A 56443-nucleotide genomic window follows, 5' to 3' on the forward strand; every position below is an offset into this window, starting at 1 on the left:
ACAGACTCCATCTCGCGCGTCTGGATCTGCGGAATGCGGCTGCTGATTTCCGACACATTGATGCCGTCGTTGCGCGCCTGGGCCAGGTAGATGGGCACGGCCGGGTCGTCCACATAGCTGACCACCCGCGAAAGCGTGGGCCGCAGAATCAAGGTGACCTCGTCGCCCTCGCCCACCTGGGGCATGACGCTCATGACCAGCCCCACCGACACCGTGTTGGGCGTGGATGTGAGCGTGAACGTGGGCGCCGAACCGGCCGAGCCCGGCGTGTAATTGGCCGACAGCGTGAAATAGACCAGGTCCTCGGTCACCTTGAGCAAGGCCGCCTGGTTGTTGAGCGCGCTGATCTTGGGGCTGGAGAGCACCTTGGTGTTGCCGAAGGATTCGAGCAGGCGCAACGCCGTGAACAACTGCATGGTGCTGTTGGCGCCGATGCGGGTGTACTTGGGCGTGAAGTTGGTCATGCTGGGGATAACGCCGCTGACCGGCACGCCCGAGGGCAGAACCGAGCCCGCAGGGCCGACCTGCAGCAGGGGCAGGCCATTGCGCACCACGGTCCAGTTGATGCCCTGCTGGTACTCGTCAGACAGGTTGACCTCGACGATGGTGGCCTCGATCATCACCTGGCGGCCCGCGCTCTTCATGACGCGATCGATGAACTCGCGCACGCGCATGTGCTGGCGGTAGGTGGCGCGCACGGAGATGACGCCCGTTTCCGGGTTGGCGATCACGGAGGCCGACTCCCGGAACCGCGCGGGCGCCGGGGCGGGCGTCACCGGCGCCGCAGCCCCGGCAGGCGCCGAAGCTGCGGGCGCAGGCGCAGGCGCAGGTGCCGCTGCCGGTGCTGCAGCCTCTCCCCCCTCAGGAATGATCTTGTCGGTTTCGCGCAGCAGATCGCGGATGTTCTGGGTCAGCGTTTCCCAGAAGCGGTTGTGGGAGTTGTTGGTCAGTGTGCTGTTGGAGCTGTTGCCCGCACCGCCCCCGCTGCCACCGCGCGCAATGCTGGTGCTGGCACCGATCTCGCTGCGCGCCTCGCGCGCCACATTGAGGTAGTCCACCCGGTAGTGGCGCAGCACAGGCGCATCGGGCATGACGAACAGGTTGCGCCCCTCCATCTCGTAGCGCATGTTCACTTGCAGGGCGGCGCGGTCCAGGATTTCGGGCAGGGTCTGGTCGATGGCGTTCATGCTCACCGTGCCGGCCAGGTCAGGGTGCACGTCCAGATTCAGGCGCGCATCGCGCGCGATGGCGAACAGCAGGCTGCGGATGTCCACGTTGTGCACGCTGACGGAAAACACGTCGGCCTTGGCCCGCGCGGTGCTGGGCGGGGGCGGCAGCAGGGGCGCATCCACCAGCGCGGGGGGCTGTCCCTGCGCCGCAGCCTGGGGCCGCAGGTGGCCTGCCCCGGGCGCAGGTGCGTTGCTGGCGCAGGCCGTCAGGCCCAGAGCCAGCAGCAGTACCAAGGGTCGCAGACGTCCTGTGGAATTCAGGGGAGAAATCGGGTTTGCACACTTCATGACGGCACCCGTTCGGGGTAGGTTTCCTCGCGCACGCGCACCAGGGAGCGCGGCAAGGGTTTGTGGGTCTTCAGGGCGTCGGGCCATTTTTGCAGGTTTTGCATCGCCTGCGCCCGGCTGGCGTAGCGCCCCGCGTACACGGCCCACAGGCCCACCATCTTGGTTTTGTCCTTGTGGCCGGGGTAGGCACGGTCCTGCACCCACACCTCGGCACCGGCCTGTCGCGCCAGCTCCAGCAAGCGCAGTGCCCCGGCGGCGCTGTCGGACAAGCCCGTCTGCAAAACCCAGAAATCCTGCGCCGGGTCGTCGAACACCGCGCGGGTTTGCAACACGGCCTCGCGCAGCGCGGGCGACACATCGGCGTAGCGCTGCTCCAAGGTGTCCTGCAAAGGCTTGGGAATCGCTGCAGGGTCGGGCCGCTCGATCACGGCGGGCACGGTGGGCGACCCAAGGGCAGCGACCACCGAGGCCGCCCCAGCGGGAGCCACCGGTGCGGCGTCGGCAGGAAGCACCGGCGTGACCACGGGCGCCGCCACGGAGGCTGGGCTCTGCGGCACCACGGGCGCAGGCGCCGACTGCACCGCTTGCGGAACCGCCGCGCTCCCCCCGCCTGCAGCGGGGGCACGCTGGCCCAGGCCATAGCCCACGGCCACCCCGGCCCCCAGGCCTGCACCCGCCAGGGCCAGCCAGAGCAAGGCACGGCGCCAGGGCACAGCGGCCGCGGGCGCCTTGCGACCGGCAGCGCCACCACCCTGGACTTCAGCGACGGCCATGCGCACATGCGCACGCTCGACCTGGCGCGCACCCTGGGCAAAGGCCGCCAGCAAGGCCTTGTCGGCCAACAGGTGGATGGCGCGGATGCGCCCGCCCGAGGCGTCGGTCAGTTCGCGCAGCGCGCGCGGCTCGAACAGCGCCCCGCCCTGCCAGCCCGCCCGGCGCAGGCGGTGCTCGATGTAGGCCGCCGCATCGGGGCCGTTCAGGGGTTGCAGCTCAAAGCGGTGCACCACCCGGTCGCGCACCTGGCGCAGCTTGGGCAGGGCCAACAGCGTGTCCAGCTCGGGCTGGCCGAAGAGCACGATCTGCAGCAGCTTGTGCTGGGCCGTTTCCAGGTTGGACAGGAGCTTGATCTCCTCCAACGATTCGGGCGGCATGGCCTGCGCCTCGTCGATGAGCACCACCGCGCGCCGCCCCTGGGCGTGGCGCTGCAACAGAGCCTCCTGGATGGTCAGCACCAGGGGCTGACCCACGACAGGGGGCTGCAGACCCCAATCTGCAATCAGGGATTGCAGGATTTCTCGCGGACCGAACGAGGGGTTGGCCAGATAGACCAGATCGACCTGATCGCGCGGCAGGCGCTCGGCCAGCATGCGGCACAGCATGGTTTTGCCGCTGCCGACCTCCCCCACCACCACGACGATGCCGTCTTCATCGAGCACCGCGTGGTGCAAGGCATCCAGGATGGCACCGCGCGCCTGTCCCTCGAAAAAGAACTTTCCGTTTGGCGTGATGCCAAACGGCGCCTCACCCAAGCGGAAGTGTTCAAGGTAGAGGGATGACAAGGCAAATTCTTTTCAGATCAATGGTTTATGCGCAATTCTTGAAAATGATAGTGCATTCAACCCAGGCACAGGTCGATATGTAACCCTTTGTTTGCCTTTGGTGTGGTGCGGACGCAAAAACAGTGTTATTTACGCTGCCAGACGGCAGCAAAGAAGCCGTCGGTCTGGTGGCGGTGCGGCCACAGGCGCACAAAGCGGCTGCCGGACTCGCCGCCGCTGCACAGGCTGGCGGCTTCGGGCACCTTGAGCTGGGCCAGCAGTTCGCCCGCATCCAGCGGCTCGAAATCGCGGTGGGCCTGGGTGAAAGCGTCGGCAATGGCCTCGTTTTCCTGCGGCAGCATGCTGCAGGTGGCATAGACCAGGCGCCCACCCGACTTGGGCAGGCGGGCGGCGCTCTCCAGGATGGCGGTCTGCTTGGCGACCAGCTCCTCCAGCGCCTGGGGCGACTGGCGCCACTTGAGGTCGGGGTTGCGGCGCAGCGTGCCCAGGCCGGAACAGGGGGCATCGACCAGCACGCGGTCGATCTTGCCCGCCAGGCGCTTGACGCGCTCGTCGCGCTCATGCGCGATGGCCGCAGGGTGCACGTTGGACAGCCCGCTGCGCGCCAGCCGGGGCTTGAGCGCGTCGAGGCGGTGGGCCGACACATCAAACGCGTACAAGCGCCCGGTGCTGCGCATGGTGGCGCCGATGGCCAGGGTCTTGCCCCCGGCACCGGCGCAGAAGTCCACCACCATTTCGCCGCGCTTGGCGTCCAGCAGCAGGGCCAGGAGCTGCGAGCCTTCGTCCTGTACCTCGATGGCGCCACGCTCGAACGCGGGCAGCTTGGTCAGCGCGGGTTTGCCCTGCACGCGCAGGCCCCAGGGAGAATATGGTGTTGCTACGGTTTTGATAGCTGCTTGCGCAAGCTCCTTCTGCACCAGCTCGCGTTTTTCCTTCAAAACGTTGACGCGCAGGTCCAGCGGCGCGCTGGTGGACAAGGCCTGCACCATGGGCCAGAACTCCGCGCCCAGCTGTGCCTTAAGCGGCTCCACCAGCCATTCGGGCAGGTTGTGGCGGTGGCGCTCCATCAGGTCGTCCTGGGAGATCGCATCGCACTGGTCCAGCCACTGCTTTTCGCGCTCGTTCAGCGCGGACTTGAGGAAGTCACGCGGCCCGTGCTGGGCCTGCGGGTTGCTGCGGCGCGCCTCTTCGTCCTGCCAGTGGGCAAAGCCCAGGATGGCCAGGCGCCGCTCCTTGGGGCCGCTGCCCGAGGGCGCCAGGTGGTCGAACAGCAACTTTTTGCGCAGCACGGCATAGGCCGTTTCGGCCAGGGCGGCGCGCTCGCGCGGGCCGAGTTGGCGGTGGTCGCGAAAAAAGCGGGACACCACGGCGTCGGCCGGGTGCTCCAGGGTCAGGGTCAGGCGCACCAGTTCGGCGCAGGCTTGCAAAAGGGCGTTGGGATGCATGGGTGGGATTGTCCCACCCTTGGGGCTGAGCAGGTCAGCGCACGAACACGGGCTCGGCAGCGTGGCGCTTCAGTTCTTCGGGCGAGCTGGCTTCGTCGGCGTCCATCACCAGCATGGGGCCGGGCATGGAAAGGCTGTTTTCCAGCCGGTGGCACAGCGCCAGGCCTTCGTCGGGCTCCAGGCCGGGCATTTCCACGAACAGCAGGTAGGCCCGGCGCCGGGGAAATTCGCGCAACTGCTTGCGCACCAGCCAGGCGCGCGCCACGTTGCGGTAGCGGGCGAGCTGGGTGGTGAGTTCGGTCTGCTCGAAGGGGCTGAGGTCGTGCCGCACCGCACGGGCAAAGAGCGAGGCGCCCGAGAGCTCCTCCCAGGCGCGGTCCTCGGCCTCCTGGGCGCGCTCCAGGCGTTTGCGCCATTGCTTGTAGGCGGCAGCGTCGTGCTCCATGCCGGGGCGCGAAGTTTCCAGTTCGGCCAGCGCCGTGCGCGCCGCCCACCAGCGGCTGTCACCGTCGCCATCCCAAAGCTGCTCCAGGCACTGGAGCTTGCCCTGGCGGTCTTCGTCGGGCAGGCTTTGCACCAGCCCGCGCAGGGCACCCGCATGCCCTGGGCTGCGCTGCAGCGCCAGTGCGTACAGGGGCTGCACCGGCGCGCGCGGATCAAGGTGGCGTGAGAGGCGCGCCAGTTCCACCATTTCGTCGGCATTGCTCTGGGCCTGTTGGGCCGTGAGCTTTTGCACCCGCTCGCGCACCTGCGCCAGCCAGGCGTGGTGCTGCTTCCATTCGGTGGCGTGATCGCGGCACCATTGCTTGTCGAAATGGTCGATCCAACGCTTGGCGTCGTCACCCAGCAGTTCCATGGCGCTGCCGCCCGACCATTCGGGCAGGATGGGCGGAGCCTCCAGCGACTCAAGCCGGTCGCGCAGGCCGGGGTGGGTGTCGTCCACGTTGCTCAGGCGCTTGAGGGCCTGGCGCAGTGCATCATTGGCAAAAGCCGGCTCGGGCATACGCGCCAGGCGCTTGCGCAGCGAGCGGTACGGCCCCACAGGCACCGGGTGGTCGGCGGCCTTGCTCCAGTGGCGCTCCCAGAAATGGCGCTCCATCCAGGTGCCGCGCACCTCGATCTCGATGAGTGCGGCAGCGGCCACCTCACGGCCCACCAGGCGCCCGGCGATGCGGTCGGCCTCGTATTCGTCCTGGCGCGCCAGCGCAAAGCTGCGCGCCGCAAAACGCGGCAGGTACCAGCGCATGAAGGCGTTGGACGCCGCGGCCACGACGTTGCCATCGTCACCCAACCCCTGGTGCATGCGCATCCAGGCCATGCGGGTGCGGTAAATCCAGGCGGCAAAGCGGCCATGGTCGCCACGCAGATGGCCGTACTCGTGGCCCAGCACGGCCAGGAAGCGTTGGCGATCGAGCGCCATCAGCAAGGGCAGGCCGATGGTCAGGTGGTTGACTGCGCCGCCCAGCAGGCCGTAGCGCGGCTGCTGACGGATGCATGCGTTGAACTCGTCGTTGAGGTACACGTGGTGGATGTGCGGCCCCTTGATCTTGCGGCGGATGCGCTCCAAGGCCTCGAACAGGGCGGGCGCCTCCACGGCCGTGATTTCGACACCATCGGGCGCATCGCTGCGCAGCCACAGCGCCTGCAGGCTGGTCCACAGCAGTGTCAGCCCGCTGATGAGCACCATCACAAACCCGAACTTGAAGCGCCCCTCCAGCAAGGGAGGCAAGGCCCAGGCCACCATGCCCAGCGCCAACACCAGGCAACCCAGCACCCAGGCGTAGCCCAGCGCCGCAAAGGCCGCCACGCTGCGGCGGTAAGCGCTGCTGTTTTCGGCGCTGGCGATTTCGCTCATGCGCACCATGTGAACGAAATCGGCCTGGTCCATGCGGCAGCCCTCTCCAGTGGATTCGATATGGTCAGCCCGCGATGGTACCGGGGCCCGGCGGCACTTCAGTCCACCGCAGCAGGGCGGACGGCCAAATAGTGCCAAAAACCAACGCTACCGCGCACACCCACTGCGCAAGTAGCTACATTTTTGATAGCAATTGAGCCACCGCCCGCGGGTACACCACATGCTCCTGCGTGAGCACCCGGGCGGCCAGGCTGGCGGCGGTATCGCCGGGCAGCACGGGCACCACGGCCTGGTCCAGGATGGGGCCCACGTCCAGCTCGGCGGTGACCTGGTGCACCGTGCAGCCCGCAAACTTGCAGCCCGCGTCGATGGCCCGCTGGTGCGTGTGCAGGCCGGTAAAGGCGGGCAACAGCGAGGGGTGGATGTTGATCAGCCGCCCGGCATAGTGCGCCACAAAGCCCGGCGTGAGGATGCGCATGAAGCCCGCCAGCACCACCAGCGCCGGGTCATGGCGGTCGATGCGCTCGGCCAGCGCGGCGTCGAAGGCTTCGCGGGTGGCAAAGCGCTTGTGGTCCAGCACCTCGGTGGCAATGCCCTGCGCCTGGGCAAAGGCCAGCCCCGCCGCATCGGCCTTGTTGGACACCACGGCCGCCACGCGGGCGCCCAGGCGCTTGTCCCACTGCTGCTGTTGCGCCGTGCGCACCATGGCCGCCATGTTGGAGCCGCCGCCAGAGATCAGAATCACGATGTTCTTCATTTGCCATGATTATCCAGGAGCCCCCTCCACCATGCCTTTTGACCCCGCCACCCACCCCCTGACCGCCCTGGAAGCCCGCGTGCTCGCCACGCTGATGGAAAAGGCCCGCACCGTGCCCGACAGCTACCCGCTCACGCTGAATGCCGTGGTCACCGGCTGCAACCAGAAGACCGCCCGCGAACCCGTGATGCAGGTGAGCGATGCCCAGGCGCAAGAGGCGCTGGACAGCCTGCGCCAGCGCTCGCTGGTGTTTGAAACCAGCGGCGGGCGCGCCACGCGCTACGAACACAACTTTCAGCGCGTGGTGGGCGTGCCCGACCAGGCCGCCGCACTGCTGGGCCTGCTGATGCTGCGCGGGCCGCAGACGGCGGGCGAGTTGCGCATCAACACCGAGCGCTGGCACCGCTTTGCCGACATTTCCTCGGTCGAGGCCTTTCTGGACGAGTTGCGCGAACGCAGCGCCGACAAGGGCGGCCCGCTGGTCGTGCTGCTGCCACGCGCCCCCGGCGCGCGCGAGCCCCGCTGGGCACACCTCCTGTGCGGGCCGGTGGACCTCTCCGCCCTCGCCGCCGCAACCCCTCCCGATACCGCGCTGCAAGAACGTGTGCAGGCGCTGGAGGCCGAAGTGGCCGCGCTGAAGGACACCGTTGCCCGGCTCTGCGCGGCACAGAACCTGCCGACATAGGAGCCTGCGTCCGGGATGTCTCCATTTGGACAGTGCAAAAACGAACGCCCGTGCTACAAATGCGACTTCTCAGGAGACACACCCTATGGATCTCGCATTCACCCCCGAAGAGCAGGCGTTCCGTGACGAAGTCCGCGCCTGGGTTCGCAGCAACCTCCCCCCGGAGATTTCGCACAAAGTCCACAACGCCCTGCGCCTGACGCGGGACGATCTGCAGGGCTGGGCCAAGATCCTGGGCAAGAAGGGCTGGCTGGCCTCCGGCTGGCCCCAGCAGTTTGGCGGCCCCGGCTGGACAGCCGTGCAAAAGCACCTGTTCGAAGAAGAGTGCGCGCTGGCCGGTGCGCCACGCGTCGTGCCCTTTGGTCCCGTGATGGTGGCACCCGTCATCATGGCCTATGGCACGCCCGAGCAGCAGCAACGCTTCCTGCCCGGCATCGCCAGCGGCGAGGTGTGGTGGAGCCAGGGCTACTCGGAACCCGGCTCGGGCTCGGACCTGGCCTCGGTCAAGACGCGCGCCGAGCGCGTGGGCAACAAGTACATCGTCAACGGCCAGAAGACCTGGACCACGCTGGGCCAGTACGGCGAGTGGATCTTCTGCCTGGTGCGCACCAGCAACGAGGGCAAGCCCCAGACGGGCATCAGCTTCTTGCTGATCGACATGAAGTCGCCCGGCGTGACCGTGCGCCCGATCAAGCTGCTTGACGGCGAGTGCGAAGTCAACGAGGTGTTCTTCGACAACGTCGAAGTGCCCGCCGAGAACCTGATCGGCGAGGAGAACAAGGGCTGGACCTACGCCAAGCACCTGCTCTCGCACGAGCGCACCAACATTGCCGACGTGAACCGCGCCAAGCGCGAACTCGAACGCCTCAAGCGCATCGCCAAGGCCGAGGGCCTGTGGGACGATCAGCGTTTCCGCGACCAGATCGCCCTGCTCGAAGTGGATGTGGTTGCGCTGGAAATGCTGGTGCTGCGCGTGCTGTCCGCCGAAAAGAGCGGCAAGAACTCGCTCGACATCGCAGGCCTGCTCAAGATCAAGGGCAGCGAGATCCAGCAGCGCTACGCCGAGCTGATGATGCTGGCCGCCGGCCCCTTCGCCCTGCCCTTCATCGAGGAAGCCATGGAAGCGGGCTGGCAAGGCGACTTCCCCGGCGGCAGCGTGGCCCATGCGCCGCTGGCCTCCACCTACTTCAACATGCGCAAGACCACCATCTACGGTGGCTCGAACGAAGTGCAACGCAACATCGTCGCTCAAACGGTTCTGGGCTGAGGAGACAAGAACATGGATTTCGATTTTTCTGACGACCAGCAGCAACTGCGCGACGCCGTGCGCAAGTGGGTGGACAAGGGCTACAACTTCGAGCGCCGCCGCGCCATCGTCGCCGCTGGCGGCTTCGACCGTGCCGCCTACGGCGAACTGGCCGAGCTGGGCCTCACCGCCCTCACAGTGCCCGAACAGCACGACGGCATGGGCCAGGGCGCCATCGACGCCATGGTGGCCATGGAAGAACTGGGCCGTGGCATGGTGCTCGAACCCCTGGCGCACACCTTCATCGCCAGCAGCGTGCTCTCCCACTGCGCGCCCGCCGACGTGCAGGCCACCTGGCTGCCGCGCATCGCCAGCGGCGAAGCCCTGGTGGTGCTGGCACACCAGGAGCGCAAGGCCCGCTACCGCCTCGACGTTTGCGATGCAAAAGCGGCTGCAACGCCCACCGGATATGCGCTGACAGCTACCAAAAGCATAGTCCCCGCCGGCGACCAGGCCGACGCCTTCCTCGTGCCCGCGCAGCTGGATGGCAAGCTCGCGCTATTCTTGGTCGAGCGTGCTGCGAACGGCGTCACCACGCGCGGCTACGGCACCCAGGACGGCAGCCGCGCCGCCGAGGTCCAGCTGGCCAACGCGCCCGCCACGCTGGTCACCAAGGACGGCCTGGCCGCGCTGGAACTGGCCGTGGACACCGGCATCGCCGCCACCTGCGCCGAAGCCGTGGGCGTGATGGACCAGACCGTGGCCCTGACCGTGGACTACATGAACCAGCGCAAGCAGTTTGGGGTGGCCATCGCCAGCTTCCAGGCCCTGCGCCACCGCGTGGCCGACATGAAGATGCAGCTCGAACTGGCCCGCTCCATGAGCTACTACGCCAGCCTCAAGCTCGGCGCCCCCGCCCCCGAACGCCGCGCCGCCCTGGCCCGCGCCAAGGTGCAGCTGGGCCAGTCCATGCGCTTCGTGGGCCAGCAGTCGGTGCAGCTGCACGGCGGCATCGGCGTGACCGACGAATACATCGGCAGCCACTACTTCAAGAAGCTCACGCAGCTGGAAATGACCTTCGGCGACACACTGCACCACCTGGGCGAGGTGTCGGCGCGCATGCAAGAGACCGCAGGGGTGTTTGCCTGATTTTCTGGCACACCAAGAAAAAACCGCCTTTGGGCGGTTTTTTCATCGGGACACTATCCGCAGGCCTTCATGCCAGCAGCCGCGAGGACTTGGGCACATGCGCCATCAGGAACTCCATCTGGTCGGCCAGGATGCGGCGGTTGCGCAGGATGAAGTCCTCCCACAGGCTGGGCACGTAGGGCGCATAAAGCAGGGGCATGTGGGCCTGCTCGGGCGTGCGCGGGCCCTTGCGGTGGTTGCAGGGGCGGCAGGCGGTAACCACGTTCATCCAGTGGTCCTGCCCGTTCCGTGCGAAGGGCACGATGTGCTCGCGCGTGAGGTCTTCCTCGTGGAAATGGCCGCCGCAGTAGGCGCACACATTGCGGTCACGGGCAAACAGCTTGGCGTTGGTGAGGCTGGGGTGAAGGTCGAAGGGGTTGATGGCGGGCACGCCCTTGGTGCCGATGATGCTGTTGACGGCTATGACCGACTGGCGCCCCGTGAGCGCGTTGTGACCGCCGTGAAAAACGGCAATCTCACCACCGGACTCCCAGCGCACTTCCCCTGCGGCATAGTGGATCACCGCCTGTTCCAGCGAGATCCACGACTGGGGCAAGCCCTGGGCAGAGAGCTTCAAGACCTTCACGACACGCCTCCTCGAACAACAAAGCCAACAAGGAATGGATGCAGATGTCAGGCGCCAGACCTGCGCGCGCTCGGGCGGCTGGAACGGCTGCGTCACAATATACGCTCATTTCAAGTCAAATCGATGTCCTGCGCCGGAGGGCTGTGCGCCAGGCGCTACCAAAAAGATACCGCTCCATGAAGATTTTCCGAGGACTGCGCCATCCGGACATCGCTCCCGCCTGTGCGCTCACGATCGGTAATTTCGACGGCGTGCACCGTGGACACCAGGCGATGATTGCGCTGCTCAATGGCGAAGCGGCCCAGCGCGGCGTGCCCAGTTGCGCGCTCACCTTCGAGCCGCACCCGCGCGACTATTTCGCCGAGACCCAGAAAAAGCCCGAACTGGCCCCAGCCCGCATCGGCACACTGCGCGACAAACTCTCGGAGCTGGCGCGCTATGGCGTGCAGCAGGCCGTGGTGCTGCCCTTCGATGCCCGGCTGGCCTCGCAGTCGCCGCAAGCCTTCATCGACGAGGTGCTGGTGCGCGGCCTGGGCGCGCGCTATGTGCTGGTGGGCGACGATTTCCGCTTTGGCAAGCAGCGCGCGGGCGACTACGCCATGCTCGACGCCGCCGGCCAGGCCCAGGGCTTTGACGTGGCGCGCATGATGAGCTACGAGGTGCACGGCCTGCGCGTCTCCAGCTCCGAGGTGCGTGCGGCGCTGGGTACCGGACGCATGGAGGACGCAGCGCAACTGCTCGGCCGCCCCTACGCCATTTCGGGCCACGTGGTGCACGGGCGCAAGCTCGGGCGCCACCTGGGCGCCAGCGGGGACAGCGCGGGCGATGGCTTTCGCACCCTCAACCTGCGCTTTGCGCACTGGAAGCCCGCCGCCAGCGGCATCTTCGCCGTCCTGGTGCACGGTCTGTCGGAGCATCCGCTGCCCGGCGTGGCCAACCTGGGCATCCGCCCCTCGCTGGACCCGAACGACGTCAACGGCGGGCGTGTGTTGCTCGAGACCCATTGCCTGGAGTGGCCAGAGCACCTGGGCGCCGAAGGGGCCTACGGTAAAATCATCCGCGTGGAACTGCTGCACAAACTGCACGACGAACTCCGGTACGACAGCCTCGATGCCCTCACCCAAGGCATTGCGAAGGACTGTGCCGATGCGCGCGCCTGGTTCGCCGCCCACGCCGAAACCCGCCGCCAGACCACGCGCGACCGAATTTGACGCGTTGGCACCGCCCGCCGCCTTTCGACAGGCTCTGGCAGGCACATCGCCAACACCCTGCCCCGCTTGCCGGGCCGCACCTGGCCCAGGCCCAGAGCTTGTCGAGTCCAGAAACCCCCTTTCGCCATGTCCGACGCCAACACCCCCGATTACCGCAGCACCCTGAACCTGCCCGACACGCCCTTCCCCATGCGCGGAGACCTGCCCAAGCGCGAGCCCGGCTGGGTGAAGGAATGGGACGAAAAAGGCATTTACAAGAAGCTGCGCGACGCGCGCTGCGGCGCGCCCAAGTTCATCCTGCACGACGGCCCGCCTTACGCCAACGGCCAGATCCACATCGGCCACGCGGTGAACAAGATCCTCAAGGACATGATCACCAAGGCGCGCCAGCTCGAAGGCTTCGACGCGCTCTACGTGCCCGGCTGGGACTGCCACGGCCTGCCGATCGAAAACGCCATCGAAAAGCTCCACGGCCGCAATCTGCCGCGCGACGAGATGCAGGCCAAGGGCCGCGCCTTCGCCACCGAGCAGATCGCGCAGCAGATGGAGGACTTCAAGCGTCTGGGCGTGCTGGGCGAATGGGACAACCCCTACAAGACCATGAACTACGCCAGCGAGGCGGGCGAGCTGCGCGCCCTGAAGCGCGTCATGGAGCGCGGCTACGTGTACCGCGGCCTCAAGCCCGTGTACTGGTGCTTCGACTGCGGCTCCTCGCTGGCCGAGTTCGAGATCGAATACCAGGACAAGAAGAGCCAGACACTGGACGTGGCCTTCAAGGCGCACGACCCGGCCAGGCTCGCCGCCGCCTTCGGCCTGGCCGCGCTGGAGAAGGACGCCTTCGCCGTCATCTGGACCACCACCGCCTGGACCATCCCCGCCAACCAGGCGCTCAACCTCAACCCCGAGCTGCCCTACGCCCTGGTGGACACCGAGCGCGGCCTGTTCGTCATGGCCGCCACGCTGGTCGATGACTGCATGGCGCGCTGGGGCCTGCAAGGCCAGGTGCTGGCCGTGGCCCAGGGCGAGAAGCTCGCGGGCATCGAGTTCGAGCACCCGCTGCACGACGTGCACGAGGGCTACCGCCGCCTCTCGCCCGTGTACCTGGCCGACTACGCCACGGCCAGCGACGGCACGGGTATCGTGCACTCCTCGCCTGCCTACGGCGTGGAAGACTTCAACTCCTGCGTGGCGCACGGCCTGAAGTACGACGACATCCTGAATCCCGTGCTAGGCAACGGCCGCTACGACGAGTCGCTGGCCCTGTTCGGCGGTATGAACATCTGGAAGGCCTGCCCCGTCATCATCGAGACGCTGCAGGCCGCCGGCCGCCTGATGGGCACCACCACCATCACGCACAGCTACCCGCACTGCTGGCGCCACAAGACGCCCGTGATCTACCGCGCCGCGGCCCAGTGGTTCGTGCGCATGGACGAGGGCGAGGGCGTGTTCACCAAGGACAAGGCCCCCGGCACGCTGCGCCAGACAGCCCTGGCCGCCATCGAGCAGACGAGCTTCTACCCCGAAAACGGCAAGGCCCGCCTGCGCGACATGATCGCCGGCCGGCCCGACTGGTGCATCTCGCGCCAGCGCAGCTGGGGCGTGCCCCTGCCATTCTTCCTGCACAAGGATTCGGGCGAGCTGCACCCGCGCACCATGGAGATCCTGGACCAGGCGGCCACCATCGTCGAGCAGGGCGGCATCGAGGCCTGGAGCCGCGTCACGCCCGAGGAAATCCTGGGCGCCGACGATGCGCAGCACTACACCAAGAGCACCGACATCCTGGAGGTGTGGTTCGACTCCGGCTCCACCTTCTGGCACGTGATGCGCGGCACCCACGCCGGCATGCACCACGACAGCGGCCCCGAGGCCGACCTGTACCTCGAAGGCCATGACCAGCACCGCGGCTGGTTCCACAGCTCGCTGCTGCTGGCCAGCGCCATCTTCGGCCGCGCGCCCTACCGGGGCCTGCTCACGCACGGCTTCACGGTGGACGGCCAGGGCAAGAAGATGAGCAAGTCGGTGGGCAACACCGTCTCGCCGCAGGAGGTGAGCAACAAGATGGGCGCCGAGATCATCCGCCTGTGGTGCGCCTCCACCGACTACTCGGGCGACCTGGCCATCGACGACAAGATCCTGGCGCGCGTGGTGGACGCCTACCGCCGCATCCGCAACACGCTGCGCTTCCTGCTGGCCAACGTGAGCGACTTCGACCCGGCCCAGGACGCCGTGCCCTTCGACCAGATGCTGGAGATCGACCGCTACGCGCTCACGCGCGCCGCGCAGTTCCAGCAGGAAGTGCTGGCGCACTACAAGGTGTACGAATTCCACCCCGTGGTCGCGAAGCTGCAGCTCTACTGCTCGGAAGACCTCGGCGGCTTCTACCTCGACGTGCTCAAGGACCGCCTCTACACCACGGCGCCAAAGAGCCTGGCGCGCCGCAGCGCGCAAACGGCGCTGCACCAGATCACGCACGCCATGCTGCGCTGGATGGCGCCCTTCCTCTCGTTCACGGCCGAGGAGGCCTGGAAGGTGTTCGGCAGTTCCGAATCCATCTTCCTTGAAACCTACCAGACCCTGCCCTCGGGCGACGAGGGCTTGGCCGCCAAGTGGGAGCGCCTGCGTGCCATCCGCGACCTGGTGAACAAGGAAATCGAAGGCGTGCGCGCTGCGGGCCAGGTGGGTGCATCGCTGCAGGCCTGCGTGGAGCTGACAGCCCCGCCCGAAGACCATGCACTGCTTGCCAGCCTGGGCGAGGACCTGAAGTTCGTGTTCATCACATCTACTATCAAATTGATAGCTGGTAGCGCAATGAATATCAGCGTTACAGCCAGTTCTGACCAAAAATGCGAGCGCTGCTGGCATTACCGTGCCGACGTGGGCCAGGACGCCGCCCACCCCACGCTGTGCGGCCGCTGCACCAGCAACCTGTACGGCGCCGGTGAACACCGGACCTGCGCCTGAGCATGGCGCGCGCTGCTTCGGGCGCCCGCGCCAGCCTGTGGCCCTGGCTGGCATGGGCGCTGCTCATCCTGATCGCTGACCAGTTCACCAAGACGCTGATTCTGGGCTACTACCAACTGGGTGACAGCACCTATGTCACCAGCTTCTTCAACATCGTGCGCGCGCACAACACGGGCGCGGCCTTTTCCTTCCTGGCCAACGCCGGGGGCTGGCAGCGCTGGTTCTTCACTGGGATTGGCGTGGCAGCGACGCTGTTCATCGTGTGGCAGTTGCGCCAGCACCCGGACCAAAAGCTGTTCGCCTTCTCGCTCGCCAGCATCCTGGGCGGCGCGGTGGGCAACGTGGTGGACCGGCTACTCCACGGCTACGTGGTTGATTTCCTCGACTTCCACTGGAGCTTTCAGTCGGGCATGTTCCACGGCGGGCATTTCCCAGCCTTCAACATTGCCGATGCGGGGATCAGCGTAGGTGCGGCCTGCCTCGTTTTGGACGAGTTGCTCCGGGTAAGAAAGACCACTTAGTCGGCAGCACATCGCCGTGATGGTGCTGTGCACATTCCACCACGTCTGCAACCGGCGCGGCCCAGGCCAGCAGCCACCGTGCAAGGGCCGCCCCGCCGCACCGGTGGCGTCCCCCTGCCCGCATCGCGCAGCGATGCGAGAGCGGGGGGAAGGCGCCGAAGGCGACTCAGGGGGGTGTCACTTCAGCCTATAGCGTTCAAGGGCCAGCGTGGCTTGACGTCGAAGGCATAGTCGCGGTTGGCCTGCTGCTGGCCCGACTGCAGGCGCATGGCCGCAGCCAGGGCGATCATGGCGCCGTTGTCGGTGCACAGGTGCAGTTCGGGGTAGTGCACACGCACGCGGCGCTTGGCACAGGCCGCGTCAAGCTGCTCGCGCAACTGGCGGTTGGCGCCCACGCCCCCAGCCACCACGATACGTTGCAGGCCGGTTTCCTGCAGCGCCGTGAGCGACTTCTTCACCAGCACATCGACGATGGCCGCCTGCGTGCTCGCGGCCAGGTCGGCCTTGCGCGCCTCCAGATCGTCGCCGAGCTTGCGCGCCTGCGTCAGTACCGCCGTCTTCAGCCCGGCAAACGAAAAATCGAGGTTGCCGCTGTGCAGCAGCGGGCGCGGCAACTTGAAAGCCGCCGGGTCGCCCTGCAGCGCCAGGCGCGAGAGCGCCGGGCCGCCGGGGTAGCCCAGGCCCATGAGCTTGGCAGACTTGTCAAAGGCCTCGCCCGCCGCGTCGTCAATGGTTTCGCCCAGCAGCTCGTAGCGGCCCACGCCATCCACCCGCATGAGCTGCGTGTGACCGCCAGATACGAGCAGGGCGACAAAGGGAAACTCCGGCGGGTCGGCGCTCAGGAAGGGCGAGAGCAAATGCCCCTCCAGGTGGTGCACGCCCAGCACGGGCTTGCCCAGGGCCATGCCCAACGCACAGGCCACGCCCGCCCCCACCAGCAGCGCCCCGGCCAGGCCCGGGCCGCGGGTATAGGCCACCACATCCACCTCGGCCAGGCTGCGCCCGGCTTCGTTCAACACGCCCGTGGTGAGCGGCAGCACGCGCCGGATGTGGTCGCGGCTGGCCAGTTCCGGCACCACGCCGCCATAGGCCTGGTGCATCTCGATCTGACTGTGCAAGGCATGCGCCAGCAATGCGGGCACCCCGCTGCCCTGCGACTGCACCAGCGCCACGCCGGTTTCGTCGCACGAAGATTCGATGCCCAGCACCAACAGGTTTTTTTGCACTTCCATGGTGGGCGCAAGTGTAGGGCTTGCGCCCGACCCTTCAGAAGGCGGCATCGGGTTGGCTCACCCCGCCTCAGTGCTGCGACAAAGCCTTTTGTCCTGCGCCCGCGAGCGTCTCAGGCGCCATGGACTGGGCGGAGGTCACGGACACTGCGGGAGCCGCACGCCGCATCTCACTGCCCTGCTGGAGTCGGAACGTGGCAGCCAGGTGCGCCAGATTGCGCGCCTGTTCCTGCAGCGCGCTGGATGCGGCCGAGGTCTCCTCCACCAGTGCGGCGTTTTGCTGGGTCACCCCATCAAGGTGTGCCACGGCCTGGTTGATCTGGCCCAGCCCCATGGACTGCTCGCGGCTGGCGGAGGCGATCTCGTCCACGATGTCGGCCACGCGTTGAATACCGCTGACGATCTCCTGCATGGTCGCACCCGCCTGGGCGACCTGCCCGCTGCCGACCTCGACCTTGGCCACCGAGTCGGAAATCAGCGCCTTGACCTCCTTGGCCGCCTCGGCGCTGCGCTGCGCCAGGCTGCGCACCTCGCTGGCCACCACGGCAAAGCCCCGGCCCTGCTCGCCCGCGCGGGCCGCCTCCACGGCGGCGTTGAGCGCGAGGATGTTGGTCTGGAAGGCGATGCCGTCGATCACGCCGATGATGTCCACGATCTTGCGCGAGGACGTGTTGATCGCCTCCATGGTGTCCACCACCTGTGCCACCACCGTGCCGCCGCGCTGCGCCACTTCCGTGGCCGATGCCGCCAGCTTGCTGGCCTGCGCCGCGCTGTCGGCATTCTGCTGCACGGTGCCCGAGAGCTGCTCCGTGGCCGATGCCGTCTGCTCCAGTGCACTGGCCTGTTGCTCGGTGCGCGAAGCAAGATCGCGCGTCCCCGCCGCCACCTGCGTGGAAGCGCCCGCGATGGTGTCGGCGCCGCCGTGCACCTGCGCGATCACATGGTGCAGGTTGCTACGCATGGTTTCCATCTGGGTCAGCATGGCACCGATTTCATCCTTGCCTTCGGAGGCTATGCGCTGCGTCAGATCGCTGGCGGCAATGGCCACCGCAGCCGTATTGGCGGTGCGAAAGCCCGTGGCCAGGCGCGCCAACAGCAGCACGCCCATGGCCGAGGCAGGCAGGCCCAGCAAGAGGGTGGCGAGCGCAAAGACCAGCAGGCCGATTTCGTAGCGTTGCTGCGCGGCCTTGTAGGCGGCATCTGCCAGGTGAACCTGGTGATCGCGGAACCCCGCCAAGGACTTGACCAAGGTCTCACCTTCCGTGCGTCCCGCAGCCAGGAAACCGGCCATGATGTCTGGGCTGAAATTCCCCTTTTCGATCGCAGCGACCACGGCACCGAGCTTCTCGGTCCAGGCCTTGCGATGCACACGCGCGGCATCGAGCAGGCGCTTCTCGTCGGGGTCCGCAATGCCTTGATCCATGGCCTTGAACAGGTCGTCGGCCTTGGCGCGATTGGCTGCAATCGCCTCCAGGTGCATGTGGGTGGGGTGTCCGTGGATGCTGGCCAGCACACTGTCCGGGGCATGCTGGAACGCCAGCAGCACCTGCAGGCGGTTCTGCACTGTGATGTCGATGGCCTGGTCGGCCAGCAAAGCCCGGTACATGGCCTCATCGTGCAAGGTCTTAAGGCTGTCGCGCGCCGAAGACAAGCCCCAGAGGCTCACCCCGATGATCGCGGCCAGGGAAAGCCAGAAAAGGCACAGCACGATGACGAAACGTTGGGTGATCCTCAGGTTGTTCAGCATAGAAAAAATACTTCCAATGGGCAGAAGGTATTGGACAACAACACCCCGTACACCAACTTACACATTTCCGAGCACGCCACTGGGCATTTTTTGATGGCCTCTTGGAAAACCGCCTTTGGCACGCATGGGACAATCACGCCCCATGACTCCGGAACAGTACGTTCAGCAAAAGGCCGCAGCTTCAGGCAGCAGCTTCTATTACGCCTTCCTGTTCCTGCCCCGGCCCCGGCGCGAGGCCATCACAGCGTTTTACGCCTTTTGCCGCGAAGTGGACGACGTGGTCGATGAGGTCTCGGACCCTGGCGTGGCCCACCGCAAGCTGGCCTGGTGGCAGGGCGAGGTGGCCCAGGCCTTCAAGGGACAACCCACGCACCCGGTCACGCAAGCGCTGATGCGCCATGCGGGCGCCTACCAGATCGAGCCGCGCCACCTGCTGGGAGTGATCGAGGGCTGCCAGATGGACCTGGAACAAAGCCGCTACCTCGACTACCTCGGCTTGCAACGCTATTGCCACCTGGTGGCCGGTGTGGTGGGTGAGGTGGCGGCGCGCATTTTTGGCCAGACGCAGGAAGCCACCACGCAGTACGCCCACACGCTGGGGCAGGCCTTGCAGCTCACCAACATCATCCGCGACGTGGGCGAAGACGCCATGCGCGGGCGCATCTACCTGCCCGTCAACGAGTTGCAGCAGTTCGACGTCAAGGCCCACGAGGTCCTCAAGCGCGAGTATTCCGAGCGCTTTGTGGCACTCATGCGCTTTCAGGCCGAGCGTGCGCACCGCCTGTACGACCAGGCACTGGCCCTGCTGCCCGCCGCCGATCGGCGCGCGCAGAAGCCTGGGCTGATGATGGCCAGCATCTACCGCACGCTGCTGCGCGAGATCGAGCACGAGAACTTCCAGGTGCTGCACCAGCGCATCAGCCTCACGCCGCTGCGCAAGTTCTGGCTCGCGTGGAAGATGCAGGCCCTGGGCCGCATGTAGTCAGGGCCGACCCCATGCACATCGCCATTTTGGGCGCGGGCTGGGCCGGCCTGGCCGCCGCACTGGAACTGACCCAGGCCGGACACCAGGCCACCGTCTTCGAAGCCGCACGCACCGTGGGCGGCCGGGCGCGGGCGCTACCCGTGCCGCTGCCCGATGGCCGCACGCTGGTGCTGGACAACGGCCAGCACATCCTCATCGGCGCCTACTCCGAAACGCTGCGCTGCATGCGCCAGGTGGGCGTGGATGAGCAAGCCGCATTGCTGCGCCTGCCCCTGGCGCTGCGCTTTCCCGACGGCAGTGGCCTGCAGTTGCCCGATGCGCCCGCCCCTTGGAACGCCTTGCGCGGCATTGCCGCCGCACGCGGCTGGCGCTGGGCCGACCGATGGGCACTGCTGCGCACGGCCCATGCCTGGCAACGCAGCAGCTTTGCCTGCGAAGCCCAGGACACCGTGGCCGACCTGTGCCATGCCCTGCCCCAGGGCCTGAAGGACAGCTTCATCGACCCGCTGTGCGTGGCCGCACTCAACACCCCGGCGGACCAGGCCAGCGGCCAGGTTTTCCTGCGAGTGTTGCAGGACAGCCTGTTTGGCGGACGCGGCAGCAGCGACCTGCTGCTGCCGCGCCAGGATCTGGGCCAGGTGTTTCCGCAGGCGGCGCTGAAATGGCTGCAAGCCCATGGCGCACTGGTGCGTCTGGGGCAGCGCGTGCAATCGCTCGGCGCTGCACCCCAGGGCAGCGGTTGGTTGGTCGATGGCGTACCCTTTGACGCCGTGCTGCTGGCCACCCCCAGCACCGAAGCGGCGCGCCTGGTCTCGCAATGCGCGCACACCGCGCCCTATGCCTGGACCGTTGCACTGTGCGACTGGGCCGCCAGTGCCCAGGCCCTGCGCTTCGAGGCCATCACCACCGTCTATCTGCAGGCCGTGCCCGGCGCAGGGGGGCGCTCCCTGCCCCTGCCCATGCTGGCTTTGCACAGCAGCCCACAGGCACCTGCGCAGTTTGTCTTTGACCGGGGCATGCTGGGCGGCCCCAGCGGCCTGCTCGCCTTTGTGGCCAGCGCCAGCCAGGGCGAGCGTGAGCACATCACCCAGCAGGTGCTGGCGCAGGCACGCACGCAGCTGGGCCTGGTGCAGGCAGAGCCCGTGCAGACCGTGGTGGAAAAACGCGCCACCTTTGCCTGCACACCGGGTTTGCAACGCCCGACGGCCCAGGTCGCCCCGGGCCTGTGGGCCTGCGGCGACTATGTGCAGGGGCCCTACCCGGCAACGCTGGAGGGTGCGGTGCGCAGCGGGATGGAGGCGGTGCGCGGCCTGCTGGCACCGGCCTGAACCCGCCTGCGCGCAGGCGTCAGACGCTCAGTGGTCGTCCGCCGGACCGTGGGACTTGCTCAACAGCCGGTCGGTGAGCGCGATGGCCAGGGCGCTGAGCAGGAACACCACGTGGATGATGGTCTGCCACATCAGCACCTTGACGTCATAGTTGGCGGCGTTGATGAAGGTCTTGAGCAAATGGATCGAGCTGATGCCGATGATGGCCGTGGCCAGCTTGACCTTGAGCACCGAGGCGTTGACGTGGCTGAGCCATTCGGGCTGGTCGGGGTGGTCTTCCAGGTGCAGGCGGCTCACAAAGGTTTCGTAGCCGCCCACGATGACCATGATGAGCAGGTTGGAGATCATCACCACATCGATCAGCGCCAGCACCACCAGCATGATGATGGTCTCGTTCAGCGCCGTGATCTGCACATCGGTCTTGTAGCCAATGCTGGTGATCAGCGCCTGCAGCGCCTTCTCGTTGCCAAAGGCCGCCTCCAGCAGGTGCACCAGCTCCACCCAGAAGTGGAACACGTACACCGCCTGTGCCGCGATCAGGCCCAGGTACAGAGGCAACTGCAGCCAGCGGCTGGCAAAAATCAGGGAAGGCAGGGGGCGCATGGCTGCGCTCTCGCGGCGGTCTGAGGTCATGGCAAGGGGAGTGGGAAAAGGGTCGCAGATTGTAGAAGACACCGCCGCCGCCTGCCCACCCGCCAACCAACCGCCCCGCAGGGCGTAGCCATTTATATATCAAAAATGGCTACAGCGCCCATGGATAAAGCGCAAGTAGCTATATTTTTAATAGCAAATTCAGAAACTCTCCCAATCGTCGTCCTTGGGTGCCGTCGAACGGGCCGGTGCGGGCGCTGCCGCAATGCGCTGCGGCGCTGGCGCTGCAGGCGCCTTGGCGGGCTTGGTGGCACCGGGCAGTGCCGACTTGGCCCGCGCAGGTGCCGCAGCCACCTTGGGACTGGCGGGCGCTGGCGCGGAAGGACGGGCAGGTGCTGCCGGACGGTGCACCGCCAGGGCACCCACGTTGAACACCGACACCACCTCGCTCAGGCGCTGCGCCTGGTCGCGCAGCGAAGTGGCGGCGGCGGTCGATTGCTCGACCAGCGCGGCGTTCTGCTGCGTCATCTGGTCCAAGTGGGTGACGGCCTGGTTGACCTGGGCAATGCCGTCGCGCTGCTCGGTGGACGACGCGGTGATCTCACCGATCAGGTCGCTCACGCGCTGCACGCTGGCCACGATCTCGTCCATGCTTTGACCCGCCTCGGCCACCTGCTGGGAGCCGGTCTCCACGTTCTCGACCGAGGCGTTGATGAGCTGCTTGATCTCCTTGGCGGCCTCGGCGCTGCGCCCGGCCAAGGATCGCACCTCGCTGGCCACCACGGCAAAGCCCCGGCCCTGCTCGCCCGCACGCGCGGCTTCCACGGCGGCGTTGAGCGCCAGGATGTTGGTCTGGAAGGCGATACCGTCGATCACGCTGATGATGTCGGAAATCTTGCGCGAGCTGTGGGTGATCTGCTCCATGCTGGCCACCACCTGGCCCACCACCTGCCCGCCGCGCGTGGCGGCCTGCGCGGCATTGGCGGCCAACTGGTTGGCTTGGCGCGCGGTGTCGGCCGACTGGGTGACCGTGGCGGTCAGCTCTTCCATGCTGGCCGCCGTTTGCTCCAGATTGGAAGCCGTTTGCTCGGTGCGCGCCGACAGGTCCTGGTTGCCGGTCGCGATTTCGGACGAGGCCAGCGACACGGCCTCCACCCCCGTGCGTACTTCACCCACCACGCCGCGCAAGCGGTCTGCCATGCGCGAGAGGGCGCGCAGCATGTGGCCGAATTCGTCCTTGCGTTCGGAGCGCAGCTCCTGGGTCAGATCGCCAGCGGCGATTGCATCGATCATCGCGCTCGCCTGGTCCAGCGGCACGGTGATGGAACGCACCAGTTTCCAGGCCAGGGACAGAACCACCACCATCAGCAGTGCCGAGGCCATCAGCCCTTCGACGGCATAGCGCGTGCGGCGGCCCTGGGCTTCGGCCACAACCACTTCGCGGCGCTTTTGCAACACATCGACAAAGGCCTCCTGCGCCTTGAGGTACTTGGCCACCAGCGGCGTCAGTTCATCATCGGCAAAGCGCTGCGTCTCCACCGCATCGCCCGCGCCCTTGAGTTCCCAGGTCTTGGCCGTGGCCGCCAGCACGGCCTTGCGCTCGGCCAGCACCTGGTCCAGCACCGCCTTCTCCTGGGGGTCGGTGGTCTGGGCAACGATGCGCTCCTGCACCTTGTTGATGGCGCCAATGATCTCCTTGACCTTGGCGTCGAACTGCTGCGCCAGCACCGCGTCGGTGGTGACCGCCGCCCCCATCAGCATGTTCACGGCCGTCTCGGTGCTGCCCCGCCAGCGTACGGCTTCGGTGACGCGGCCTTCGATGGAAATCACCTCCTCAATGGCCTGCGCCATGGAACTGTTGGCACGGTATTGCTGGAAGCCCGAAATCACCAGCATGATGACCATGAGCACCAAAAACATGCCCCACAGCTTGCGGGACACACGGATATTGTCGAGTTGCATGGTTATCTCCGAAAGCACAGGGCGGCTGTCGCGCCCCTGTTCGTAGATTACGCCAGCCAAGCCCCCGCACAGCACCTGCGCAGGCAAGGACAAACCCGTAGAATGGACTGGTGACCCATACCTACTCCAACCCCGACCTGCACTGCCACAGCACCGTGTCCGATGGCACGCTGGAGCCTGAGGTCGTGGCGGCCAGGGCTCGGGCCAATGGGGTGGATTTGTGGGCCCTGACGGACCACGACGAGGTGGGCGGCCTGCAGCGTGCCGCCGCTGCCGCCAAGGCGCAAGGCCTGGCTTTTTTGACAGGTGCAGAGATCTCGGTCACCTTTGCCAACACCACGGTACACATCGTGGGCCTGGGCTTTGACGCCAGCGACGAACGCCTGGTGCAGGGCCTGCGCCAGACCCGCGGCGGGCGCGGCGAGCGCGCCCAGGAAATGGCAGCCCAACTGGCCCAGGTGGGCATTCCCGGTGCCTACGAGGGCGCGCTGCGCTACGTGGGCAACCCGGAGCTGATCTCGCGCACGCACTTTGCGCGCTTTCTGGTCGAGCAGCGCGTGTGCCGCGACACGGGCGAAGTCTTCCGTCGCTTCCTCACCGAAGGCAAGCCCGGCTTCGTGCCGCACCGCTGGGCCCGCCTGGGCGACGCGGTGCGCTGGATCTGCGACGCAGGCGGCGTGGCCATCATCGCCCACCCCGCCCGCTACAGCCTGAGCGCCAACGAAGAGTTTGCGCTGTTCTCCGAATTTCGCCAGCACGGCGGGCAGGGCGTGGAGGTGGTCACCGGCAGCCACACCACGGCCGAATGCGCCACCTATGCCGGCATGGCGCGTGAGTTCGGCCTGGCGGCCTCGCGCGGCAGTGACTTCCACAGCCCCGACGAATCCCACACCGACCTGGGCACGCTGCCACCACTGCCGGGCGATCTCACCCCCGTGTGGGATTTGCTGGCAGACCGCATCCAACACGCCTGACCCATGGCCCAGTATTTCGAAGTCCATCCCGAGAACCCACAGCCGCGCCTGCTCAAGCAGGCCGCTGCCCTGCTGCACAAGGGCGGCGTGCTGGCCGTGCCCACCGATTCGAGCTACGCGCTGGTGTGCCACCTGGACGACAAGAACGCCGCCGACCAGTTGCGCCGCATCCGGCAGGTGGACGACAAGCACCACCTGACGCTGCTGTGCCGCGATCTGTCGGAACTGGCCAGCTATGCCCGCGTGGACAACCGGCAGTTCCGCCTGCTCAAGCTGGCCACACCGGGGGCCTACACCTTCATCCTCGAAGCCACCAAGGAAGTGCCGCGCCGCGTGAGCCACCCCTCGCGCAAGACCATCGGCCTGCGCGTGCCCGAGCACAAGACACTGCAGGAACTGCTGGCCCTGCATGGTGCGCCGCTGCTGGCCACCACGCTGATCCCGCCCGGCGAGAGCGAGCCACTGAACGACGCCCACAGCATCCGCGAGCAGTTCGAGCATGCGCTGGCTGCCGTGGTCGATGCGGGGGCCTGCCCGTCCGAGCCCACCACGGTGATCGACCTCACCCCCATGGGCACAGGCGGCGAGCCCGAGGTGGTGCGCGAAGGGCGCGGCAGCCTGCAGGCCCTGGGCCTGTGATTGCCCCACGGCGTGGGCGGCCCCGCGCGTCTGAGACAATCGCGCGGTGGACCCTTCCAATCTCATCCAAACCGTTCTGATCTACGCCCTGCCGGTGCTGTTTGCCATCACTGTGCACGAGGCGGCCCATGGCTATGCGGCGCGCCACTTTGGCGACAACACCGCCTACATGATGGGGCGCATCACGCTCAACCCCATCAAGCACATCGACCCCGTGGGCACCATCCTGATGCCGCTGCTGCTGTACTTCGCCACCTCGGGCGCCTTCCTGTTCGGTTACGCCAAGCCAGTGCCGGTCAACTTTGGCAACCTGCGCAAGCCCAAGCAGCACATGGTGTGGGTGGCGCTGGCGGGGCCAGCGTCCAACTTTGTGCAGGCGGTGCTGTGGGCCGTGTTCCTGGTGCTGCTCGTGGGCCTGGACATCGACGAGCGCTTCTTCCTTGAAATGGCGCGCGCCGGGGTGCTGGTCAACCTGGTGATGTGGGCGTTCAACCTGTTCCCGCTGCCACCGCTGGACGGCGGGCGCATTCTGGTGGGGCTGCTGCCCTGGAAGCAAGCGCACCTGGTGTCGCGCATCGAACCCTGGGGCTTCTTCATCGTCATGGGTCTGGTGATTGCAGGCGTGGTAGGCAGCCTGTGGCTGCGCCCGCTGATGAACCTGGGCTACGGCATCATCAATCTGCTGCTCATCCCCATCACCGCATTGATGCGCTGAGCCTGTTTTTTCCTCCCTCCTGCTGACTTCATCCCCATGAGCACCACGCGCTTCCTCACCGGCATCACCACCACGGGCACTCCCCACCTGGGCAACTACGTGGGCTCCATTCGCCCCTCGGTCCAGGCGAGCCTGCGGCCCGGCGTGCAGAGCTTCTACTTCCTGGCCGACTACCACGCGCTCATCAAGTGCGAGGACCCTGTGCGCATCCAGCGCTCCACGCTGGAGATCGCGGCCAGCTGGCTCGCTGCGGGCCTGGACCCGGAGAAGGTGGTTTTCTACCGCCAGTCCGATATTCCGGAAATCCCCGAACTGACCTGGCTGTTGACCTGCGTGACCGGCAAAGGCCTGCTCAACCGCGCCCACGCCTACAAGGCAGCGCAGGACAAGAACCAGGCGGCCGGGCGCGAGCCGGACGACGGCGTGACCGCGGGCCTGTTCATGTACCCCGTGCTCATGGGCGCCGACATCCTGATGTTTAAGGCACACAAGGTGCCCGTGGGGCGCGACCAGGTGCAGCACATCGAGATGGCGCGCGACATGGGCGCCAGCTTCAACCACCTCTACGGCGAGCACTTCGTGCTGCCCGAAGCGGTGATCGACGAGCACGTGGCCACCCTGCCCGGCCTGGACGGCCGCAAGATGAGCAAGAGCTACGACAACACCATCCCGCTGTTCTGCAGCCGGGAGCAGTTGCGCAAGCTCATCCAGGGCATCGTGACCGACTCGCGCGCGCCGGGCGAACCCAAGGACACCGAAGGCTCGGCCCTGTTCCAGATCTACCAGGCTTTTGCCACCCCCGAGCAGACCGAGGCCCTGCGCCAGGCCTACGCCGCAGGCATTGCCTGGGGCGATGCCAAACAGCAGTTGTTCGAGCATGTGGACGGCATCGTGGCCCCCCTGCGCGAACGCTACGAGGCGCTGATCCAGGACCCTGCCCGCATCGAAGCCACGCTGCTGGCTGGCGCCCAGCGCGCCCGCGCAATGGCCACCCCCTTCCTGCGCGAACTGCGTGCCGCCGTGGGCCTGCGCAGCCTGGCCCAGGGCAGCAGCAACGCCAAGACCGCGAAGGCCGCCAAGACCGCACTGCCCGCCTTCAAGCAGTACCGCGAAAAGGACGGCAAGTTCTACTTCAAGCTCGTGGCGGCCGACGGTCGCCTGCTGCTGCAAAGCACCGGCTTCGACGCCCCCAAGGACGCCGGGCAGGCCATCGTGTTGCTGCAACGCGAGGGGCTGGGTGCTTTGGCAGAGCGCTGCACACTGACCGAAGGCGCGGCGCAGGCAGAGGTACAGGCCGCGCTCCAGGCCCTAGCCGAGGCCGCAGCGGCCAAGGAATAGCTATTATTTTGATAGCGCATTGCGCTTATTTCATAAGCGCTGCAGGCCAAAAACACCATTAATCCATACGGTAGCGCAGGCTGACCCACAACGCGGGCCGCACGGTGCCGTGCAACGGCGTTTGCAAGGTACCGGTCCAGGCCCAGCGGCGGTCTGCCGATTCGCGGAACAGCACCAGGTTGAGGTTCCAGCCTGCCCCCAGCGGCGACTGGGCCGCCTGGTCGGCAAAGCGCGAGCCCCGGTACACCAGGGACGCCAGGCTCAGGTCGCGCCCGCCATGGCGCCAGGCATGGGCCAGTACCGCCGTGTGGCGGGGCACACCAGGCAGCGGCAGGCCGGCATAGGCCGCACCGGTGTTGCGCGAACGGGCCCAGGTGTAGCTGGCCAGCACGCTGCGGCGCGGCGCCCACACATGGTTGACCGCCACCCCCATCTGCTGCAGGCTGCCCTGCCCGAAAAAGGGGTTGCCGTTGTAGGCATCGATCGCAATCTGGCCCGAGGCCGACACCGGCGCCAGCACATCCGCGCGGTCAGACACTGCCACGCCCATGCCGGGGATGAGCACGCGCCCATCCGGCCCCTGGGGGTTGACGATGTGCTGGCTGCTGGCCATGGCCCAGGCGAAGGTGCGCGGGTCGATCTCCCAGTCCCATTGCAGGGCACGTTTGCGTGCCAGGCTGCCCATGCGCTGGTACTGGTGGTCTGCGGCAATCGCGCCCACGGCGACTGGCGCCAGGGTGTGCGTGGCGGGTGCGTGCACGTTCTCGATGTAGGCTGCATGCAGTGCCCGGCCCGGCCCCATGTGGTACGACACGCCCACGCGGGGCCGCAGCTTGCGGGCGTACCCGGCCTCGGTGATGGCGGGCGGCAGCAGGTCGGCGCCGTCGGTCTGGCGGTAGTAGCGGCTGGTGCTGCGCACCTGCAGCTGCGGCCAGTAGGCACCGGCCTGCCAGGTCCAGGCGCCCTGGCGCCATTCGGTATCGACCCAGGGCATGTCGAATTCCACATGGGTGCTGCCCTCGGAGGCTTCCCAGGGCGTGCCTGGGTCATACAGGCCGTTGCGCGCCTGCGCCCGGGCATGTTCCCAGCCCAGGCTCCAGCGCTGCCCGGGCCACTGCACCACATGGCGCAGCATGGCGCCCTCCAGACGGTCCACCAGGCGCGAATCCTGCGGCCCCCAGTCCACCAGGTCCAGGCTGCGGGCATTGCTGTTGCGCGCATGGTGCAGCTTGAACCAGGTCTGCGCATCGGCAGACCAGCGCCAGGAGCCCCCCAGGTCGGTGCGCGTGGACGTGCCACGGGCCACGCCGTCAAAGCGGGCCGTGCCCAGGTCCAGCCCGCCGGGATAGCCTGAACGGTCGCTGCCTTGGTTGTGCACCGCAAAAAGGCCCAGACGGTCCACCGGCCGCGCCCCCCAGGCCAGATCCACCATGGGCGCCGTCAGCCAGTACGAGCCCGAAGCGCCGCGCGGCCACAGGCGCAGCCCATTGGCACGCACCAGCCAGGCCATGGGCATGGGTGCAGCGCCCAGGCCCCGCAGCACGCCATCGGCAGCCAAAGAGGTCTGCCGCGCATCGCGCCCGGCGCTGGCCACCACCACGGCTTCGGTGCCCAGCGTGCGCAGCACAGGCACCTGGCGCTCGCCCATGCCAAAGGCCAGAGGGTCGGCCAGGTAGCCCTGCATGAGCTCGGAGTTGCGGCTGAAGTCGCTTTCGTAGCGGTTGGCCATGAAGAAATGGCTGCCCGCCCACAGTGGGTAGTACGACTGCTGCGCGTAGGCACGCGCCCAGTGCTCTAGCCCGAAATCGCCCAAAGCCTTGCCCAGGTTGGCCGAGCCCTGGGCGTCGCTGGCCAGCGGGTTGAGCGATTTGAGATAGGGCAGGCGGCCCAGGGCCTCGCGCGCGGCAGCGATGGCGGCTTCGGGCTCGCCGCCGTCGTTGCGCAGGATGGATTCCACCTGCCAGGGCAGGGGGTCTTTGGGGTCGGACAGCCGCGCGCGCTCCAGGGAATCAAAGGCTGCGGCCTGCCCACCCAACCGGTATTCGGCCACCGCAAGCCAGACCTGGGCCTGGGCGTAGCGCGGCTCGATCACCAGCGCCTTGAGCAGCAAGGTGCGCGCGCCTTCGGGGTCGCCCTGCTGCAGGGCCCACAGGCCGGCACCGGCCAGGCTCACGTAATCGTCGCCCGCCAGCGCCAGGGCGGCGTCGAACCCGGCCCGCGCTTGCGGCAGGCGCAGGGCCTCGGTGGCGGCAGTGGCCTGGGTACCCCGGTAGGCGGGGTTGTCGGGTGCCAGCGCCACCGCGTGCGCCAGGGCCACTCGGGCGGCGTGCAGGTCTCCGCGCTCCTGCAACGCCCGGCCCAGCCCCCATTGCGCGGCCGCCTGGGTGGCTGCGGTCTGCGCGCGGCCCACAGCCTCGCGGTACAGCGCCAGGGCCGCATCCCCTTGGCCTTGCAGTCGCTGCCAATCTGCGTCTGCCAGCAGCAGCTCCGGTGCTTCTGGCGCCGTGGGGCGCGTGGTGTCGAGCCAGGCGCGCGCCTCGGCGCCACGGTCCAGCAACAGCAGCAGCTCCGCTCGGCGTGCGGCCGTGCGCGGGTCCTGCGTGCGCTGCCAGGCCTGCGCCAGGCGCACCTGGGCGGCCTCGGTCTGGCCGTCGGCCAGCTCCAGGTCGGCCAGGGCGAGTGCGATGGCAGCGGCCCCTTCGCCCTGCGCACCCAGCGCCAGCAATCGCTCGCGCGCCAGGCCCCATTGCCCCGCCTGCACCAGCGCACGCACATCGGCCAGTGGCCCGCCGAGGCCGGGGCGCTGGAACTCCTCCCAGCGCGTGGGGTCTGCCGGGTAGGCCGCCACCCATTGCACGCGCTGGCGCGGCTGCACCAGCAGGCGCTTGACGGGCGCCTGGCCCGGCACCACCACGCCTTGTTCGGCAGGGCCCAGCTCCACGCGGCCCTGCTCGTTGGACAGTTCCACCCGCCCCGAGAGCACGGTGAGCGTGGTGCGCCCGCCCTGTTCCACCTCCACATCCCAGTCGGTCCCGCGCACCACGGCCGTGGCTGCCGGGGTGCGCAGCTCCAGCCCAGCGGGGGCCTTCTTGGTGCGCGCCCACAGGCGCCCGGCCATCAGCTCCAGCAGCGTGCGCGTGGGCCGGGCCTCGCACAGGCGCACCTGGGCCTGTGCCGCCATGCGGATCTGCGTGCGGTCTGCCAACAGCAGCGCAGCAGACGACAGGGCCAGGGTGCGCACATCGGCCCCGCCGCCCAGGTGTTGCGACAGCACTGCGGCCTGCCAGGGGGCGGCCTCACCCGCCCGTGTCTGCCCTTGCCCCGACAGCGCCACCACCTGCGCCGCAGGCGCGCCGGGCTCCACCTCTGCGCCTGCGCATTGCGCCACCGCCTGGGCGGCGCCCCAGCAGCCCGCACCCAGCACACAAAGGGATTTCCAGGAAGGGATGGCTGACCACATGGCGGCTCTCCTTGCACATCAAACTTTGTCCAGAGCGCTGGGGGGCAGGGGCTGGCCATTTGGGCCTGAGTGCTGGGCCTCCAGCAGCCTGTGCTGCCAACGCTCGGCCTGCGTCTCCCACGGGGCGGCGCTCCCCTGGTTGCAGTGCGCACGCCAGGCGGCGCACCACTGCATGGCCTGGGCCCATTGTCCTGACTGAGCGGCCTGGCGCAAGCCCTGCGCAATCTCGGCCAGCGCCTCGTCGTCGCAAGGCGTGTACACATCGATGCCGGTGCTGCGGCCCGCCAGGCGCACGGTGTCGAGCCACAGCAGGGGCTGCGTCCATCCCGCAGCGCGGGCGGCATCGCGCAGCGCACCCGATAGCAAAATGGGTGTGCCCAGGGCCTTGTTGGCGCCTTCCAGCCGGGATGCGGTGTTGACCGCATCGCCCACCGCGGTGTAGGTGAAGCGCGCCTGCGAGCCCAGGTGGCCCACGGCCGCCTCTCCCGTGTGCAGGCCGATGCGCAGCTGCACCTGTGCAAACGGGGTTCCCCGCCACAGCCCGCGCAGCTCCTGCATGGCGGCCTGCATGTCCAGCGCGCAAGCCAGCGCATTGCGGGCATGCGCGGCGTCAGGCAGGGGCGCGTTCCAGAACGCCATGACTGCATCGCCGATGAACTTGTCCAGCGTGCCGCCGTGGCGGTGCACGCAGTCGGTCATGCGGGAAAAATAGGCGTCCAGCGCGTCGGCCACCTGCTGCACCGGCATGGCCTCGCTGGCCCGTGTGAAGCCCGCCAGGTCCGCAAACAGCAGGCTCAGTTCACGCCGTTCGCTGCGTGTGTGCTGAAAGCCGGAATGCACCAGTTGATCGACCACCGGCGCGGGCAGGTACTGTGCAAATTCGCGGCGCAGCGCCTCGCGGCCCTGGCGCTCCTGCCAGTAGCTGCTGGCAGCGCCGACGTTCAGATGCAGGGCCAGCATGGCCAGGGTGGGCAGCGCCGTCCACCACACGCCCACCACGTAGGCCAGGCCACTGCCCAGAACGGCCGCGCCGGCCAGCGCCAGGCTCCACAACGCTGCGCTGCGGCCCCGCCAGACCCGGGTGTGCAGCGCCAGCGCCACCAGCACCAGCGCCGCCTGGAGCCATGGCCCGGCGGGCGGCGCCTGCGCCACCCAGTCCCCGGCCAGGGCATTGGCCAGTGCCGTGGCGTGCAGACGCACCCCTGCCTGCGTGCCCTCACCCAGCACATGCAGCGGCGTGCGCAAGCGGTCCACTCCATCGACAGGCGTGTCCTGTCCCACCAGCAGAATTTTCCCGCGCAAGGCGCCGGGCGGCAGGGCCTGCTCGGCATCCAGTGCCTGAACGTAATGCACTGTCGGCAAGGCTGCCTCGGGGGCATAGTGGCGCAGCAAGGCGCCGGGCGGGGGCGGGCGCACCGATCGGCCTGCAGCCTGCGCCAGCACACGCCAGAAGGCATCGTCCGCATCCGGCAACCGCCGCACCACACCATCGGCATCCACCGGCATGGCCACGTTGCCGTGGCGAGCACCAGCAAAGATGGACTCCACACGCTGACGGTACTGCTGCAACTGGGTGCTTTGCACGTCCACGTCGATGCTGGCCAGCACCACCGGCAGGCTGCCTTGCAGCGCCTGCGCCAGCGCAGCATCGTCTTGCGGCGTCTGCGGGGCACTGAACAACAGGTCCCAGCCCACGGCGGCCACGCCCAGCCCGGCCAGGGCGTGGAGCATTCGGGCGTGCATCTGGCGCGGCAGGGGCGGCGACAGGCCCAAGCCGCTGAGGCTGGCTTCGTCGATGGCCACCACCGCCACGTCCACCGGTGGGTGGGCGGGCGCCGTGAAGCTGGCGAGCAGGTCGTGTTCCAGGCGCTGCAAGGGCCCCCACAGCGGTGACACCCACAGCAGCGCCAGCAGCACCAGGCTGCCCAGCACGCGCGGCACCCACAGGCGCCAGGCAAGGGAAGCTGCGTCCATGCCAACACACTCCTGCGCAGCTAGGCGCGGTGTACCCCGGCCCGGCGACCGGGAGGCTGTCAAGACTGTAGACGAGTTCGCGCCAGACCAACAGCCCCCGCCACCTGGGGAATGCGAGGCCCCCTGCCGCCGATCGCTCGCCATAGACTACCCCAAGCTGTTCCTTCCCCTGCCATGCATTTACTTCGTCTGTCCTTGCTGTGCTTCGTGTCTGCGCTGACCAGCGCCAACGTACTTTCTGGCGACGGCACGGTGAAAGAGGCCCGCAGCCCCGCCCGCTGGACCAACTCCCTGGGCATGGTGTTCGTGCGCATCCCGGCGGGCAGTTTCTGGATGGGCAGTGCGGAACCGCCCGAGCGTCTGGCGCGCGACTATCCCCAGTTGGAGCCGCAGCGCTTTTCCAAGCTGGGCGACGAAGCCCCAGTGCACCGCGTGCGCATCACCCGCGCCTTCTGGCTGGGGCAGCACGAGGTGACGGTGGGGCAGTTCCGGCGCTTTATTGAGGCCTCGGGCCATGTGCCGCAGTCGGTGGCCGATGGCACCGGAGGCTATGGCTACAACCCTACCTACGACCCCGCCACCACCGCGCGTGGCGATGCTTTCGAGGGCCGCCTGCCGCGCTACTCCTGGCGCGACCCCGGCTTTGCCCAGACCGACGAGCACCCGGTGGTGAACGTGACCTGGCACGACTCGCAGGCACTGGCCGCCTGGCTCAGCCGCACCGAAGGCCACCGCTACCGCCTGCCCACCGAGGCCGAATGGGAGTACGCCTGCCGCGCAGGCACGCGCACCCGCTACCCCCATGGCGACGACCCGCAGACGCTGGTGCAGCACGCCAACCTGTTCGACCAGGACGCGGCCCCCTACTGGCCGCGCTGGAGCCAGCACGCCCTGACAGGCAGCGACGGGCACGCCTTCACCGCGCCGGTGGGCAGCCATGCACCCAACGCCTGGGGGGTGCAGGACATGCTGGGCAATGTGTGGGAATGGGTGTCTGACTGGCATGGCGACGATTACTACGCCCACTCCCCACGCAAGGACCCCCAAGGCCCGGCACAGGGCACGGTGCGCGTGCGCCGGGGCGGCTCCTGGCACACCTGGCCCTTCTATGCGCGCTGCAGCTTTCGCAACTGGAACGACCCGGACACGCGCTACACGCTGGTAGGCATCCGGCTGGTGCGCGAATGACGCCGCCGCCGGCCGACCCACTGTCAAGCCTTTGACACCCAGCGCACGCGCCAGGCGGCGACAATCGCCCCATGCCCTGGGATCTTTCGCAACCTTACACCCTTGACCTCACCCCGCAGACCGGTGACATCGATGGACTGAACCACACCAACAACGCCGTGTACGTGCAGTGGTGCGAACGCATCGGCTGGGCGCATTCCGAAGCGTTGGGCCTGAACCTGGCCGACTACCACCGGCTGGACCGCGCCATGGTCATCCGCCAGGCCCACTACGACTACCTGCTGCCCTCGCTGCTGGGCGAGCCGCTGGTGCTGGGCACCTGGATCACGGCCAGCGACGGCAAGCTCACCATGGAACGGCGCTTTCAGTTGGTGCGTGCCCGCGACAAGGCCACCATCCTGCGCGGCCACTGGCACCTGGTGTGCGTGGAGCTCTCCAGCGGCAGGCCCCGGCGCATGCCCGAAGCGTTTTGCCGCATCTACCTGGCGGCACTCACCGCACCCTGAGCGAGACCCCCTCATCACATCCACCCCATGCCAATGGGCAGTGGATCAGACCATGCACCCGCCCGTCGGAGCCGGAGGCTGTTTTTTCATGGGGTACCCTGCGGGCTTTGACAAGGAGGCCAGCATGCGTATATCCCCCCTCTGGACGGCCCTCGCTGCCACACTGCTTGCGGCGGGCTGTTCCACCCCGGCACCGGCCACCGGCCCCACGGGCGCACCGCGCGGCGACCTGTGCAATGCCCAAGCTGCCCAATCGTTTGTGGGCCAGAACAGCACCGCCAAGGTGGTGGAGGCGGCGCGCGTAAAGTCTGGCGCGCTGATGGCACGCATCCTGCGCCCAGGACAGATGGTGACCAAGGAGTTCGACGCCCAGCGCCTGAACCTGGAAGTGGATGCCAATGGCCGGATCGTGGCGGTGCGCTGCGGGTGATGTGGGACGCCCCCACAACGCGGAGGGGCGGCCCTTGCGCGGGGGCTCTGGCCTACGATGCGCCAGTTTTTGAGGCTGTGACCCCACAACCCGTTTTTTTCAGGGCGCTGTTTGCGGCTACAGGAACAGCTCCTGCAGGTCGCTCAAAAAGTCAAAGCCGCGGGGCGTGGGCTGGACGCGGCCCAGGTCGCGCAGGATCAGGCCCTTGCGTTCGGCCTCTTGCAGCGGGGCTTCGATGGCGGTGAGGGCCAGGCCGGTGCGCTCGACAAAGTCCTGCAGCGCAAAGCCGCTGCGCAGGCGCAGGGCGTTGAGCATGAACTCAAACGGCAGGTCGCCACGGCGCACCTCGTTGTCCTGCGCCAGGGCCTGGCCAGCGAGCGCCTGGTCCATGTAGCGCTGTGGATCGCGAAAGCGCACCTGGCGCACGATGCGGTGGGCAAAGCTGAGCTTGCTGTGCGCGCCCGCGCCAATGCCCAGGTAGTCGCCAAATTCCCAGTAGTTGGTGTTGTGCTGGCACTGGTGGCTGCTGCGTGCGTAGGCGGACACCTCGTAGCGCTCCAGCCCGGCCTGTGCGGTGTGCTCGGTGATGTGGTCGAGCATGGCGTAGGCCTCGTCGTCCGGCGGCACGGTGGGTGGATGCTTGGCGAACCAGGTGTTGGGCTCGATGGTCAGGTGGTACACCGACAGGTGCGGCGGCGCCAGGGCCAGCGCGGTGCGCAGGTCGGCGTCCAGCTCGGGCAGCGTCTGGCCGGGCAGCGCGTACATGAGGTCGAGGTTGAAGGTCTCGAAGGCCTGCTGCGCCTCCTCCACCGCCGCGATGGCCTGGGCACGGTCGTGCACGCGGCCCAGGGCCTGCAGGTGCGGGTCGTTGAAGCTCTGCACACCAATCGACAGACGGGTGACGCCCGCTGCGCGGAAGGCGCGGAAGCGGTCTTTCTCGAAGGTGCCGGGGTTGGCCTCCAGCGTCACTTCGCAGCCCGCCGCCAGCGGCAGGCGCGCGCGGATGTCGGCCAGCAGGCGGTCAATGGACGCGGGCGCAAACAGGCTGGGCGTGCCGCCACCAATGAAGACGCTGTGCACCTGGCGCCCCCACACCAGCGGCAGCGCGGCTTCCAGGTCGGCGCACAGGGCGTCCAGATAGCGCTGCTCGGGCAGGGCCTCGCCGCCCTGGTGGGCGTGCGAATTGAAATCGCAGTAAGGGCACTTGCGCAGGCACCAGGGGATGTGCACGTACAGCGACAGCGGCGGCAGGCTGCTGAGCTGCAACAGCCCTGGGCGCATGTAGTGCTGGATGTCGCGCTGCGGCGCGGGCTGCGCCTCGTCGGCGGCAGAAACAATGGGGATGCTCATGGCGATATCAAAACCATAGCTGCTTGCGCTTGTCTGTATTGGGTTTCATAATGAAAATTGCCTGGAACGCCCGAATGGAGAGCGCTGGCAGCTCACATTTTTGAAGCCTCCGGCAACCAGCGCTCGCGCATCAGCGCCAGCATCTGCTGCGCTGCGCGGCCGCGGTGGCTGTTCGCGTTCTTCACTTCAGGGGGCAGCTCGGCGAAGGTCTGGCCGAATTCGGGGATGAACATCACCGGGTCGAAGCCAAAGCCGTGGCTGCCGCGCCGCTCGGGCGCGATCTCGCCCACCACGCGGCCCACGGCGATCAGGGGCTCGGGGTCTTGCGGGCTGCGCACGGCCACCAGGGTGCTGACCATGGCGGCGCGGCGGTTCTGCTGGCCCTGCATCTGTTCCAGCAGGGCGCGCACGTTGTTGTCGTCGCCCTTCTCGTAGCCGAACTGGGTGGCGTAGTAGGCCGTGTCCACGCCCGGCAGGCCGCCAAAGGCGTCCACGCACAGGCCGGCGTCGTCGGCCAGGGCCGGCAGGCCGGTGTGTGCGCTGGCAAAGCGCGCCTTGGCCAGGGCGTTCTCGACGAAGGTGCGGTGCGGCTCCTCGGCCTCGCCCACGCCGAGGTCGGCCTGGCGCACCAGCTCCACGCCCAGGGGGGCCAGCATGGCCTGCAGTTCGGCGAGCTTGCCGCGGTTGTTCGATGCCAATACGATTTTCATTGTCAAATCGGTCTCCAGCGCCTATCCATCAAGCGCAAGTAGCTATTATTTTTGTAGCGCATGCTGCTGCATCTGCATGAGTTCGCCAATGCCTTTTTCGGCCAGCAGCAGGAGCTGGTCCATCTCGCGGCGCGTGAAGGCCACGCCCTCGGCCGTGCCCTGCACTTCCACGAAGTGTCCGGCACCGGTCATGACCACGTTCATGTCGGTGTCGCAGGCCACGTCTTCCACGTACTCCAGGTCGAGCACAGGCTGGCCCTGGACGATGCCCACCGAGATGGCGGCCACGGGTTCGCGGATGGGCGAGGTGGCGATCTTGCCGCTGGCGAGCAGCGTGTTCACCGCGTCCTGCGCGGCCACCCAGGCGCCGGTGATGGCGGCCGTGCGCGTGCCGCCGTCGGCCTGGATCACGTCGCAGTCGAGCACGATGCTGCGCTCGCCCAGCAGCTTGAGGTCGAACACGGCGCGCAGCGAGCGGCCGATGAGGCGCTGGATCTCCTGCGTGCGGCCGCTTTGCTTGCCGCGCGCGGCCTCGCGGTCGCTGCGGCTGTGCGTGGCGCGCGGCAGCATGCCGTATTCGGCCGTGACCCAGCCCTCGCCACTGCCGCGCTTGTGCGGCGGCACCTTCTCTTCCACCGAGGCGGTGCACAGCACCTTGGTGTTGCCGAACTCGATGAGCACCGAGCCCTCGGCATGCATGGTGTAGTGGCGGGTGATGCGCACGGGGCGCAGCTGGTCGGCGGCGCGGCCGCTGGTGCGAACGAAAGAAGTCATGTGGGAAACGTCAAAAAATGGCGCTACGTGCAGCGCCCAGGTTGCAAGCTATTCACCGCCTATTGCGCCGCGCGAGGCCCAGGCCAGCGACCGCCGCGCAAGGACCGCCAGCCTTCCCATGTACAGGCGCTGGCAGTGTTCCCCTCCCCGCAGCGCACAGCGCTGCGAGAGGACGGGGAAGGCGCGCAGCGACACAGGGGGAGGTTCACGCTTTCTTCGCGGCCGACGTGCGCCGGATGGCTTCGTTGATCTCGGCGATGGAGCGCTCGATGGCTTCGTCGTCCAGGTCATCGACCAGCGCGTCCAGCGGCCCGGCCTGGATGGTGGAGGCGAACACGTCGTCGCCAATGCTCTCGGTGGACACGCCCTGGGTGGACTCGAACGCGTCGGGCGTCTCCCACTCCATGGCCACCACGGTCACGTTGTCACTGCTGTCACCGGCCTTGCGCAAGGCCTGCTCGACCAGTTCCGGCACGGATTGGGACACCGAGTCGGCGCCCAGTTGGCGGGAGATGTCCTCATCGCTGAGCGTGCCCCACAGGCCGTCGGAGCACAGCAGCAGGCGGTCGCCCTGCTCCAGCAACACCGGGCCGGTCATGTCATAAATGGGTTTGGTGGGTGAACCCAGGCAGGTGAACAGCACGTTGCGGTTGATGCGCTCCAGCGCCACCGGCACGTTGCGCAGTTCCATGTACGAGTGGTCGCGCGTGCGCGTGAGCAACTGGCCCGAGCGCACCATGTACAGGCGCGAGTCGCCACAGTGAATCCAGTGGGCATTGCCCGCCTGCACCACGGCCACCACCAGTGTGGTGCGGGGCGAGTCGATCATGCCCTTGTCGCTGGCGTAGCGCAGGATCTGGTGGTGCGCGGCCAGGAGCGAGGCCGACAGAAACTCCTGCACGTCGGGCAATTGCGGCCGCGCCTGGCGCTGGAACATCGAGGCCACGGTCTGCAGCGCAATCTGCGCCGCGACCTCGCCCTCGGGGTGCCCCCCCATGCCGTCGGCCAGAACGAACAGACCGGACTCACGCGTGTAGCAGTAGCCCATGCGGTCTTCGTTCTTCTCGCGGCCGCCGCGGCGGCTGATCTGGAATACAGAGAATTTCATTTGGGCTTGGCCCCTACGGCCGCGGGGGCGGTTGCCTTCTGGACGGTTTTCTTGGTGTCGGTGACCAGGTTGTCAATCTGCAGTCGCATTTTTTCGGCCACCGTGAGCTTGGTGTAGCGGCGCTCACCCTCGCGGGCCAGCTCCTTCTGCAAGGCAAACACCGACTGCGGACGCGAGAGCGGATCGAGGGCCATGCACCACTCCACCACCTCGATCAGGTTGTCGGAATACACGCCGCGCAGCTTGGCAAGGGCCAGCGACAGGCGGTCCTTTTCCTGGCGCTGCGGCGCCTCGTTGGGCGGGTAGCCCTGCATGCAGGCATAAATACAGGCGCCCAGGGCGTAAATGTCGGTCCAGGGCCCCATGGAGGCGTCGCGCCGGTACATCTCGGGCGCGGCAAAGCCGGGGGTGTACATGGGGCGGATGAAGTTGCCCTCTTTGGACAACACCTCGCGCGCTGCGCCAAAGTCGATCATCACCGCCTTGTTGTCGTCGGTGATGAAGATATTGGCCGGCTTGATGTCCAGGTGCAGCATCTTGTGCTGGTGGACGATGCGCATGCCGCGCAGCACTTCGTCGAACAGGGAGCGGATGGTGGACTCACGGAAGACCTTCTGGCCCTTGAGGTCGCGCGCCGTGATGATGTAGTCCTGCAGGGTGGCGCCCTCCAGGTAGTTCATCACCATGTACACGGTTTCGTTCTCGCGGAAGAAGTTGAGCACGCTCACCACCGAGGCGTGCGAGATCTGCGCCAGCGCGCGGCCTTCTTCAAAGAAGCTCTTGAGCCCCAGGCGGTACAGCGAGAGCTTTTCGGGTTGGACCTTGGGCAGCAACTCCCCCGGCGCACGGGTGGCCAGGGAGGATGGAAGGTATTCCTTGATCGCCACCTGCTGGCCTTCGCTGTCTTCGGCCAGATAGACCACGCCGAAACCACCGGCAGACAACCGGCGAATCACGCGGTACCCACCAATGACGGTATCGGGCGGCAACGGGGCCGGTTTGATTTTTGACATATTCTGCGAAGAAGATTCAGGCATCCGGCAGAACCCGGATAATCACGGGAATCGCAAGCCACCATCAGAAGTCCGATGCCAGTTTACAGCATGACCGGATACGCCAGCGCACAGGCCGCTGGCGCCGCCACAGCCCCTGCCACCGAGGGTCGCGCGGCGTCCACACGCCGTCTGGGACTGGAGATCCGGTCGGTCAACAGCCGATTTCTGGACCTGGCTTTCCGCCTGCCCGACGAGCTGCGCGCCCTCGAACCTTCCCTGCGCAGCCTGCTGACCAGCCAGATCAAGCGCGGCAAGGTGGAAGTGCGCGCCACCCTGGAAAGCACCGACACCACCAGCGTGCCCGACCCTTCGCCACGCCTGTTGCAACGCCTGAACGCTGCGCAGGACACCATCCGTTCCTGGTTGCCCCAAGCCACACCCCTGTCGGTGGCCGACGTGCTGCGGCTGTCAGTGCACTCGGGGCCTGCGGAAGAAGACTGGAGCCCCACGGCCCTGGAACTGGCAGAGCAAGCCCTGGCGGCGTTGCTGGAGGCCCGCGCCCAGGAAGGCGCACGCCTGGCAACCATGCTCCAAGGCCACCTGGCACAGCTGCGCAGCCTGGCCCAGCAGGCAGTGCCGCTGGTGCCCAGACTCGTGGAACAACAGCGCCAACGCTTTCTAGAGCGCTGGAAAGAGGCCATGGGCCTGACCGAAGGCTCCAGTGCATCCCCCGAAGCGGCCCAGGAGCGCGCCCTGTCCGAGGCCACGGCCTTTGCCATCCGGATCGACGTGGCCGAGGAAGTCACCCGGCTGCAGTCCCACCTGGACGAAATCGAGCGCCTGCTGAAAAAAGGCGGCGACATCGGCAAACGCCTGGATTTCCTCATACAGGAGTTGCACCGCGAGGCCAACACCCTGGGCTCCAAATCGGCGGCGCTGGAACTCACCCGCATCAGTGTCGATATGAAAGTGCTGATCGAGCAGATGCGCGAGCAGGTTCAGAATTTAGAGTAGGGTTTCGAGGAGGTTCATGCCACCGCAAAACGACCTCTAAGTTGTTGATTTTTCAATGGAAACTTCTTTCATGGCGTAGCACAGCAATCCAGGCTAGCTCAAGCTTTGCGATGGGTTCATTGGTGGGTTCGAGGGCGAATCCACCCGTTCCGGGCGATCCCCGGAACAGGAACCCATCAAACACTGCTGGAGGCTGCGCCATGACTGGGTTTACACAAAATGTTTCAGATAGAACGCTGCGAGCTTGGCTGAATGCCGGGCCCGTGGACAGGATGATCGGTGGTGGACTGATCTTCTTTGCCAAGGAATCCTCCGCCCAACGGGGGCAAGCCTCCTGGATTCTGCGCTACCGCTTTGGCGGACGCCTACGCGAGAAGGTGCTGGGACGCTACCCAGACGTTTCCCTCAAAGACGCCAGAGAGCTTGCCCGGCGCGACCGATCGCAGATCCAGCAGGGCATCGACGTGGGCGCACAAAAGCGCTTGGAGAAGCTCAAGGCACTTGAGATGGAGGATGTCCAGGGCCTGGGGCATCTTTGGTATGAGCGGTACATCCTGAAGAACGTCAAGCATCCCCAGGTCGTGGAACGTGTGTTGCGGCGCCACATCTATCCCGTGATCGGCAAGCTCGCGATCAACGAGGTTCGGCCACACCACATCGATGGAGTGCTTACCAAGATCGTCGAAGCCGGCGCTCCCACTGTCGCCAACGACGCGATGCGCTACCTGTTCCGCATGTTCCACTTCGCTGCGAAACGAAAGTGGACCGAAGCAAATCCGGTTGCAGGATTCGACATCTCGGATGCTGGCGGAACGGAGACGCCACGTGAACGGTGGCTCAGCTACGAGGAACTCACGGCGCTGGCGCAAGACATGCGCGAAACGGCGAACTTTGGACGCATCAACGAGCTCTCTGTCTGGCTCCTGCTGGCGCTGTGCGTGCGCAAGATGGAACTGCTCTCCGCCAAATGCACGGACTTCGATCTTCGTAGCGGCGTCTGGAAACTGCAACGCAGCCAGACCAAGACCAGCGCGTACATCGAGATCCCGCTTCCTCGCCAAGTGATCGTCTGGCTCGAAGAAGTGATCCTATTCGCCTGCGGGAACCCGTACCTGTTCCCCGCGCGCCGCCTTATCCGCGTGAAGAATGGCCAACCTCGGCAAAACCGCTTCGGGCACATTAGTCCCGACACGCTCAACGTGGCGCTGAAGCGCCTTCCACGAAAGGACGTCGAGCACTTCACGGTGCATGACATGCGCCGGACAGCCAGGACACAACTGAGCGCACTCGGCGTGGACCCCTTCGTGGCCGAGCGCGCACTGAACCACAAGCTGCGGGGTACCCAGGGCATCTACGACCGGCACGACTACTTTCCGCAGCGCCGCCAGGCCTTGCATCAGTGGGCGGAAATGCTGGGGGCCATCAGTAGAGGCGATCCTGTCGACTTCACCGCCAGTCGGCGGCAGGGAACCTCGGGACAAAATGCCATCCCCCATCTGCCCGGCAAGCTCCCCCACTCCATCGTGGCCAGGCAGGCGGCCAATGAATGAACGGCACCGATAACGGGCACACAGTGCAGTCCAGGCCTGCCGAGCGAAACAATCGCACTCCGACCGCTGTGCGCAGTTGCGGCAGGCCTGCAGTGATGGGGCATAGGTTGGCGATTCACTTCTTTTGAGAACCGCCGAGCGCCGCCTGTCGATTTGCGCCCTAGCTGGAGCATCCAGCAGAACGACCGCAACGCCACCGGTGATCGGAGGAAACATGGTATGCGCCTCGGGATTGGCGCTGCATTGGAACGAGGCTTCTGCCGGCAGATCTCGGTGGCATTCAGGCGCACGATGCGAATTTCACCTCCGGTTACCGGGCGGCAACGTTTACCTTGTGCGCGATCTTCGACTCGAGTGCGCTGCGATCGGCAGCCACAAACGTCACACGACCCTCGCAGACCAGTTCAAGAGAATCATGGGCGCGCACATTGAATGTCACGCTTCGGGGTCCCAATCGTTCAACCCAACCCGAAAGACGAATCTCTGCGCCAGGAGGTATAGGTCCACGGTGTTCCAAGTGAATGCTGCGGCCCACGACAACCTCTCGTTCGTGGTCAACGTGCCGCTGCATTTCTTTGATGCAGATAGATTCGACGACGGCCACGAGATACCCCGTAGCGATGCACTCAATGAGCGTCTCAGCGTAACCACGCCCATGCGGCAACTGCGTGAACAGCGAGCGGGCGGTTTGATGAGACGGAACGACATAGACCTCGTCGAAGGAGATCTGGCTGATGCTCTCATGGTTCATGGATCGGGACGGCTCGCGCCAACGTGGATGATGACCAGAGCAATATCCCCGGCGATGCCCACACCAGTCCACGAGAAATCCTGTCCGAATTTCGAGCATTTCGCGATCAGGCCTTACCTGCGAACAGAAAGCCGGTCGCACTCCAACCGAAAGGCACATCCACTGCATGCCTTTGGCGAACGCGCATAAGTCGGCTCAATACGCCCCTCCAGGATCGCTTCGCGGCGACGCACAAGGGCGACGATTTCCTCGACTCCCAGCAATTTCACACTTTGCGAACTGCGTGTGTGCCTGCCCGTCGGGCTTGCGAAGCTCACGAAGGCTTGTGGCTCGACGACCTCCCCGGTCTGTGCCTCGATCACCAATTTCTGCACCGACAGTTGGATTCGGTCAGTTTCATGAACACGAGCTGCAAGACGCGTCTTGAGTTCGACCAGTACCAACATGCCATTGGCACGACGGTACACACGATCGACTCTGGCAACGAGGCGCAAGGGATGCCGCATGCGAAAGAGCCTCTCCATATAGACCAGTTCGGCACCGGCCAGCTCTCGCGGTCGGGAGGCCCGTTCGCCAGACCGATGGCGGCCCATCCATAGCAGCGCCAGCCACAGGACAAGCGCAACGAAACCGGCGAGCACATACATGGCAGACCAGGTCATGGCAGCCCCCTGTCGCTCATCGCCTTCGCACACCAGGCAACCACGATGCGCAGTACGCATCGCACCCCGATCACTATCCCAGGCGATCGCGCCATGATGCGGCAGCCCATTGGTGCCACCCGGTAGTACGTCGCAACCAGGGCTCTTCCCCAGCACTGGCGCAGGAGCACCGCATCGCGGTACGCGCGAAGTACCTGCGTCTCCGATGCATCCGGGCCAAACACGAAGGTCGCCACGAAGCACCGGCGATCCGCCGTCGCTGCCACGCCCTCTTCCCAATACCGCTGGTGGGCCACCTGCCCTCGGGCCATGGCCTTTCGCTGCTTCGGGGTAGCCCGCTCCCCATGGAGATGGGCCAGCTGCACTCGCTTCTCGCAGAAGCCCATCTCGGCCAAATCCTTCGCGGCCACCTCGCCCTGACGCCCCATTCCTTGTCTTGGCATATGCACCTCACTCAGCCAGGCTCGGCCCGAACACATCGTTGGTCACGCCCGCGGAAGCCAGCACCTCGCGGCCCGCCGATGCCAGCACAGGGCGAGGACCGTCGACGGCAAAGATTCCGTACTGCACCAGCAATCCGTCGTAGGCCAGCACGCGCAGCCGGTTGACCCGCTTGCCACCTTTCGGAAATCGCACCAGCTCGTCATACAGCCGCGGGTTGTCCGCACGCGCCAGCTCGAACACCAGCCGAACCGGCTTGGAATCCTGTTGTGTGTTTCCGTTCATGCGATCTCCCCTGCCCCGCGGTCGCGGCCGGGGGCTATCGCGCTGGCGGCATAGTTCTGCCCGGCGAGCTGGAATCCGCGGACGTTGGCGAACATCGGCTCCTTGACCTCGTGGATCCGGTGCTTCGGGAACGCCGCCTTCACGGCCTTCTTGAACAAGAAGGCACCACCGCCCACCAGAATGATGTTCTGCAGGCTCTCCGGCGTCTCGATCCACTGGCGCATCGTCGACACCGCCTGCTGCGCAACGCTCTCGGCCAGGGGCAAGTGCCGACCCATGTCGTAGGGTTTCTGGAAGATCACAGGCGACTTGCCGGAGCGCAAGGCCAGGTCGATGGCGTCGTAGTCGCGGTACGGCGAGCCGATATCCTTGGAGATCTCGGCTGCCAGCAGCCGCAGCACGTCCGACATGCCACGGTTGATCGAATGCGACTGTTTCTGCACCAGGCGCATGCCACGCGTGACCAGCCAGTCGAAGGTGCGAGAACCAGGGTCGATCACCAGGCTCTGCTCGGTTCCGATGGTTGCCATCTTCTTGTGCTCGGCCGCGTAGTGGACCAAGGCACCCTGCGGTTGGGCAACGGCCATCGCTTTGGCGACGGTGACGGTCTTCCCGCCGCCTATCTGATGTTCTCCTGCCATGGTCTTTTCCAGGGCCGATTTCTTCAGCGAGAAGAGCGCCACCGGCAACCCGACGATCAGCAGATCGATGTGGGACACCTTCATCATGCTGAGCGCGCCGCGCAGCAGGGCCATGTATTCCGGAGACTCGGTGTACTCGTCGTGCAGCTGTTTGGCACGGAAGGTGTCGGCCGCCAGGCCGACGTCGGGCCCGACCTCGTAGAACAGCGGCCCGACCGGGATGCAGACGGTTTTGCGCCGTTCGCTGGCCGGCCAGTGAGGCGTCTCTCCGCTGGACGGATAGGCGACGGACGGAAAGCTGGCGCAGCGGATTTCATTTCCCACGACGCCAGTGACGAATTTGGTGTTGCCGGACCCGACATCCACCGCTCGGACGATCAATTCCATGTGAGTGCTCCAAGTAAAGAACCATGTCGATCAGCATCGGCACGCCGATGCCTCCACGCCACGCGCAATCCGCCCGGAATGCCCCGCATTTCGGCATCAGGCTCTCTCTGCCGTCATCCGGGTGGAACGACAGCGACGATGCACTGACACCTGTCGCTGGCCTCTTCCTTCGAGACTTGCGCGTGTGTCACCACGGTCTCACTGCTTTGGCACTCGTCAACCCCGAACGCAAGCCACTGCTCCATTCAGCGGTGCTTGTCCCACACCCGCCTTGAGCGCCCCGTGTTGGACCAGAGGCAGGCGGTTCGCCTGTCAAGCCCGCATGCAGCCTCGCTCTGCCGCCCTGCGGGACACTAAATGGCCCCTATCAGGCCGTCGCGTCGGCGCAAGCGCCACCGGCAACCCAGGTTTCATGCCGTCGCATTGCCACGCCTGCATTGACCTGCAAGCCACTTTCGTCATCCACTACAGGTTCCCGAGGGCCAACCTTGGCCCGCTCCATCGCGGAGCAAAAGGCGTCGCAGTCGTTACCTGCCCTTCAAGCCCCGGTCCTGAACCGGGGTGGCCGTCGCCCCCGAGGCGACCGCCCCGAGGTTCTCTTTCGTAGTGCATGTGCCTATGACCTTCGCCAGCCCTGTGGCTGGGCGCTCCCAGAAGCGCGTCAAGGCCATCGATCTCCCGACCTGGCACCCGATGCCGGCTCCCGATCCCGCCATTACTGAGCACGCGTGTTTCACGCCGCAAGCGGTTGTGCTTGCCCCCGAAGGGGCTCCCCGCTTGTCCCCGCTCAAACGCTCGACACCGCCCTGGACTTTCGGTCAGGGGCGGACCCATGCGCGCGAATGGCGCTGCGAATTCCAGGATTGATCCACCAGATAGCGCGAGACCTGATCTCGGCGCCGATGCGACTGTTTGCCCTCGAGGCAGCAGTGCGTCACCAGCCTCCGCCGTTGCAGAAATGCATATGCGGAGCCGGATCACACGTTTTCATTTTTAAGACCGACCGAGCTGGCCCTGCACGCGCATGTGGCTGGCGCAACCCCTGGGTCGGTGGCGCATGTCGTGGTCGCGTGCGCCGCCGTGATGAATCGACCTCCCGCACCAGCGGCTGACGGAATCCGTCGCTGGTGCTGGCCTTACCGGATTCCTGCCAGTGCGCCGTTCGGGCGGCGTGCTGTCCCCTTTGATTTGGAGAACACCATGACGACCCCTTCCACTCAGTCAACCAATCCCATCAGCGCGAGGCGCATACCCGGCACAGATCGGCCACGGCGGCAAGCCTGGACAGACAAGACACCCCAGGAAATCCTTGCCCGGCTGCGGCCCGGCCATGCCGATCCCATGCGCGTGCTGGAGACACTGATCGAGCTGTTCAACACCCGGCACACGGCGCGCGAGAAAACCGTCTCGCACAAGACCCGCGCCGAGCGCGCCCGCTTCCTGCGGCGTTTCTTCCTCGACCTCAAGCTGAAAGCTGGCTTCCACACCGTGCCAGATCCGCGCAACCTGGGACAGAAGCATCTGCACGCAATGGTGCAGGTGTGGCAGCGCGAGCATCTGGCACCCGCGACGATCCAGACCTACCTGTCTTTTCTGCGCGGATTGGCATCCTGGATGAACAAGCCCGGCCTCGTGCTACTTCCGGCGCGCTATGGCTTGTGCCTGGAGGAATACCAGCGCCATGAGTACGCCCAGCACGACAAAAGCTGGAGCGCGCACGGCATCGATGTGGAAGCCATCCTCGCCCAGGTCACGCAGTACGACGCACGGATCGCGGCCTCGATGCGGCTGATGCACACGCTGGCGCTGCGGCGCAAGGAATCGGTGATGTTCCGCCCTTTTGAACACGTCGCGCCCTTCGAGGACACGGGCCTGCCTGCCGAGCGCCGCAAGGCGGATGAGTACGTGTGGATCAAGGGCAAGGGTGGGCGCGTGCGCTGGGTCGCGCTGGAAACGGAACAACAGCGGGCCTCGGTGGCACTGGCGCGCTCGCTGGTCACAAGCCGCGACGCCCACCTGGGCCACCCAGCGCTCGACCTGAAGCGCAATCTGCGCCGACTCGACTACGCCCTGGAGAAGTTCGGAATCACGAAACGCCTAGCGGGCACCACGGGGCATGGACTGCGCCATGGCAATGTGAACGATCTGTACGAGAGCATTGCGGGCGTGCCGTCGCCCGTGCGTGGAGGCGGAACCGTAGCCGCCGATGTGGACCATGCGGCACGACTGGCCGTGTCCGAGCGGGCCGGCCATTCGAGGGCCAGGGCTTCCGGCGCCTATATAGGAGCGGTACTGCCCAAGCAACCCACCGGCAACCGAGGCCCAATCTCCCCTCTTTGAAGAACCCGTGTCAGGCAACGCGCAAATCAGCCTCGGCTTTGCCGTTGGCAAGCGCTTCGACAAACCACTTGGGCTTGCGACCGAAGCCTGACCAAGTGTGGCCCGCATCGTCCTTGTACTTGACGCGACCAACTTCGGGCCTGAGTCTTTTGGCAGTACCGTATGCATTGCGCGAAAGGCCGTCCAATCCCAGGTCGGCGGCAGTGATGCCGTAGTAGGCTATCGCCTCTTTCATGCGGGCAATCACCCCTGCCTTCTCTGCAACGCGGGTTTCCTCCCGCTCCCTTTGCAGCTTGGCAATCTCTGCGTCGATTTCTAGAGCCGTCCGTTTGCGAACCATAGCAGTCTCTGGATATTGAGTGCGCGGAATTGCGCGGTCATGCGGCGCAAGGCATGGTGACCCAACCGCACTACAAGTCTATAGCAGTACGCATCCGGCTCGGTTTGGGAGTCCAATCGGCCAGCCAATCACAGCGCTGGCGATACGTCGAAGTCCTCGTCGGGATAGATCGCCGCGCCGCGCGGGCGTATTCCATCCGCTTCCACTTCGTCCTCGGACAGGCCGAAGCGCGACAACGCTGCGCAGCGCGCCAGTGCTTCGGTGGACTCGCCCACCTTTCCGATATGGACGGCCTCTCCGTCGCGCACAACGCGCACATTCCATTGCTGCATGCTCATTCGGCTTCTGCCTCCGTGAGAGTCCTGGATTCGGACTGGTTAGATTCACTGCCCGCATGGAAGAACCCGAAGCGCGCCCAGGTGCGAGGATCAACTTCGATGGGGCCTGCGCGCTTGGAGTCGAGATTGACCACCACCCCATGCTGCGCGAGCCGCCCCCTGGAAAACAGTTCGTAGAGCAGCTGCGCCGCGAAGCGCACCGCCACGTCGTTGACGAACAGCCCCTGGGATGCCAGCGACATGCGAACCGAGCAGGACGGCTGGTTGTCCTCGGGAGCCGTGTCGTCGAGCAGTTCAGGAAACAGTTCGGTCACGCACGGCAGCCGCGGCTCCGTTGCCCGCGGGTCCAATGCCCTCCCGCCTTCGGGCTGGCCGAGCACCACCTGCGCCATGGCTTCCGTGTTGCCCAGGTCGAGCCAGTAGCGGTAGCGGCTGGTGTCCCGCCAAGCGATGCGGTGCAGCGCACCCCGCGCCGAGCGGCTGTCCACGCAACTGATCAGCAAGTCCGTACCCGCCCAGTAGCGCTGGCCGTTCACATGCTCCTCATAGCGCATCGGGTGGGCGTCCCAGTCCAGGCCGTAGAACTGGTTCAGGCGGTGGATGGTGACCAACGCCTTGTGCCTGCCGATGTCGGCGGCGCTGTAGAGCTGCCGACCGACATTCGCTTCGCTGACACGGTCGGCGTCGAAGGCGGTGACGTGCAGGCCGCAGGGATGGCCCAGGGCGCGCATCGCAATGTCCAGGCGCGCGAGGCACGCCGCCATCTGCGCCCCGTTGCCGCCCACGCCGACCAGATGCACCGCAACGCGGCGTTCCAGCAACTTCGGATGAATCAGGTGTTCCACCAGCGCCTCCAATTCCATGTCCTGCCGTCAGTCTCTCGCGGGGAGGATGGCTTTCAAGCGCGGTGCCAGCGTCGCACCAAGCGCAGCACCCAGCCATCGCGGCCTGCACCGGGCTCCCCTACATCCGGCATGGATGCCAACGCCTGCGGCCCCTGCCACGGATGGTGCGGCAGCGATTTGTAGAGCCCGTTGATCACCAGCCGGAAGCACGCCACCGGCGCGGGCTGGTCCAGCAGCCCGAACACCCCGGCCACCTTGATGCCCTGGTCGTCCCGGTCATCGTCGGCCGACCAGAAGGCCGGGCCACGGCCATGCGTGTGCAAGTCCACCGCTACCGACTCGTCGCTGGCCATCGGCGGCCTGCGGTAGTCGATGCGCACGGGCGAGGCACGTTCGGCCTCGCAGATCGCCAAGCGCAGCCGCCCGGTGCTGCGCGAGTAAATCAGCACCCCGGCGGCCTCATCGGGCAGGTGCTGCCGCCCATAGGCCACGAATTCCTCGATCATCCTGATCGGCAGTTGCCCGAAGCTGAACCGCAGGGACTCCTGCACCTCCCCGTAGGGCAGGCGCATCGCAGGGGGCTCCAGCCCCAAGGCGGTGATGCTGTCGAGCCAGTCCAACCGGGTCTGCACGAACCAGCCGTTGCGGGCGACCACAATGCGCTGGCCGTTGGCCATGTCCGGCAGCGCGCCGAAGCGCGGCGCGGCCACAACGGGGCAGGCGGCGAGCAGGGCCTGGTCCCTGGGGTCTATCGTGTACGTCATGGGGCCTCCGGTTCGCCGAGCAGTTGGCCCAGCGTGGTCTTGGTATCGACCAGCACCCGTTCGGGAAAGCGCTTGAAGCGCTGGTTCAGCATGTCGCGCCAGAATGCATAGGAACCGCCCCGGTAGTTCAGCAGCTTGCCCGCCACGTTGGGGTGCGTGAAGTAGGAGTGGAAGAACGCATCGTTCCAGGCACCGATCTTCTCCACGGTCGTTCCCTCGGGCACCGGCACGTTGCCCTGGCAGATGTGGCCGTGGGCATTGACATTGAAGAACGGGGCCTGGAACAGCGGCGTGCCCAGCGTCGGGCGGCGGCTGCCCTTGACCGCCCACACCCGCCACGCTCGGCTGGAGGCCCCGAAAACCAGCCCCGGCAGCGGCACCGCCTCACCGCGCTCGCCACCGCCGAAGGATTCGGCATGGTCGGCGCCCACGCGGAACGCGATGTGCCTGCGCGCCGGTGGTGCCCACCACACCAGCACGTCGCCATGCACGTAAAGCACGGTCTCAGGCAGAAAGCCGCCGTGCGCGGCCCGCTGGAGCAAGGCCGAGGCCAGTTCCCGCGCCGCCTGGGCGGTCATGGCCCGTCCCGCGCCGATGACTGGCGCACCGTCCACGGTCAGAACCTCATGCACGGTGGCAAGCGCGCCACCCGAGCGTCCGTGGTACAGCAGCACGGCCTGATCCAGCGTCAGCACGTCGTCCGTGGGTGTGTGGATGGAAAATTCCGCTTCGCTCATCTTCGATGACCTCCTGCTGTCAGTGTCCAGCGGACAGCGCGTGGATCAAGCGGTCGATCAGTCCGATCGCCTCGAAGCGCTGGCCCATGCGGTGGAACCACGCCCCGAGCGCACCGGGGTCGCTCATCGGAATCTGCGCCTCGCCCATGCGGTCGCAGAACTCAGCCTGATGCGCCATCTGGAGCAGGTCGTCGTAGATGCGCGTGGTCACATCGCCCTCGTCCCAGGACAGCACCGCGCCGAAGCCGATGTACTCGCCGTCCATGTCGGGCAGGAACTCGTCGGTGATCGTCAGGCGCGACAGCGCCAGCGCATCGGCGGCGATCTGGCGCATCCGCGGGTCGGTGAGCGTCTTGGCCGCATGCCGCAGGTTGCACGGTTTCCACGCCTTCTTGCCCTTGGACCGCCGCTCGCCCTTGCGGGGCAGTGAGAGCCAGTTCCGCGCCCATTCGGGGTAGGAAGCATCCAGCTTGCCGCGCGTGACCATTTCCTCGCGCATGGCGTCGCGTTCGGCCTCGTCGCAGTCCTCGCACATCATGTCCAGGGCGGCTTCCTCGTCCATTTCGCCCTGCCAGTACACGTAGGACGCCACGTCGCAGGCGATGTCGGGGGTGAACAGCGGGTACACATGGCGGCTCTGTTCGCGCAGCACTTGCAGAACCGTGGCCCCCAGGTGCGGCATGGCGGCATTGAGCGCCTCCAGGCCCTCGCCCACGGCCCACTCGGCCTCGCGGTATTCGCACCAGTACAAGTCGAGTTGGGCGTAGGCGGTCTGCCGATCGCCGCGCATTGCCGGGCGGTGGCCATGCTCATCCAGTACGCTGACCGCGAAACGCGGCTCCAGGCACTGTAGCGGCCCGACCTGCCGCTTGACCCAGGCGTCGATGGCGCGCTCGCACGCCTGGAGCGGGTCGGACTCGCTCTCCGGCAAGTCCCCTTCACGCACCGCGCCCGCCTCGATCAGGAAGCGGCACAGCGCCGCGTTGGCCCGAGCCTGGGAATTCGATGCAACGGTCAGCGGCACCCCTGCGCCCAGGCCCGGCAACGCCAGGAACGGCGAACAGGGCAAGACGGTGAGCGCCTTCATGGCAATGGAACCAGCATGTCGCTGGTGGCGCTGGCCCGGTGGACAGAGGCGGCGTGGTGCTGCTCCTCCAGCATCCGATGCGCGAACTGGCTCCAGGCCGACGAACGGGTCTGCACGCTGCGACGCGACAAGGCGCGGGACAGCTTGCCCGTCGCACCCAGGTTACCGCGCTCCACGGCCTGCACACGCTCCAGCAGCGCCGCGAGGCGTGGGCCGGATGGTGCTGGCCGCACGGCGTCATGGGTGCCCGCGCCCTTGGTGCCCACGGCCTTGCGAAAAACAAAGTCCTGCCGCCCGTTGGCGACCTCGCCCGCCTCGACCTCGGCGCTTACGAGTTCGGGAAACTGGGCGCTGTACAGGTCGCGCACTTCGCGTGGCGCGAGGCCGGGCACGTCCGGCAGCAGGATGCCGTTGTAGGTGAAGGTACGCACGATGGGGGTGATTTCGATCGACATGGGGATGGTTCCTTGGGTTCGGATGCGGCCACCATGGCGATGGCCTTGCGGTCAGTCTCTCGCCGGACGCCTCCGGCGCAAGGGTGCTGCGGCGGGTCATCCGAACAGGTCGAAGGACTCGCCACTGCCCGCCGCCGCGCCAGCCGTTGCGGCCTGCGGCGCGGCTTCCCCGCCATCCGCCCCATCGTCATCGTCTTGCAGCGCCGGGCTGGCCGTGGTCGCAGCCGTGGATGCCGGGGCTGGCTTGGCAGCAGGCGGCTTGGGGGCTGCGGCTTTGGCCGTCGCATCGCTGGCCTTCTTGACCGATGCCGCCTTGGCCGCCTCGATCACTTCCTTGGTGGCCTCGGCCTGCTGCGCGAGGCTGCGCCGGACTTCGCGGTAGCCGCATAGCGCTTCAATGAAGCCTGTGTCGAACTCCTGCGGGGTCGCCGTCAGGCTCAGGGGCTGGGCCAGCGCGGGCTCGCCCGTGTCCTGCCTGGGCTTGGGAATCACGTTGACCGTCAGGCGGCCGGATTTCTCGTCGGCGCTCACCGTCATGGTGAGCGTGGCACTGCAAGCCAGCGCGAACAGTTCCTCGAACATCGTCATGTCATGCTCCTTGGTGGAATGGGGGGACATGGCCCCGTGGGGGGCCGTCCAGACCATGCTAGAACCGGCTCCCCCGCTGTCCAGGGGCCAATCCGGCATCAGGCCAGGGCCGGTTCTGGCTGCGGTTCGGCTGCGGTGTCGGTGGCCTCGGAGCCTTCCACTTCATCCGCTTCGCCGCTTCCGTCCTGCGCTTCATCGGCCAGGATCGGCTGGCGCGGATAGCACATCACGGCGGGCACGGTGCCTTGGTAGGCGAACCCCGGCACCTTGAGCAAGGCCGCGATGAACTCCTGCTTCTTGCCCGAGCGCGCCACCTTGAAGCCTGAGCCCATCGCCTTCTTCAACCCCACCTCGGCCGCGAGACTCTCCAGTTCGCTCATCGTGAACAGGTCGAGGAATGCCTTGTCCCACTGGAAGTACCGGCCTTCATCGACCTCGGCGTAGTTCAGGAGAAGTTCCAGGTCACTGGTGCTGACGCCGAAGGCAGAGGACGCGGTGGCGGCTTGCAGCAGTCGCTCCAGTTGTGCCTCGGGTGCGGCATCAGCGCGTTGCAGCCCGCCTCGCACACCGAAACCTGCGCGTCCGGGCTGGCCCGCGATCCGCTCGAAGGCGTTGCGGAACTGCGCCTCGCGCAGATCGGCACCGCGCCCGGCCAGCGCCAGGGCGATCAGCACGCGCTGGCTGCGCTGCGGTTGGGCCATCAGGGCCTTGGCCAGCCATTTGCGCCACTCCGACAGGCGGTGCGCCACCACGCGCTGCGGGGTCTGGTTCGCTGGTGCGACGGCTGCGGGTTTCGCAGCGCTCTTGTTCCTTTTGCCAGCCTTCGCACTCCCCTTGCCCGCTGCCTCGGCCACTGCCGCCTGCGCATCGCGCTGCGCCTTGCGCCACAGGGCGACCTTCTGGCTGTTGCACGCAGCATCGAAACAAAGCGACCGCGTGACCTCGCCGTAGCTGCCCGGCATCGCGGACACCGAACAGCCGAAGGACTGGCACCCCTGGCAGGAGGTGTACTGCGGGGCACCAACACCCAGGTCGCCCTCGGCGGTCAGCGGCAGCGGCGTGAAGCCATCGGACGCCTTCACGATGCGGATGACCGGGAACTCGTCGCGCAGCGCGTCGGCCCGGGCCTGGACTGCCTGCAAGGTCAGTTCCTCGAAATGGCTCGGGTGCTGGCAGTAGCCCTCGCCCAGGGATTCTGCGAACAGGCCCGCCTGCCGCGCCGAGTTGTGCGCGCAGCCGCCGCACTGCGCCGTGTCGAAGATCGCATCGGCCAGCCGACGCGCATAGCGGCCCAACTGCGCCTTGAGCACGGCCACCGGCACCTTCTGCGCCAGGATGCCCTCGAGCACGGTGTCCTGCTTGTCGGGGGGAATGCCCGAGAGCAGTTCGGCGTGGCCGAGCAGGATGGTGCGGCTGGTCAGCGCCTGCAGCACGGCAGGCGTACAGGCCAGCAGCGCCAGCCGCCGCTCCAGCACCTCGGGCGACCAGCCCATGAGGCGGGCGGTTTCCTCCTTGTCGCCGCGCTGGCGCAGGAGCTGGCGCTGGGCCGCATGGGCTTCCTCGGCGGGTGACATGTCCTCGCGGTGGTAGTTCTCGATCACCGACATGGCCTCGGCGGTCTCGTCGCTGGCGTCCTTGATGACCACGGGCATGTCGTAGCCGTCTCCGAATACGTTCCTGGCGGCACGCCAGCGGCGTTCGCCCGCGATGATTTCGTAGCGGTCGGTGCCCGGAATCGGTCTCACGACAATGGGTTCGAGCACGCCGACGGCGCGGATGCCCTCCTCCAGTTCGGCCATCTTGTCGGGATCGAAGTACGTGCGCGGGTTCCTGCCCTGGACGATCCTGCGGATCGGCAAGGTGGGCTGGCTCGGGTGGGGGGTATCGGTCACGGTGCCTCCTGTCTGCATCGGGTGGGATGCAGCCATGCTCCCGCGGCCCGGCTCACCTTCAAGGGTGCTCGCGCCCCTCGTCGGCGGGCGAGCGAACCATCTCCACCCAGGCTTGCAGCGCCAGTACCTGTTCGGCGCGGGCCGCTTCCTCCCGCGAGCGGAAAGTCACGTCGCCGGGCGCATTCAAGTCCTGCCTGCGTCTGTCGCAGACGATGCGCCACTTCTTGTCGGGGTAGTTGCTGCTGATGCAACCGCAGGCCCCGCTCGGATAGCGCACGCCATGGACATACCAACCGCCGTGCCGCCAGCGCGAATAGCCGGGCGAACGCGAGGTATCCAGCATGCGGAGCACCTGCTCGAAGGCTTCGGTTGCCGTGCAATGGTTCTGTGCCACGATGGCCCCTGCAATGCCTTGAAACACGTCATCCGGGCAAGGCAGCAATGCGGCGGTGTCGCGCATCGTCTGAGCGACAACCGAGTCGAGGTACAGGCCCTCGATGGGGCGTCCCTTGCTGGCGCAGTGGATGCAAAGGTCGCGCACGGCCACGGCAATGGCCATCGCGGTGAGGTAAGTCGTCATCTCCTTCTCCTTGAAACGGAGCGGCCATCGTTTCAGGCCGTGTGGCGACTTCAAGGTCAGGAGGCTACGCGCCGGGCTGCGCAACGGCGCACCACTGCGCCCATTCATCCATCAACCTGCGGCATTCATCGAAGCGATCGGGGCGGCGGTACAGGGCACACGGCGAATCGTGCTATCCCGCGAGGCAACCACAAGCGGTAGCCGCTGGGATCTCCCTTGCAGTTCTGGCTACGCAGGTACCGCCAATCGCTGGGCTTTGCGCTGAATCAGCTCGCCATATCTTGCGCTGACAGCCTCCGCGTCCGTGCATTGCAGTTGGAGGGACACGGCCTCGGCCACGCGCCGCCTCACCGAGGCCAAGTGGCGGGCCTCTGCAGGCGTCGGCATGCAGACAGGCCAGCCGGCTTCGTACAGCAGGTGCGCAGGAATTTCTGCTTCCGCCGCCTGCCGCTGCGCGGCGCGTTCCTTGGCTTCGAGGAGCTGCGCCCGCAACGCAGGATCGAGCAGCGCCGACGCCACGTCTCCGAGCCAGTACCCGGCCTGGAAGGAAAACGTGCTGCGCGCCTCCAGCCGCACCAGTTCCCGGTAGACGGCAGCGTTGCCCTCGCAGCGCGCCGCCGCCTGCAGGTCGCCGCGCGAGGCCAGCACGCAGAAGGCACAGGACACGCGACTGCTGCCATAGATGCGGTAGGCTTCATGCAGGACGCCACCACGCTGGCCGATGTAGTCGAGCACGTCCTGGCGCTGCCAATGGACGATTGCGTTCCAGGAGAGTCCGATGCCCCGCGCGCGGGTCAGCAATGTGTCGGATTTGGCGACTGGCTGGCGTGCCCGCGCCGTGCTCTCCTGCCAGCGCAGGCCGACAGCCGAGACCACCGGCCCGGTCGGATGCCGAGCACGCATGGCCCGCGCGAGAACCTGAGATTTCATTTCCGAGGTGCAGAACCTCTGCGATGCTGAACTCCAGGGCATGATCAGCTTGACGCACGACAGTGTGCGATAGCGCTCCACATTGGCGGCCCAGCGCGACAGCCAGCGATCCAACATGTCACCGGCCGGTCGGCGCACAGTCACCAGTTCCCAGCCCAGCCGCTCCGCAAGCCGCTCGCATACAGGGGCCGAATCGCGCCATTCGATACGCCCGAGGTCGCTATGGATCAGGGCGCGGGGACCTGCATGGCCGATCCCGTCCAGATGGGCCTGCACGCGGTA

At 66.9% G+C, this 56443-nt stretch carries 51 protein-coding genes (2 of these 51 running past the window's edge); 18 read left to right on the plus strand and 33 right to left on the minus strand.

Annotated elements, in window-relative coordinates; genetic code table 11:
* The 5 genes from GWK50_RS12835 to purN all read right to left on the minus strand — a co-directional run.
* A protein-coding gene (locus GWK50_RS12835; protein ID WP_197905011.1) for a type II and III secretion system protein crosses the window boundary here: on the minus strand, positions 1-1463 show its 5' portion. It extends 310 nt beyond the left edge of the window; only the first 1463 of its 1773 coding nucleotides appear in the window; its start codon is at positions 1461-1463; its stop codon lies off the left edge, out of view.
* A gap of 50 nt (positions 1464-1513) precedes the next feature.
* Positions 1514-3076: an AAA family ATPase gene (locus tag GWK50_RS12840; RefSeq protein ID WP_162016876.1), complete on the minus strand. Its 1563-nt coding sequence runs from the start codon at positions 3074-3076 to the stop codon at positions 1514-1516.
* 125 nt (positions 3077-3201) lie between these two features.
* On the minus strand, positions 3202-4521 hold the full coding sequence (locus GWK50_RS12845) for an RsmB/NOP family class I SAM-dependent RNA methyltransferase (protein WP_162016877.1): 1320 nt from the start codon (positions 4519-4521) through the stop codon (positions 3202-3204).
* 34 nt (positions 4522-4555) lie between these two features.
* Entirely contained in the window at positions 4556-6409 is a 1854-nt protein-coding gene (locus tag GWK50_RS12850; RefSeq protein WP_162016878.1) for a M48 family metallopeptidase, read from the minus strand.
* A gap of 142 nt (positions 6410-6551) precedes the next feature.
* On the minus strand, positions 6552-7133 hold the full coding sequence (gene purN / locus GWK50_RS12855) for a phosphoribosylglycinamide formyltransferase (RefSeq protein WP_162016879.1): 582 nt from the start codon (positions 7131-7133) through the stop codon (positions 6552-6554).
* Between the two features lie 31 nt (positions 7134-7164).
* Here purN and GWK50_RS12860 point away from each other — a divergent pair, with 31 nt between their 5' ends.
* The 3 genes from GWK50_RS12860 (at position 7165) to GWK50_RS12870 (ending at position 10213) form a co-directional block, all read left to right on the plus strand.
* On the plus strand, positions 7165-7818 hold the full coding sequence (locus GWK50_RS12860) for a YceH family protein (RefSeq protein ID WP_162016880.1): 654 nt from the start codon (positions 7165-7167) through the stop codon (positions 7816-7818).
* 85 nt (positions 7819-7903) lie between these two features.
* The gene (locus GWK50_RS12865) at positions 7904-9085 is read left to right on the plus strand and encodes an acyl-CoA dehydrogenase family protein (RefSeq protein WP_162016881.1); all 1182 of its coding nucleotides are present in this window, start codon (positions 7904-7906) and stop codon (positions 9083-9085) included.
* 12 nt (positions 9086-9097) lie between these two features.
* Positions 9098-10213, plus strand: coding sequence for an acyl-CoA dehydrogenase family protein (locus GWK50_RS12870; RefSeq protein WP_162016882.1), 1116 nt, complete (start codon positions 9098-9100; stop codon positions 10211-10213).
* A gap of 67 nt (positions 10214-10280) precedes the next feature.
* Here the strand turns inward: GWK50_RS12870 and GWK50_RS12875 are convergent, their stop codons facing one another.
* Positions 10281-10838: an HNH endonuclease gene (locus GWK50_RS12875; protein ID WP_162016883.1), complete on the minus strand. Its 558-nt coding sequence runs from the start codon at positions 10836-10838 to the stop codon at positions 10281-10283.
* 176 nt (positions 10839-11014) lie between these two features.
* On the opposite strand from GWK50_RS12875, the gene GWK50_RS12880 reads away from it, so the two are divergent.
* From GWK50_RS12880 to lspA, 3 genes are all read left to right on the plus strand, one after another.
* Positions 11015-12049, plus strand: coding sequence for a bifunctional riboflavin kinase/FAD synthetase (locus tag GWK50_RS12880; RefSeq protein ID WP_162016884.1), 1035 nt, complete (start codon positions 11015-11017; stop codon positions 12047-12049).
* 126 nt (positions 12050-12175) lie between these two features.
* Positions 12176-15010, plus strand: coding sequence for an isoleucine--tRNA ligase (ileS, locus tag GWK50_RS12885; protein WP_162016885.1), 2835 nt, complete (start codon positions 12176-12178; stop codon positions 15008-15010).
* A gap of 2 nt (positions 15011-15012) precedes the next feature.
* Positions 15013-15531: a signal peptidase II gene (gene lspA, locus GWK50_RS12890; protein WP_162016886.1), complete on the plus strand. Its 519-nt coding sequence runs from the start codon at positions 15013-15015 to the stop codon at positions 15529-15531.
* Positions 15532-15713: 182 nt separating this feature from the next.
* Here the strand turns inward: lspA and tsaD are convergent, their stop codons facing one another.
* A complete protein-coding gene (gene tsaD, locus GWK50_RS12895) occupies positions 15714-16763 on the minus strand; it encodes a tRNA (adenosine(37)-N6)-threonylcarbamoyltransferase complex transferase subunit TsaD (protein ID WP_162016887.1) in 1050 nt (349 codons plus the stop codon).
* Between the two features lie 67 nt (positions 16764-16830).
* Positions 16831-18507, minus strand: a complete 1677-nt coding sequence (locus GWK50_RS12900) for a methyl-accepting chemotaxis protein (RefSeq protein WP_162016888.1) — start codon at positions 18505-18507, stop codon at positions 16831-16833.
* 142 nt (positions 18508-18649) lie between these two features.
* On the opposite strand from GWK50_RS12900, the gene hpnD reads away from it, so the two are divergent.
* Together hpnD and hpnE are read left to right on the plus strand one after the other, a co-directional pair.
* A complete protein-coding gene (gene hpnD / locus GWK50_RS12905) occupies positions 18650-19489 on the plus strand; it encodes a presqualene diphosphate synthase HpnD (RefSeq protein WP_059400354.1) in 840 nt (279 codons plus the stop codon).
* A 14-nt stretch (positions 19490-19503) separates the two neighbouring features.
* Positions 19504-20820, plus strand: a complete 1317-nt coding sequence (gene hpnE / locus GWK50_RS12910) for a hydroxysqualene dehydroxylase HpnE (protein ID WP_162016889.1) — start codon at positions 19504-19506, stop codon at positions 20818-20820.
* A gap of 27 nt (positions 20821-20847) precedes the next feature.
* On the opposite strand, the gene GWK50_RS12915 is transcribed toward hpnE, so the two are convergent.
* The gene (locus GWK50_RS12915) at positions 20848-21453 is read right to left on the minus strand and encodes a TIGR00645 family protein (protein WP_059400356.1); all 606 of its coding nucleotides are present in this window, start codon (positions 21451-21453) and stop codon (positions 20848-20850) included.
* A gap of 159 nt (positions 21454-21612) precedes the next feature.
* Positions 21613-23373, minus strand: a complete 1761-nt coding sequence (locus GWK50_RS12920) for a methyl-accepting chemotaxis protein (protein ID WP_162016890.1) — start codon at positions 23371-23373, stop codon at positions 21613-21615.
* 110 nt (positions 23374-23483) lie between these two features.
* Between GWK50_RS12920 and GWK50_RS12925 the strand changes: the two genes are divergently transcribed.
* From GWK50_RS12925 to GWK50_RS12940, 4 genes are read left to right on the plus strand one after another with little or no spacing between them, the layout of a single operon-like run.
* Positions 23484-24347, plus strand: coding sequence for a 3',5'-nucleoside bisphosphate phosphatase (locus GWK50_RS12925; protein ID WP_162016891.1), 864 nt, complete (start codon positions 23484-23486; stop codon positions 24345-24347).
* Between the two features lie 3 nt (positions 24348-24350).
* The gene (locus tag GWK50_RS12930; protein ID WP_162016892.1) at positions 24351-24986 is read left to right on the plus strand and encodes an L-threonylcarbamoyladenylate synthase; all 636 of its coding nucleotides are present in this window, start codon (positions 24351-24353) and stop codon (positions 24984-24986) included.
* 46 nt (positions 24987-25032) lie between these two features.
* Positions 25033-25701, plus strand: coding sequence for a site-2 protease family protein (locus tag GWK50_RS12935; RefSeq protein WP_162016893.1), 669 nt, complete (start codon positions 25033-25035; stop codon positions 25699-25701).
* Positions 25702-25737: 36 nt separating this feature from the next.
* The gene (locus GWK50_RS12940; RefSeq protein WP_162016894.1) at positions 25738-27039 is read left to right on the plus strand and encodes a tryptophan--tRNA ligase; all 1302 of its coding nucleotides are present in this window, start codon (positions 25738-25740) and stop codon (positions 27037-27039) included.
* Between the two features lie 58 nt (positions 27040-27097).
* On the opposite strand, the gene GWK50_RS12945 is transcribed toward GWK50_RS12940, so the two are convergent.
* Positions 27098-30499 carry a FecR domain-containing protein gene (locus tag GWK50_RS12945; protein ID WP_162016895.1) on the minus strand — a complete coding sequence of 1134 codons (3402 nt, stop codon included), beginning with the start codon at positions 30497-30499 and terminating at the stop codon, positions 27098-27100.
* An 18-nt stretch (positions 30500-30517) separates the two neighbouring features.
* A complete protein-coding gene (locus tag GWK50_RS12950; protein WP_162016896.1) occupies positions 30518-32473 on the minus strand; it encodes an adenylate/guanylate cyclase domain-containing protein in 1956 nt (651 codons plus the stop codon).
* A gap of 297 nt (positions 32474-32770) precedes the next feature.
* Here GWK50_RS12950 and GWK50_RS12955 point away from each other — a divergent pair, with 297 nt between their 5' ends.
* From GWK50_RS12955 to GWK50_RS12965, 3 genes are all read left to right on the plus strand, one after another.
* Entirely contained in the window at positions 32771-33661 is an 891-nt protein-coding gene (locus tag GWK50_RS12955) for a formylglycine-generating enzyme family protein (RefSeq protein WP_242455480.1), read from the plus strand.
* A gap of 71 nt (positions 33662-33732) precedes the next feature.
* Positions 33733-34167 carry a thioesterase family protein gene (locus GWK50_RS12960; RefSeq protein WP_162016898.1) on the plus strand — a complete coding sequence of 145 codons (435 nt, stop codon included), beginning with the start codon at positions 33733-33735 and terminating at the stop codon, positions 34165-34167.
* Between the two features lie 124 nt (positions 34168-34291).
* Positions 34292-34597, plus strand: a complete 306-nt coding sequence (locus GWK50_RS12965; RefSeq protein WP_162016899.1) for an I78 family peptidase inhibitor — start codon at positions 34292-34294, stop codon at positions 34595-34597.
* Positions 34598-34714: 117 nt separating this feature from the next.
* Here the strand turns inward: GWK50_RS12965 and hemW are convergent, their stop codons facing one another.
* The 5 genes from hemW to GWK50_RS12990 form a co-directional block, all read right to left on the minus strand.
* Positions 34715-35947, minus strand: coding sequence for a radical SAM family heme chaperone HemW (hemW, locus tag GWK50_RS12970; RefSeq protein WP_162016900.1), 1233 nt, complete (start codon positions 35945-35947; stop codon positions 34715-34717).
* A 92-nt stretch (positions 35948-36039) separates the two neighbouring features.
* The gene (gene rdgB, locus GWK50_RS12975) at positions 36040-36657 is read right to left on the minus strand and encodes an RdgB/HAM1 family non-canonical purine NTP pyrophosphatase (protein WP_162016901.1); all 618 of its coding nucleotides are present in this window, start codon (positions 36655-36657) and stop codon (positions 36040-36042) included.
* A gap of 45 nt (positions 36658-36702) precedes the next feature.
* Positions 36703-37431: a ribonuclease PH gene (rph, locus tag GWK50_RS12980; RefSeq protein WP_162016902.1), complete on the minus strand. Its 729-nt coding sequence runs from the start codon at positions 37429-37431 to the stop codon at positions 36703-36705.
* Positions 37432-37636: 205 nt separating this feature from the next.
* Complete coding sequence (locus GWK50_RS12985; protein WP_162016903.1) at positions 37637-38539, minus strand: PP2C family serine/threonine-protein phosphatase; 903 nt, start codon at positions 38537-38539, stop codon at positions 37637-37639.
* Positions 38536-39552, minus strand: coding sequence for a serine/threonine-protein kinase (locus GWK50_RS12990; protein WP_162016904.1), 1017 nt, complete (start codon positions 39550-39552; stop codon positions 38536-38538). Before GWK50_RS12990 ends, GWK50_RS12985 begins: the two co-directional genes overlap by 4 nt.
* Before the next feature lie 75 nt (positions 39553-39627).
* Between GWK50_RS12990 and GWK50_RS12995 the strand changes: the two genes are divergently transcribed.
* Positions 39628-40548, plus strand: a complete 921-nt coding sequence (locus tag GWK50_RS12995; RefSeq protein ID WP_162016905.1) for a YicC/YloC family endoribonuclease — start codon at positions 39628-39630, stop codon at positions 40546-40548.
* Positions 40549-40748: 200 nt separating this feature from the next.
* Positions 40749-42098: a site-specific integrase gene (locus GWK50_RS13000; RefSeq protein WP_108500035.1), complete on the plus strand. Its 1350-nt coding sequence runs from the start codon at positions 40749-40751 to the stop codon at positions 42096-42098.
* 310 nt (positions 42099-42408) lie between these two features.
* Here GWK50_RS13000 and GWK50_RS13005 read toward each other — a convergent pair whose 3' ends face one another.
* The 5 genes from GWK50_RS13005 to GWK50_RS13020 form a co-directional block, all read right to left on the minus strand.
* On the minus strand, positions 42409-42849 hold the full coding sequence (locus GWK50_RS13005) for a hotdog domain-containing protein (protein WP_108500034.1): 441 nt from the start codon (positions 42847-42849) through the stop codon (positions 42409-42411).
* Between the two features lie 113 nt (positions 42850-42962).
* The gene (locus tag GWK50_RS13010; protein WP_108500033.1) at positions 42963-43511 is read right to left on the minus strand and encodes a PD-(D/E)XK nuclease family protein; all 549 of its coding nucleotides are present in this window, start codon (positions 43509-43511) and stop codon (positions 42963-42965) included.
* A complete protein-coding gene (locus tag GWK50_RS19910) occupies positions 43508-43954 on the minus strand; it encodes a CFI-box-CTERM domain-containing protein (protein WP_108500032.1) in 447 nt (148 codons plus the stop codon). The genes GWK50_RS13010 and GWK50_RS19910 overlap by 4 nt, the downstream gene beginning before the upstream one ends.
* 7 nt (positions 43955-43961) lie before the next feature.
* Positions 43962-44237: a hypothetical protein gene (locus tag GWK50_RS13015; RefSeq protein ID WP_108500031.1), complete on the minus strand. Its 276-nt coding sequence runs from the start codon at positions 44235-44237 to the stop codon at positions 43962-43964.
* A complete protein-coding gene (locus GWK50_RS13020; protein WP_108500030.1) occupies positions 44234-45265 on the minus strand; it encodes a PRTRC system protein D in 1032 nt (343 codons plus the stop codon). The genes GWK50_RS13015 and GWK50_RS13020 overlap by 4 nt, the downstream gene beginning before the upstream one ends.
* A gap of 1200 nt (positions 45266-46465) precedes the next feature.
* On the opposite strand from GWK50_RS13020, the gene GWK50_RS13025 reads away from it, so the two are divergent.
* Positions 46466-47605 (plus strand): phage integrase N-terminal domain-containing protein, encoded by a 1140-nt coding sequence (locus tag GWK50_RS13025; RefSeq protein ID WP_108500028.1) that lies wholly within the window; start codon positions 46466-46468, stop codon positions 47603-47605.
* A gap of 10 nt (positions 47606-47615) precedes the next feature.
* On the opposite strand, the gene GWK50_RS13030 is transcribed toward GWK50_RS13025, so the two are convergent.
* The 11 genes from GWK50_RS13030 to GWK50_RS13080 form a co-directional block, all read right to left on the minus strand.
* Positions 47616-47945, minus strand: a complete 330-nt coding sequence (locus GWK50_RS13030; protein ID WP_108500027.1) for an H-NS histone family protein — start codon at positions 47943-47945, stop codon at positions 47616-47618.
* 128 nt (positions 47946-48073) lie between these two features.
* The gene (locus GWK50_RS13035; protein ID WP_108500026.1) at positions 48074-48283 is read right to left on the minus strand and encodes a hypothetical protein; all 210 of its coding nucleotides are present in this window, start codon (positions 48281-48283) and stop codon (positions 48074-48076) included.
* On the minus strand, positions 48280-49128 hold the full coding sequence (locus GWK50_RS13040) for a PRTRC system ThiF family protein (protein ID WP_242455373.1): 849 nt from the start codon (positions 49126-49128) through the stop codon (positions 48280-48282). The genes GWK50_RS13035 and GWK50_RS13040 overlap by 4 nt, the downstream gene beginning before the upstream one ends.
* Before the next feature lie 53 nt (positions 49129-49181).
* On the minus strand, positions 49182-49892 hold the full coding sequence (locus GWK50_RS13045) for a PRTRC system protein A (protein WP_108500025.1): 711 nt from the start codon (positions 49890-49892) through the stop codon (positions 49182-49184).
* On the minus strand, positions 49889-50629 hold the full coding sequence (locus GWK50_RS13050; RefSeq protein WP_108500024.1) for a PRTRC system protein B: 741 nt from the start codon (positions 50627-50629) through the stop codon (positions 49889-49891). The genes GWK50_RS13045 and GWK50_RS13050 overlap by 4 nt, the downstream gene beginning before the upstream one ends.
* Before the next feature lie 19 nt (positions 50630-50648).
* Positions 50649-51716 carry a PRTRC system protein F gene (locus GWK50_RS13055; RefSeq protein WP_233250755.1) on the minus strand — a complete coding sequence of 356 codons (1068 nt, stop codon included), beginning with the start codon at positions 51714-51716 and terminating at the stop codon, positions 50649-50651.
* Positions 51713-52171 carry a PRTRC system protein C gene (locus GWK50_RS13060; RefSeq protein ID WP_108500023.1) on the minus strand — a complete coding sequence of 153 codons (459 nt, stop codon included), beginning with the start codon at positions 52169-52171 and terminating at the stop codon, positions 51713-51715. The genes GWK50_RS13055 and GWK50_RS13060 overlap by 4 nt, the downstream gene beginning before the upstream one ends.
* 96 nt (positions 52172-52267) lie before the next feature.
* Complete coding sequence (locus GWK50_RS13065) at positions 52268-52759, minus strand: PRTRC system protein E (RefSeq protein WP_108500022.1); 492 nt, start codon at positions 52757-52759, stop codon at positions 52268-52270.
* Between the two features lie 98 nt (positions 52760-52857).
* Positions 52858-54651, minus strand: a complete 1794-nt coding sequence (locus tag GWK50_RS13070) for a PRTRC system ParB family protein (RefSeq protein WP_108500039.1) — start codon at positions 54649-54651, stop codon at positions 52858-52860.
* Between the two features lie 58 nt (positions 54652-54709).
* Positions 54710-55231 (minus strand): hypothetical protein, encoded by a 522-nt coding sequence (locus tag GWK50_RS13075; RefSeq protein WP_108500021.1) that lies wholly within the window; start codon positions 55229-55231, stop codon positions 54710-54712.
* A 228-nt stretch (positions 55232-55459) separates the two neighbouring features.
* Positions 55460-56443, minus strand: the 3' portion of a protein-coding gene (locus tag GWK50_RS13080) for a phosphoadenosine phosphosulfate reductase family protein (protein WP_162016906.1). It continues 180 nt past the right edge of the window; the window shows 984 of its 1164 coding nt (coding positions 181-1164); its start codon lies off the right edge, out of view; its stop codon occupies positions 55460-55462.

The organism is Acidovorax sp. 210-6, from assembly GCF_010020825.1.
Lineage (GTDB): Bacteria > Pseudomonadota > Gammaproteobacteria > Burkholderiales > Burkholderiaceae_C > Simplicispira > Simplicispira sedimenti.

What these genes read in the sequence shown, in the direction of transcription:
- hpnE (WP_162016889.1), top strand. Translation starts at nt 19,504, where the DNA reads ATGCACATCGCCATTTTGGGCGCGGGCTGGGCCGGCCTGGCCGCCGCA.
- GWK50_RS12920 (WP_162016890.1), bottom strand. Translation starts at nt 23,373, where the DNA reads ATGCAACTCGACAATATCCGTGTGTCCCGCAAGCTGTGGGGCATGTTT.
- purN (WP_162016879.1), bottom strand. Translation starts at nt 7,133, where the DNA reads ATGAAGAACATCGTGATTCTGATCTCTGGCGGCGGCTCCAACATGGCG.
- GWK50_RS19910 (WP_108500032.1), bottom strand. Translation starts at nt 43,954, where the DNA reads ATGCCAAGACAAGGAATGGGGCGTCAGGGCGAGGTGGCCGCGAAGGAT.
- rph (WP_162016902.1), bottom strand. Translation starts at nt 37,431, where the DNA reads ATGACTTCTTTCGTTCGCACCAGCGGCCGCGCCGCCGACCAGCTGCGC.
- GWK50_RS13030 (WP_108500027.1), bottom strand. Translation starts at nt 47,945, where the DNA reads ATGGTTCGCAAACGGACGGCTCTAGAAATCGACGCAGAGATTGCCAAG.
- GWK50_RS12880 (WP_162016884.1), top strand. Translation starts at nt 11,015, where the DNA reads ATGAAGATTTTCCGAGGACTGCGCCATCCGGACATCGCTCCCGCCTGT.
- GWK50_RS12900 (WP_162016888.1), bottom strand. Translation starts at nt 18,507, where the DNA reads ATGCTGAACAACCTGAGGATCACCCAACGTTTCGTCATCGTGCTGTGC.
- GWK50_RS12960 (WP_162016898.1), top strand. Translation starts at nt 33,733, where the DNA reads ATGCCCTGGGATCTTTCGCAACCTTACACCCTTGACCTCACCCCGCAG.
- GWK50_RS13020 (WP_108500030.1), bottom strand. Translation starts at nt 45,265, where the DNA reads ATGGAATTGATCGTCCGAGCGGTGGATGTCGGGTCCGGCAACACCAAA.
- GWK50_RS12930 (WP_162016892.1), top strand. Translation starts at nt 24,351, where the DNA reads ATGGCCCAGTATTTCGAAGTCCATCCCGAGAACCCACAGCCGCGCCTG.
- GWK50_RS12965 (WP_162016899.1), top strand. Translation starts at nt 34,292, where the DNA reads ATGCGTATATCCCCCCTCTGGACGGCCCTCGCTGCCACACTGCTTGCG.
- GWK50_RS13050 (WP_108500024.1), bottom strand. Translation starts at nt 50,629, where the DNA reads ATGAGCGAAGCGGAATTTTCCATCCACACACCCACGGACGACGTGCTG.
- hpnD (WP_059400354.1), top strand. Translation starts at nt 18,650, where the DNA reads ATGACTCCGGAACAGTACGTTCAGCAAAAGGCCGCAGCTTCAGGCAGC.
- GWK50_RS13065 (WP_108500022.1), bottom strand. Translation starts at nt 52,759, where the DNA reads ATGACGATGTTCGAGGAACTGTTCGCGCTGGCTTGCAGTGCCACGCTC.
- GWK50_RS12860 (WP_162016880.1), top strand. Translation starts at nt 7,165, where the DNA reads ATGCCTTTTGACCCCGCCACCCACCCCCTGACCGCCCTGGAAGCCCGC.
- GWK50_RS13035 (WP_108500026.1), bottom strand. Translation starts at nt 48,283, where the DNA reads ATGAGCATGCAGCAATGGAATGTGCGCGTTGTGCGCGACGGAGAGGCC.
- GWK50_RS13075 (WP_108500021.1), bottom strand. Translation starts at nt 55,231, where the DNA reads ATGACGACTTACCTCACCGCGATGGCCATTGCCGTGGCCGTGCGCGAC.
- GWK50_RS13015 (WP_108500031.1), bottom strand. Translation starts at nt 44,237, where the DNA reads ATGAACGGAAACACACAACAGGATTCCAAGCCGGTTCGGCTGGTGTTC.
- GWK50_RS12865 (WP_162016881.1), top strand. Translation starts at nt 7,904, where the DNA reads ATGGATCTCGCATTCACCCCCGAAGAGCAGGCGTTCCGTGACGAAGTC.
- GWK50_RS12870 (WP_162016882.1), top strand. Translation starts at nt 9,098, where the DNA reads ATGGATTTCGATTTTTCTGACGACCAGCAGCAACTGCGCGACGCCGTG.
- GWK50_RS13000 (WP_108500035.1), top strand. Translation starts at nt 40,749, where the DNA reads ATGACTGGGTTTACACAAAATGTTTCAGATAGAACGCTGCGAGCTTGG.
- GWK50_RS13025 (WP_108500028.1), top strand. Translation starts at nt 46,466, where the DNA reads ATGACGACCCCTTCCACTCAGTCAACCAATCCCATCAGCGCGAGGCGC.
- GWK50_RS13060 (WP_108500023.1), bottom strand. Translation starts at nt 52,171, where the DNA reads ATGTCGATCGAAATCACCCCCATCGTGCGTACCTTCACCTACAACGGC.
- GWK50_RS12915 (WP_059400356.1), bottom strand. Translation starts at nt 21,453, where the DNA reads ATGACCTCAGACCGCCGCGAGAGCGCAGCCATGCGCCCCCTGCCTTCC.
- lspA (WP_162016886.1), top strand. Translation starts at nt 15,013, where the DNA reads ATGGCGCGCGCTGCTTCGGGCGCCCGCGCCAGCCTGTGGCCCTGGCTG.
- GWK50_RS12850 (WP_162016878.1), bottom strand. Translation starts at nt 6,409, where the DNA reads ATGGACCAGGCCGATTTCGTTCACATGGTGCGCATGAGCGAAATCGCC.
- GWK50_RS13010 (WP_108500033.1), bottom strand. Translation starts at nt 43,511, where the DNA reads ATGACCTGGTCTGCCATGTATGTGCTCGCCGGTTTCGTTGCGCTTGTC.
- GWK50_RS12945 (WP_162016895.1), bottom strand. Translation starts at nt 30,499, where the DNA reads ATGTGGTCAGCCATCCCTTCCTGGAAATCCCTTTGTGTGCTGGGTGCG.
- tsaD (WP_162016887.1), bottom strand. Translation starts at nt 16,763, where the DNA reads ATGGAAGTGCAAAAAAACCTGTTGGTGCTGGGCATCGAATCTTCGTGC.
- GWK50_RS12995 (WP_162016905.1), top strand. Translation starts at nt 39,628, where the DNA reads ATGCCAGTTTACAGCATGACCGGATACGCCAGCGCACAGGCCGCTGGC.
- ileS (WP_162016885.1), top strand. Translation starts at nt 12,176, where the DNA reads ATGTCCGACGCCAACACCCCCGATTACCGCAGCACCCTGAACCTGCCC.
- rdgB (WP_162016901.1), bottom strand. Translation starts at nt 36,657, where the DNA reads ATGAAAATCGTATTGGCATCGAACAACCGCGGCAAGCTCGCCGAACTG.
- GWK50_RS12845 (WP_162016877.1), bottom strand. Translation starts at nt 4,521, where the DNA reads ATGCATCCCAACGCCCTTTTGCAAGCCTGCGCCGAACTGGTGCGCCTG.
- GWK50_RS12990 (WP_162016904.1), bottom strand. Translation starts at nt 39,552, where the DNA reads ATGTCAAAAATCAAACCGGCCCCGTTGCCGCCCGATACCGTCATTGGT.
- GWK50_RS12985 (WP_162016903.1), bottom strand. Translation starts at nt 38,539, where the DNA reads ATGAAATTCTCTGTATTCCAGATCAGCCGCCGCGGCGGCCGCGAGAAG.
- GWK50_RS12950 (WP_162016896.1), bottom strand. Translation starts at nt 32,473, where the DNA reads ATGGACGCAGCTTCCCTTGCCTGGCGCCTGTGGGTGCCGCGCGTGCTG.
- GWK50_RS13045 (WP_108500025.1), bottom strand. Translation starts at nt 49,892, where the DNA reads ATGACGTACACGATAGACCCCAGGGACCAGGCCCTGCTCGCCGCCTGC.
- hemW (WP_162016900.1), bottom strand. Translation starts at nt 35,947, where the DNA reads ATGAGCATCCCCATTGTTTCTGCCGCCGACGAGGCGCAGCCCGCGCCG.
- GWK50_RS12940 (WP_162016894.1), top strand. Translation starts at nt 25,738, where the DNA reads ATGAGCACCACGCGCTTCCTCACCGGCATCACCACCACGGGCACTCCC.
- GWK50_RS13055 (WP_233250755.1), bottom strand. Translation starts at nt 51,716, where the DNA reads ATGAAGGCGCTCACCGTCTTGCCCTGTTCGCCGTTCCTGGCGTTGCCG.
- GWK50_RS12955 (WP_242455480.1), top strand. Translation starts at nt 32,771, where the DNA reads ATGGTGTTCGTGCGCATCCCGGCGGGCAGTTTCTGGATGGGCAGTGCG.
- GWK50_RS13005 (WP_108500034.1), bottom strand. Translation starts at nt 42,849, where the DNA reads ATGAACCATGAGAGCATCAGCCAGATCTCCTTCGACGAGGTCTATGTC.